The organism is Arthrobacter sp. Y3221087 (assembly GCF_059089905.1).
Genome location: NZ_JBNHFE010000003.1, coordinates 280,482 through 335,727 on the forward strand (window position 1 = coordinate 280,482; position 55,246 = coordinate 335,727).

Annotated in this window: 53 protein-coding genes (2 of these 53 only partly in view); 27 read left to right on the top strand and 26 right to left on the bottom strand. The window is 66.0% G+C overall.

Going from position 1 to position 55,246, the window contains the following annotated elements; genetic code table 11:
- Both AC5RUO_RS13150 and AC5RUO_RS13155 read right to left on the bottom strand, forming a co-directional pair.
- On the bottom strand, positions 1 to 779 hold the 5' portion of the coding sequence (locus tag AC5RUO_RS13150; protein ID WP_494103754.1) for a GerMN domain-containing protein. 43 nt of this gene lie to the left of the window's left edge; only the first 779 of its 822 coding nucleotides appear in the window; the start codon lies at positions 777 to 779; its stop codon lies beyond the left edge, outside the window.
- A 174-nt stretch (positions 780 to 953) separates the two neighbouring features.
- Positions 954 to 1,511 carry an NAD(P)H-dependent oxidoreductase gene (locus AC5RUO_RS13155; RefSeq protein WP_133350496.1) on the bottom strand — a complete coding sequence of 186 codons (558 nt, stop codon included), beginning with the start codon at positions 1,509 to 1,511 and terminating at the stop codon, positions 954 to 956.
- A 123-nt stretch (positions 1,512 to 1,634) separates the two neighbouring features.
- Here AC5RUO_RS13155 and AC5RUO_RS13160 point away from each other — a divergent pair, with 123 nt between their 5' ends.
- The 6 genes from AC5RUO_RS13160 (at position 1,635) to AC5RUO_RS13185 (ending at position 9,698) form a co-directional block, all read left to right on the top strand.
- Positions 1,635 to 2,243, top strand: coding sequence for a TetR/AcrR family transcriptional regulator (locus AC5RUO_RS13160; protein ID WP_494011523.1), 609 nt, complete (start codon positions 1,635 to 1,637; stop codon positions 2,241 to 2,243).
- A gap of 264 nt (positions 2,244 to 2,507) precedes the next feature.
- Positions 2,508 to 3,491, top strand: a complete 984-nt coding sequence (locus AC5RUO_RS13165) for an ABC transporter permease (RefSeq protein WP_494011524.1) — start codon at positions 2,508 to 2,510, stop codon at positions 3,489 to 3,491.
- 2 nt (positions 3,492 to 3,493) lie between these two features.
- Positions 3,494 to 4,498: an ABC transporter permease gene (locus AC5RUO_RS13170; protein WP_494011525.1), complete on the top strand. Its 1,005-nt coding sequence runs from the start codon at positions 3,494 to 3,496 to the stop codon at positions 4,496 to 4,498.
- Positions 4,495 to 6,738 (top strand): ABC transporter ATP-binding protein, encoded by a 2,244-nt coding sequence (locus AC5RUO_RS13175; protein ID WP_494103755.1) that lies wholly within the window; start codon positions 4,495 to 4,497, stop codon positions 6,736 to 6,738. The genes AC5RUO_RS13170 and AC5RUO_RS13175 overlap by 4 nt, the downstream gene beginning before the upstream one ends.
- Positions 6,739 to 6,778: 40 nt before the next feature.
- The gene (locus AC5RUO_RS13180) at positions 6,779 to 8,497 is read left to right on the top strand and encodes an ABC transporter family substrate-binding protein (RefSeq protein ID WP_494103756.1); all 1,719 of its coding nucleotides are present in this window, start codon (positions 6,779 to 6,781) and stop codon (positions 8,495 to 8,497) included.
- 139 nt (positions 8,498 to 8,636) lie between these two features.
- Positions 8,637 to 9,698 (top strand): Gfo/Idh/MocA family protein, encoded by a 1,062-nt coding sequence (locus AC5RUO_RS13185; protein ID WP_494011528.1) that lies wholly within the window; start codon positions 8,637 to 8,639, stop codon positions 9,696 to 9,698.
- A 9-nt stretch (positions 9,699 to 9,707) separates the two neighbouring features.
- On the opposite strand, the gene ald is transcribed toward AC5RUO_RS13185, so the two are convergent.
- Positions 9,708 to 10,826, bottom strand: coding sequence for an alanine dehydrogenase (gene ald / locus AC5RUO_RS13190; protein WP_009357947.1), 1,119 nt, complete (start codon positions 10,824 to 10,826; stop codon positions 9,708 to 9,710).
- A 232-nt stretch (positions 10,827 to 11,058) separates the two neighbouring features.
- Between ald and AC5RUO_RS13195 the strand changes: the two genes are divergently transcribed.
- Entirely contained in the window at positions 11,059 to 12,276 is a 1,218-nt protein-coding gene (locus AC5RUO_RS13195; RefSeq protein ID WP_009357948.1) for a PucR family transcriptional regulator, read from the top strand.
- Here the strand turns inward: AC5RUO_RS13195 and AC5RUO_RS13200 are convergent.
- Positions 12,273 to 12,719, bottom strand: coding sequence for a helix-turn-helix domain-containing protein (locus AC5RUO_RS13200; RefSeq protein ID WP_494103757.1), 447 nt, complete (start codon positions 12,717 to 12,719; stop codon positions 12,273 to 12,275). The two genes, AC5RUO_RS13195 and AC5RUO_RS13200, sit on opposite strands and share 4 nt — an antisense overlap.
- Positions 12,720 to 12,767: 48 nt before the next feature.
- Between AC5RUO_RS13200 and AC5RUO_RS13205 the strand changes: the two genes are divergently transcribed.
- Positions 12,768 to 13,550, top strand: a complete 783-nt coding sequence (locus AC5RUO_RS13205) for an alpha/beta fold hydrolase (RefSeq protein WP_494103758.1) — start codon at positions 12,768 to 12,770, stop codon at positions 13,548 to 13,550.
- Here the strand turns inward: AC5RUO_RS13205 and ptsP are convergent, their stop codons facing one another.
- A complete protein-coding gene (ptsP, locus tag AC5RUO_RS13210; RefSeq protein ID WP_494011531.1) occupies positions 13,551 to 15,236 on the bottom strand; it encodes a phosphoenolpyruvate--protein phosphotransferase in 1,686 nt (561 codons plus the stop codon).
- A gap of 161 nt (positions 15,237 to 15,397) precedes the next feature.
- Here ptsP and AC5RUO_RS13215 point away from each other — a divergent pair, with 161 nt between their 5' ends.
- The 4 genes from AC5RUO_RS13215 to AC5RUO_RS13230 all read left to right on the top strand — a co-directional run bounded on the left by AC5RUO_RS13215 (position 15,398) and on the right by AC5RUO_RS13230 (position 20,174).
- Complete coding sequence (locus tag AC5RUO_RS13215; protein ID WP_494103759.1) at positions 15,398 to 16,123, top strand: TetR/AcrR family transcriptional regulator; 726 nt, start codon at positions 15,398 to 15,400, stop codon at positions 16,121 to 16,123.
- 97 nt (positions 16,124 to 16,220) lie between these two features.
- Positions 16,221 to 18,281, top strand: coding sequence for a PTS mannitol transporter subunit IICBA (locus tag AC5RUO_RS13220; protein ID WP_494103760.1), 2,061 nt, complete (start codon positions 16,221 to 16,223; stop codon positions 18,279 to 18,281).
- A complete protein-coding gene (locus tag AC5RUO_RS13225) occupies positions 18,281 to 19,444 on the top strand; it encodes a mannitol-1-phosphate 5-dehydrogenase (RefSeq protein ID WP_494011534.1) in 1,164 nt (387 codons plus the stop codon). Before AC5RUO_RS13220 ends, AC5RUO_RS13225 begins: the two co-directional genes overlap by 1 nt.
- A gap of 208 nt (positions 19,445 to 19,652) precedes the next feature.
- The gene (locus tag AC5RUO_RS13230) at positions 19,653 to 20,174 is read left to right on the top strand and encodes a GNAT family N-acetyltransferase (RefSeq protein ID WP_494051884.1); all 522 of its coding nucleotides are present in this window, start codon (positions 19,653 to 19,655) and stop codon (positions 20,172 to 20,174) included.
- A 55-nt stretch (positions 20,175 to 20,229) separates the two neighbouring features.
- Here the strand turns inward: AC5RUO_RS13230 and AC5RUO_RS13235 are convergent, their stop codons facing one another.
- From AC5RUO_RS13235 to rraA, 3 genes are all read right to left on the bottom strand, one after another.
- Positions 20,230 to 21,669, bottom strand: coding sequence for a sugar porter family MFS transporter (locus AC5RUO_RS13235; protein WP_494011535.1), 1,440 nt, complete (start codon positions 21,667 to 21,669; stop codon positions 20,230 to 20,232).
- Between the two features lie 199 nt (positions 21,670 to 21,868).
- Entirely contained in the window at positions 21,869 to 23,533 is a 1,665-nt protein-coding gene (locus tag AC5RUO_RS13240) for an MDR family MFS transporter (RefSeq protein WP_494103761.1), read from the bottom strand.
- Positions 23,534 to 23,629: 96 nt separating this feature from the next.
- Positions 23,630 to 24,127, bottom strand: a complete 498-nt coding sequence (gene rraA / locus AC5RUO_RS13245; RefSeq protein WP_494051881.1) for a ribonuclease E activity regulator RraA — start codon at positions 24,125 to 24,127, stop codon at positions 23,630 to 23,632.
- Between the two features lie 116 nt (positions 24,128 to 24,243).
- On the opposite strand from rraA, the gene AC5RUO_RS13250 reads away from it, so the two are divergent.
- The 5 genes from AC5RUO_RS13250 to AC5RUO_RS13270 all read left to right on the top strand — a co-directional run bounded on the left by AC5RUO_RS13250 (position 24,244) and on the right by AC5RUO_RS13270 (position 28,780).
- Positions 24,244 to 25,530, top strand: a complete 1,287-nt coding sequence (locus AC5RUO_RS13250; protein ID WP_494103762.1) for an MFS transporter — start codon at positions 24,244 to 24,246, stop codon at positions 25,528 to 25,530.
- 139 nt (positions 25,531 to 25,669) lie between these two features.
- Positions 25,670 to 26,278 carry a TetR/AcrR family transcriptional regulator gene (locus tag AC5RUO_RS13255; protein ID WP_494051879.1) on the top strand — a complete coding sequence of 203 codons (609 nt, stop codon included), beginning with the start codon at positions 25,670 to 25,672 and terminating at the stop codon, positions 26,276 to 26,278.
- Positions 26,279 to 26,569: 291 nt separating this feature from the next.
- Positions 26,570 to 27,769, top strand: coding sequence for an NAD(P)-dependent malic enzyme (locus tag AC5RUO_RS13260; protein ID WP_494051878.1), 1,200 nt, complete (start codon positions 26,570 to 26,572; stop codon positions 27,767 to 27,769).
- Positions 27,770 to 27,861: 92 nt separating this feature from the next.
- Positions 27,862 to 28,365, top strand: coding sequence for a DUF456 domain-containing protein (locus AC5RUO_RS13265; RefSeq protein WP_494103763.1), 504 nt, complete (start codon positions 27,862 to 27,864; stop codon positions 28,363 to 28,365).
- A 40-nt stretch (positions 28,366 to 28,405) separates the two neighbouring features.
- A complete protein-coding gene (locus tag AC5RUO_RS13270) occupies positions 28,406 to 28,780 on the top strand; it encodes a nuclear transport factor 2 family protein (RefSeq protein WP_494011542.1) in 375 nt (124 codons plus the stop codon).
- A gap of 10 nt (positions 28,781 to 28,790) precedes the next feature.
- On the opposite strand, the gene AC5RUO_RS13275 is transcribed toward AC5RUO_RS13270, so the two are convergent.
- Complete coding sequence (locus AC5RUO_RS13275) at positions 28,791 to 28,997, bottom strand: hypothetical protein (protein WP_494051876.1); 207 nt, start codon at positions 28,995 to 28,997, stop codon at positions 28,791 to 28,793.
- 113 nt (positions 28,998 to 29,110) lie between these two features.
- On the opposite strand from AC5RUO_RS13275, the gene AC5RUO_RS13280 reads away from it, so the two are divergent.
- Complete coding sequence (locus AC5RUO_RS13280; protein ID WP_494011544.1) at positions 29,111 to 30,088, top strand: hypothetical protein; 978 nt, start codon at positions 29,111 to 29,113, stop codon at positions 30,086 to 30,088.
- On the opposite strand, the gene AC5RUO_RS13285 is transcribed toward AC5RUO_RS13280, so the two are convergent.
- Entirely contained in the window at positions 30,075 to 30,731 is a 657-nt protein-coding gene (locus AC5RUO_RS13285) for a LysE family translocator (protein ID WP_494011545.1), read from the bottom strand. The two genes, AC5RUO_RS13280 and AC5RUO_RS13285, sit on opposite strands and share 14 nt — an antisense overlap.
- Positions 30,732 to 30,837: 106 nt before the next feature.
- Here AC5RUO_RS13285 and AC5RUO_RS13290 point away from each other — a divergent pair, with 106 nt between their 5' ends.
- Entirely contained in the window at positions 30,838 to 31,293 is a 456-nt protein-coding gene (locus AC5RUO_RS13290) for an Lrp/AsnC family transcriptional regulator (protein WP_494011546.1), read from the top strand.
- A 7-nt stretch (positions 31,294 to 31,300) separates the two neighbouring features.
- Here AC5RUO_RS13290 and AC5RUO_RS13295 read toward each other — a convergent pair whose 3' ends face one another.
- The 3 genes from AC5RUO_RS13295 to AC5RUO_RS13305 all read right to left on the bottom strand — a co-directional run bounded on the left by AC5RUO_RS13295 (position 31,301) and on the right by AC5RUO_RS13305 (position 34,022).
- Entirely contained in the window at positions 31,301 to 31,963 is a 663-nt protein-coding gene (locus AC5RUO_RS13295; RefSeq protein ID WP_494052013.1) for a hypothetical protein, read from the bottom strand.
- Positions 31,963 to 33,453, bottom strand: coding sequence for a WXG100 family type VII secretion target (locus AC5RUO_RS13300; RefSeq protein WP_494103764.1), 1,491 nt, complete (start codon positions 33,451 to 33,453; stop codon positions 31,963 to 31,965). The genes AC5RUO_RS13295 and AC5RUO_RS13300 overlap by 1 nt, the downstream gene beginning before the upstream one ends.
- A 107-nt stretch (positions 33,454 to 33,560) precedes the next feature.
- Positions 33,561 to 34,022, bottom strand: coding sequence for an Lrp/AsnC family transcriptional regulator (locus tag AC5RUO_RS13305; protein ID WP_494103765.1), 462 nt, complete (start codon positions 34,020 to 34,022; stop codon positions 33,561 to 33,563).
- Between the two features lie 326 nt (positions 34,023 to 34,348).
- Between AC5RUO_RS13305 and gluQRS the strand changes: the two genes are divergently transcribed.
- The gene (gluQRS, locus tag AC5RUO_RS13310) at positions 34,349 to 35,230 is read left to right on the top strand and encodes a tRNA glutamyl-Q(34) synthetase GluQRS (protein WP_494103766.1); all 882 of its coding nucleotides are present in this window, start codon (positions 34,349 to 34,351) and stop codon (positions 35,228 to 35,230) included.
- A 9-nt stretch (positions 35,231 to 35,239) separates the two neighbouring features.
- Positions 35,240 to 35,887: an HD domain-containing protein gene (locus AC5RUO_RS13315; protein WP_494103767.1), complete on the top strand. Its 648-nt coding sequence runs from the start codon at positions 35,240 to 35,242 to the stop codon at positions 35,885 to 35,887.
- Here the strand turns inward: AC5RUO_RS13315 and AC5RUO_RS13320 are convergent.
- Positions 35,868 to 37,124 carry a low temperature requirement protein A gene (locus AC5RUO_RS13320; RefSeq protein WP_494103768.1) on the bottom strand — a complete coding sequence of 419 codons (1,257 nt, stop codon included), beginning with the start codon at positions 37,122 to 37,124 and terminating at the stop codon, positions 35,868 to 35,870. The genes AC5RUO_RS13315 and AC5RUO_RS13320 overlap by 20 nt on opposite strands.
- A 104-nt stretch (positions 37,125 to 37,228) precedes the next feature.
- Positions 37,229 to 38,545 carry an ATP-binding protein gene (locus tag AC5RUO_RS13325; RefSeq protein WP_494103769.1) on the bottom strand — a complete coding sequence of 439 codons (1,317 nt, stop codon included), beginning with the start codon at positions 38,543 to 38,545 and terminating at the stop codon, positions 37,229 to 37,231.
- 303 nt (positions 38,546 to 38,848) lie between these two features.
- Between AC5RUO_RS13325 and ggt the strand changes: the two genes are divergently transcribed.
- Positions 38,849 to 40,723, top strand: a complete 1,875-nt coding sequence (gene ggt, locus AC5RUO_RS13330; RefSeq protein ID WP_494103770.1) for a gamma-glutamyltransferase — start codon at positions 38,849 to 38,851, stop codon at positions 40,721 to 40,723.
- 90 nt (positions 40,724 to 40,813) lie between these two features.
- Here ggt and AC5RUO_RS13335 read toward each other — a convergent pair whose 3' ends face one another.
- Genes AC5RUO_RS13335 through AC5RUO_RS13350 form a run of 4 tightly spaced genes read right to left on the bottom strand, consistent with a single transcriptional unit; the run spans position 40,814 to position 45,595 of the window.
- Complete coding sequence (locus tag AC5RUO_RS13335; protein WP_494011555.1) at positions 40,814 to 42,325, bottom strand: amino acid permease; 1,512 nt, start codon at positions 42,323 to 42,325, stop codon at positions 40,814 to 40,816.
- A gap of 34 nt (positions 42,326 to 42,359) precedes the next feature.
- Positions 42,360 to 43,793: an aspartate ammonia-lyase gene (gene aspA / locus AC5RUO_RS13340; RefSeq protein ID WP_494051872.1), complete on the bottom strand. Its 1,434-nt coding sequence runs from the start codon at positions 43,791 to 43,793 to the stop codon at positions 42,360 to 42,362.
- 8 nt (positions 43,794 to 43,801) lie between these two features.
- Complete coding sequence (locus AC5RUO_RS13345; protein ID WP_494103771.1) at positions 43,802 to 44,863, bottom strand: asparaginase; 1,062 nt, start codon at positions 44,861 to 44,863, stop codon at positions 43,802 to 43,804.
- 24 nt (positions 44,864 to 44,887) lie between these two features.
- Positions 44,888 to 45,595, bottom strand: coding sequence for a FadR/GntR family transcriptional regulator (locus AC5RUO_RS13350; protein WP_494103772.1), 708 nt, complete (start codon positions 45,593 to 45,595; stop codon positions 44,888 to 44,890).
- Between the two features lie 125 nt (positions 45,596 to 45,720).
- On the opposite strand from AC5RUO_RS13350, the gene AC5RUO_RS13355 reads away from it, so the two are divergent.
- The gene (locus tag AC5RUO_RS13355) at positions 45,721 to 46,134 is read left to right on the top strand and encodes a hypothetical protein (protein ID WP_494051869.1); all 414 of its coding nucleotides are present in this window, start codon (positions 45,721 to 45,723) and stop codon (positions 46,132 to 46,134) included.
- A 230-nt stretch (positions 46,135 to 46,364) separates the two neighbouring features.
- Here AC5RUO_RS13355 and AC5RUO_RS13360 read toward each other — a convergent pair whose 3' ends face one another.
- Positions 46,365 to 47,372, bottom strand: a complete 1,008-nt coding sequence (locus AC5RUO_RS13360; protein WP_494103773.1) for a thermonuclease family protein — start codon at positions 47,370 to 47,372, stop codon at positions 46,365 to 46,367.
- A gap of 355 nt (positions 47,373 to 47,727) precedes the next feature.
- Between AC5RUO_RS13360 and AC5RUO_RS13365 the strand changes: the two genes are divergently transcribed.
- Together AC5RUO_RS13365 and AC5RUO_RS13370 are read left to right on the top strand one after the other, a co-directional pair.
- Entirely contained in the window at positions 47,728 to 47,994 is a 267-nt protein-coding gene (locus AC5RUO_RS13365; protein ID WP_494011561.1) for a helix-turn-helix transcriptional regulator, read from the top strand.
- A complete protein-coding gene (locus AC5RUO_RS13370) occupies positions 47,991 to 49,235 on the top strand; it encodes a type II toxin-antitoxin system HipA family toxin (RefSeq protein WP_494103774.1) in 1,245 nt (414 codons plus the stop codon). Before AC5RUO_RS13365 ends, AC5RUO_RS13370 begins: the two co-directional genes overlap by 4 nt.
- A 23-nt stretch (positions 49,236 to 49,258) precedes the next feature.
- Here AC5RUO_RS13370 and AC5RUO_RS13375 read toward each other — a convergent pair whose 3' ends face one another.
- Both AC5RUO_RS13375 and AC5RUO_RS13380 read right to left on the bottom strand, forming a co-directional pair.
- The gene (locus AC5RUO_RS13375; protein WP_494103789.1) at positions 49,259 to 50,188 is read right to left on the bottom strand and encodes a prenyltransferase/squalene oxidase repeat-containing protein; all 930 of its coding nucleotides are present in this window, start codon (positions 50,186 to 50,188) and stop codon (positions 49,259 to 49,261) included.
- A gap of 17 nt (positions 50,189 to 50,205) precedes the next feature.
- Entirely contained in the window at positions 50,206 to 50,823 is a 618-nt protein-coding gene (locus tag AC5RUO_RS13380) for a uracil-DNA glycosylase family protein (RefSeq protein WP_494051857.1), read from the bottom strand.
- Between the two features lie 174 nt (positions 50,824 to 50,997).
- On the opposite strand from AC5RUO_RS13380, the gene AC5RUO_RS13385 reads away from it, so the two are divergent.
- Positions 50,998 to 51,510 (top strand): hypothetical protein, encoded by a 513-nt coding sequence (locus AC5RUO_RS13385; protein ID WP_494103775.1) that lies wholly within the window; start codon positions 50,998 to 51,000, stop codon positions 51,508 to 51,510.
- A gap of 51 nt (positions 51,511 to 51,561) precedes the next feature.
- Here AC5RUO_RS13385 and AC5RUO_RS13390 read toward each other — a convergent pair whose 3' ends face one another.
- The 4 genes from AC5RUO_RS13390 to AC5RUO_RS13405 are packed head-to-tail and all read right to left on the bottom strand — an operon-like array spanning position 51,562 to position 54,975.
- Complete coding sequence (locus AC5RUO_RS13390) at positions 51,562 to 51,945, bottom strand: RNA-binding S4 domain-containing protein (protein WP_494011565.1); 384 nt, start codon at positions 51,943 to 51,945, stop codon at positions 51,562 to 51,564.
- A gap of 47 nt (positions 51,946 to 51,992) precedes the next feature.
- Positions 51,993 to 53,111 (bottom strand): sulfite oxidase, encoded by a 1,119-nt coding sequence (locus tag AC5RUO_RS13395; protein ID WP_494103776.1) that lies wholly within the window; start codon positions 53,109 to 53,111, stop codon positions 51,993 to 51,995.
- 49 nt (positions 53,112 to 53,160) lie between these two features.
- The gene (locus AC5RUO_RS13400) at positions 53,161 to 54,165 is read right to left on the bottom strand and encodes an aldo/keto reductase family protein (RefSeq protein ID WP_494051854.1); all 1,005 of its coding nucleotides are present in this window, start codon (positions 54,163 to 54,165) and stop codon (positions 53,161 to 53,163) included.
- Positions 54,166 to 54,192: 27 nt separating this feature from the next.
- Positions 54,193 to 54,975, bottom strand: a complete 783-nt coding sequence (locus AC5RUO_RS13405) for a hypothetical protein (protein WP_494011568.1) — start codon at positions 54,973 to 54,975, stop codon at positions 54,193 to 54,195.
- Positions 54,976 to 55,138: 163 nt separating this feature from the next.
- Between AC5RUO_RS13405 and AC5RUO_RS13410 the strand changes: the two genes are divergently transcribed.
- Positions 55,139 to 55,246, top strand: the start of a protein-coding gene (locus tag AC5RUO_RS13410) for a YchJ family protein (protein WP_494103777.1). It continues 291 nt past the right edge of the window; the window shows 108 of its 399 coding nt (coding positions 1–108); its start codon is at positions 55,139 to 55,141; its stop codon lies off the right edge, out of view.

Here is a 55,246-nt window from a genome sequence, read left to right on the forward strand (position 1 = left end):
TAGACCTCTGCCCTGATGGCGCCGGCGGCGGCCACCGCGGTCTGGGTCAACTGGGCCTCCACGCGCGGGATGTCACACGCGCCGCCGAGGCTGAGCGTGCCAGCCAGGTAGACCGTGACAGTGGTCCCGTCAAAGCTCCCGGACAGGAAAGTCAGGTCGGAGCCGTCCAAGGCGTTGTAAACGTCCCAGACCTCGATCGGGTCCAGTGGAATGTCACCGCCCCCTGCCCCTTCGAGCAGGGCGTTCATCGCAGCAGTCAGCAGGGGCTCGGTCCCTGGCGCGGCCCGGGACAGTCCCACCAGGCTGTCGTTGCAGCCGAAACGCACGCCGCTGCTGCCGCCGTCATCAAGGAGAACGTAGTAGGCGGTCAGCATTCGCGGTGCCGCCGGGATTACCGGGGGACTCGAAGCAGTGGGGGAGGGGGTCTGTGTTGCCGGCGTTGCCCGTGGTTTCCCCGCTTCCGGGACGGACATGCCTTGAGGTGGCGCCATCGCCGGCGGGCCGGTGGGTGGCCGGCTTGGGGTTGGGGCGAGGGTGGGTTCGGGCGGCATGGCGGGAGTGCCGGCCGGGGCTGGCTCCTGCGGCTGTGGCGCAGGAGCGGTGGGGGCGGGAGGCGGCGCAGGGCTGCTGACGGAACCGCTGCCTGGGTTGGGGGAAGCGGCGGAGGGCGTCTGCGGAGCCGGGTCCACGCAGGAGGCAAGGAGCAGCGGAAGGGCGAGGGCTGCCGCCGCCCAGCGCTTCCTTGCGAGGCGCCTCCCGGCGCTCTGCTCTGCTGCCATGACCGCACCGCGATTCCGTTCCGGTACTTTTTCGTGGATCAATGCTACGGCTGGCTCTTCCGGGCGCGTATGTCCGGGAGGTACCGGTTGGGACAAGAGTTGGTCACGGTGCCGGCACGCGGCAACGCCCGGTCCGCTGGCGGGCGGACCGGGCGTTGCGGGGCATTTCAAGCCTTAGGCTGCAGGTGCGGCAGCAGCAAGGGCATCGAACACGCCCTTGATCTGCTCAACAACCTCGGCGTCGTCCTTGGGGTGGACTTCGGCGAACCGGACCATCGAGCCGGGGACGGCCAGCTTCACGTCCTCGAGGACCTGGGCGCCGGCAATCCCGGCGGCCTTGCGGGCCTCGTCCTGGGCCCAGACGCCGCCATACTGGCCGAACGCCGTGCCGACGACGGCCGTGGGCTTGCCGGCCAGGGCGCCGGCGCCGAAGGGGCGGGACAGCCAGTCAATGGCGTTCTTCAGGGCTGCGGGCACGGTGCCGTTGTGCTCGGGGGTCACCAGGAGGACGGTGTCGGCTTCGCTGGCTGCGGAACGGAGGGCGGCGGCAGCGGCGGGAACCTTGCCTTCAACGTCGATGTCCTCGTTGTAAAAGGGGATATTGCCCAGGCTTTCGTGGATGACGACGTCCACCTGCTCGGGGGCGTTGAGCTGGATTGCCTCCGCCAGTTTCTGGTTCGTGGATTCGGCACGCAGGCTGCCGACGAGAGTCAGTACTTTGCTCTTGGTCATAAGAACTCCTTGTCTTGGTGGCAGCGGGGAGCCGCTTGCCGGTTTTCGCTCAGGCTGGTCATGCCTTCCACCAGACTAAACGGACCGTGGTCCGGTTCTATTCCCGGGCGCTAGAATGACGCTGTGAGCCTGATCCCACTGCGGCCGGGAATGCCGGCGACGGCAGCTGAACGGAGTGACGCCGCCCGCAACCGGGAGCGGCTGCTGGTGGCCGCCCGGGAAATCATCCGGGAGGGCGGCGCCCAAGGGCTCACCATGGACCGTCTGGCCGAGCGCGCCGGAGTGGGCAAGGGCACTGTATTCCGCCGTTTCGGCAGCCGGGCAGGCCTCCTGCTGACATTGCTGGACGATTCTGAAGCGGCGTTCCAGGAGCGCTTCCTGTTTGGCCCGCCGCCTTTGGGGCCGGGCGCGCCCGGCCTGGAGCGGCTGGTTGCCTTCGGTGCCGCTCGGATCGCCTACGTGGTGGAGTTCGGCGACCTTGTGCTCGCGGCGGAGAACGCCTCCCGCAGCAGCCGTTTTGAGGTGCCCGCAGCGGCGCTGTGGCACCGGCATATCGAAGTGCTGCTCCGGGAAGAAGGCTTCACCTCCGACCCCTGGCTGATGGCGGGCTCCCTGGGTGCCGCCCTGGACCCCGGGCGGCTCCTCAACCTGGTCCGCGTCCACGGGATCACCGCTGACAGGCTGGCCGCGTCGTGGCGGGATCTTGTCACACGGGTGGTCAAAGGCGCATAGATTACGCGGGCAGAAGCCCCAGCGTCCAGTCAAATCAACTTCACAGAATTGTTCATAACAATCTGATACGCCCGGGTAGTTTTCCCCGCGTCCGCCCCCATTTCCGCTGATGGCCTGTGGTAGTTTCCTCTGGAATGTGACCCGCGACATAGTCCGCCAGGACGCCCGGCCAGGGCTGCGGGACGCCAGCTACCCGCTGGCACTGGTCCCGGTGACGCGGTACAACTCCCGCTGATCCGGGGAGGACGGAAGGATCCAGATAGCGTGCTCAGGTACCTCGCAAGGCGCGGCCTCATCTATGTGGTCATGATTTTCCTGACCACCTCCGCGGGCTACTTCCTTGCGGTGAGTTCCCTGAAGCCTGCACTGCTCGAGCAGGAACGCATTCCGCGCCCAACTCCCGAACAGGTTGCCACCTCGATGCGACTGAAGGGACTTGACCCGGACCTCAGCCCCTGGGAGCGCTATGTCGACTGGCTGACCGCCATCGTCACCCGCTGGGACTGGGGCAGGAGCCCCAACGGGGCCTTCATCAACGCGGAGTTCGGCGACAGGGTCTGGATTTCCACCAGGTTGTTCCTGGCATCCATCGTCCTGACCCTCGTCATTGGCGTGGCCCTGGGGGTCTACTCCGCCGCCCGGCAGTACAAGTTCCAGGACCGGGTCATCACCTCCTACAGCTATCTTGCATACATCGTGCCCGCACCCATCGCCTACTTCCTGGTGCAGCTCGGAGCCATCAACATCAACGAGTCCGTGGGTGAGCGCATCTTCTTCGTCACCGGAATCTCCACCCCAGGGATAGAACCGGGCTGGGGGCAATTCGTGGACATGCTGGCGCATTACGCGGTACCCACCGTCGCCATCACCCTGGTGGGGTGGGGTTCCTACCAGATCGCCCAGCGCCAGTACCTGCTGGACAACGTGAATGCTGATTTCGTCCGGACGGCCCGTGCCAAGGGCCTCAGCCGCAACCAGGCCATAACCCGGCATGCCCTGCGGGTTTCCTTCATCCCGGTGGCACAAAGCATCGCCTTCACCATCCCGGCCATCTTCGCCGGTGGATTCTTCGCGGAAAAGATCTTCGCCTGGCCCGGCGTCGGTTCCTGGAGCATTGACGCCATTTCGCTGCAGGACGTGAACGCCGCCACTGCCACCCTCGCCTACGGTTCCGTCATTTTCGCGCTTGGCGCCATCCTGGCCGACTTCGCCACCACACTGGTTGACCCGAGAGTGAGGGTGCAGTAGCCGTGACCAACCTCAATGCCGTCGATCCGGCAGCCGCGGCGCAGGACGCCCACCTGGAGGGCGCCGACGCCGTCATAGGCAAGTCCACCATCATCTTCCGCCGCTTCATGCGGAACAAGACAGCCGTGGCCGGCCTGGCAATCTTCCTTGCCCTGACCCTGTTCTCCTTCGTGGGCGGGTACTTCACGCCCTGGGACAAGGAAACCATCGACCCCTTTAGCATCGGGATGCCGCCGTCCGCCGAGCACTACCTGGGCACCTCCCAGGCCGGCATCGACCTCTACGCCATGACCGTGGAAGGAACCCGGATCTCCATCCTGATCGGCCTGGTGGTGGGCCTGGTTTCGGTCCTCATAGCCGCGGTCTACGGCTGCACCATGGCCTACTTCGGCGGCAAAGTGGACAAGCTGATGCTCTTCGTCCTCGAAGCGCTCATCATGATGCCGGCACTCCTGGTTGTCGCCGTGGCCACCAGCGGCGGCGGAGCGGGACTCAAACAGGACCTGCCATCCTGGCTGCTGCTGATCATCGTGCTGCTGGTCTTCAGCTGGATGGGAACCGCACGCCTCATCCGTTCGCTGTCCATGTCCCTCATGCAGCGGGACTTCGTCAAAGCAGCCCAGTACATGGGTGTGCCGCCGCGCCGGATCATCTGGCGGCACCTGGTGCCGAACATCGGGTCGCTGCTGGTCCTGGACATTACCCGCGGGGTCACCGCCGCCATCCTGGCCGAGGTTGCCTTCTCCTTTATCGGCATCGGCATCAAGCTCCCGGACGTAAGCCTCGGCGTGCTGATCGGCGGCGCCACCTCCCAGGTCCAGACCTTCCCGTGGATGTTCTGGGTGCCCCTGACCGTAATGTTTCTCCTCACCGGGTCCCTGGCCATGATGAACGACGGCCTGCGTGACGCCTTCGACCCCAGCTCCAGCTCCAGCGGCAAGGCGCGGAAAAACAGAGCCCGGAACAACGGAATCCAACAGGCACCTGTGCAGAAGAAGGCGTCATGAGCAGCGAAACCACCGCCGGGCCGGCGGAGTCCACGGGGTCGCCGGCGGAGCGGCTCCATATAGCCGGGCTCTCCGGCCCCACCGACGCCGTACTGTCGGTCCGCGACCTGCACGTCCGGTTCAACTCTGAAAACGGCGTTGTCCACGCAGTCCGCGGCATGGACTTCGACCTGATGGCCGGCAAGACGCTCGGCATCGTGGGAGAGTCCGGCTCCGGCAAGTCCGTCACATCCCTGGCCATCATGGGCCTGCTGCCCCCAACCGCCGAGGTCTCCGGCTCCGTCCGCCTCAACGGCCGTGAACTGCTCGGCCTTAGCGACAAAGCCATGTGCGGTTACCGCGGCAACGAACTGGCCATGGTCTTCCAGGACCCGCTTTCCTCCCTGACGCCCGTGTACACAGTGGGCAGCCAGATTATTGAAGCGCTCACCATCCACAACCCCGGCATGAGCAGGCAGGCGAAGGAAGCGCGCGCCGTCGAACTCCTGGCCATGGTGGGGATTCCCAGCCCCAAGCACAGGCTGAGGGCCTTTCCGCATGAATTCTCCGGCGGCATGCGCCAGCGCGTGATGATCGCCATCGCCATCGCCAACAACCCTCGGGTCCTGATCGCGGACGAGCCGACGACGGCGCTGGACGTCACCATCCAGGCGCAGGTCCTTGAGGTGCTCCACACGGCACAGGAAGAGACGGGCGCCGCCGTCGTCATGATCACCCACGACCTGGGCGTGGTGGCCGGCATGGCCGACGACATCATGGTCATGTACGCGGGCAGGCCGGTGGAGACCGGCGCGGTGGATGACATCTACTACAACGCGCGCATGCCCTACACCATGGGCCTGCTGGGGGCCGTACCCCGGGTGGACGTCGCTGAAAAGACGTCCCTGGTGCCCATCGAGGGCATGCCGCCCAACCTGATCCATACCCCCACCGGTTGTTCGTTTGCGCCCCGCTGCCCGCTGGCCTCCGAGGCCTGCCTGGACGGCGAACCCGCGCTGGCACCAGTACCGGGAAGCGCCCTTCACCGCGCCGCCTGCATCAAATCCGGGGCCTTGGGCGGTGACGTGGACGTCCGCGACGTCTTTTCCGCTCCGCCGGTGCCGGTGTCCCGCTTCGATGCCATTGCCCGCGGGGAGCGCACAGCTGTCCTGGAGCTCAAGGACGTGCGCAAGCACTTCCCGCTCACCAAGGGAGCCCTGATAAAGCGCCGCATCGGTACCGTCAAGGCCGTGGACGGGATCAGCTTCGACATCCGCGAGGGGGAGTGCTTCTCGATCGTGGGCGAGTCAGGTTCGGGAAAGACCACCACCCTCCTGGAGATCATGGAGTTCCACAAGGACCAGGACGGCGAAGTGGTCATCGGCGGCCTGAGCAACAAGCAGGCCGCGGATGCCAGGACCAAGGGCGCCATGCGCCGGGAACTGCAAATGGTGTTCCAGGACCCTACCGGTGCCCTGGACCCGCGGTTCACCGTCTACGAAGTCCTCGCCGAACCGCTGCAGAACGCAGGCATGGACCGGCAGGCCGCCAAGAAACGGATCATGGAGCTGATGAGGCTCGTGGGCCTGCAGCCGGACCACGTCAACCGCTTCCCCAACCAGTTCTCCGGCGGCCAGCGCCAGCGGATCGGCATTGCACGCGCGCTGGCCGTGAACCCCAAACTGGTGGTTCTTGACGAGCCCGTTTCGGCCCTCGACGTTTCGGTGCAGGCAGGGGTCATCAATCTCCTGGACAGGCTCCGTGCCGAGCTGGGCCTGAGCTACCTCCTGGTGGCGCACGATCTCTCCGTGGTCCGGCACATCTCCAACCGCGTTGCCGTGATGTATCTGGGCAAGATCGTGGAGATCGGCGAGGTTGACCGGGTCTTCGGCAACCCACGCCATCCGTACACGCGGGCCCTCCTGTCCGCCATTCCGGTACCTGACCCCCAAGTGGAACGCACCCGCGAACGCGTCATCCTCAAGGGCGACCTGCCCTCCCCGCTGGACGCTCCCAAGGGCTGCAACTTCGCCACGCGGTGCCCCGTCTTTGCCGCACTGCCGCCCGCAAAGCAGGAAAAGTGCCTCACCCTGGAGCCGCCGCTGGAGCCCGTGACGCCCTCAATGGCGGCACGGACCCTGGAGGCTGCCCCCGTGCCGCTGCCGGACCAGCGCTTTGCCTGTTTCTTCCCGGACGGACCGCTGGATGAGGACATGCTGGTGGTCCACGACACAGCGGACCACCATGCACCCCACGATTAGCCGACCCATCACTCCACCAGCACCAAACGAAGGGAAAACCATGAGGAATCTGAACAGGATCGGCGGGGCAGCTGCCATTGCTGCTGCCCTGGCGCTGACGGCCTGCGGCGGTGGTGGCGGTGCCACTGGCCCCGAAACGGCCAAGGGGCAGGAGGCAGGCAGCGACCTGTCCAAGCTCATCAGCATCAACGAGAAGCCTGCAGCCGATCTTGAACAGGGCGGCAAAGTGACACTTCCGCTGGGCAGCATCGGTCCGGACTTCAACGGGTTCTCCAACAACGGCAACAGCTCGGACAACTCCGCGCTGATGGCTCCGATCAACCCGGTTGCGGTGTCGGGTGGCGGCATCGGCGGCTGCTGGAAGGTCGATTTCGAGGGCAAGGCGAGTCCCAACAAGGACTTCTGCGAGTCCGTGGAAAGCGACATGGTTGACGGCAAGCAGACCGTCACCATCAAGGTCAACGAAAAGGCAACCTACAACGACGGCACGCCGATCGACATCAAGGCCTTCCAGAACACCTGGAATATCCTGAAGAGCCCGGACGCCGGCTACGACATCGTGACCTCCGGTTCCTACGCCTTCGTGGAGTCGGTCGAGGCCGGCAGCAGCGACAAGGAAGTCATCGTCAAAATGACGCAGCCGGTTTACCCCCTGGAAGACCTGTTCTTCGGGCTGATCCATCCGGCCGTGAACACGCCGGAGATCTTCAACGAGGGCTTTGTCGGCGAGATGCACCCGGAGTGGATGGCCGGCCCGTTCAAGGTGGACCAGTATGACCCGGCCGCCAAGACCCTCTCCCTGGTCCCCAATGAAAAGTGGTGGGGCACAAAGCCGGTCCTGGAGAACGTGGTCTTCCGCCAGCTGGAAACCAGCGCCCAGATCGCGGCCTTCAAGAACGGCGAGATCGACGCGATGTCCGCTAACACCATCGCCCTTTACAAACAGCTGGAAGGCACCAAGGACGCCGAGGTCCGCCGCGGCCAGCGCCTGTTCGCCGGCGGCCTGAACATCAACGCCCAGCGGATCACCGACGTCGCCGTCCGGGAAGCCATCTTTGCCGCAGTGGACCGCGAGGCCCTGCGGAAGGTCCGGTTCAACGGCCTGAACTGGGAGGAGCCCAGCTCCGGTTCCATGATGCTCCTGCCGTTCTCGGACTACTACCAAGACAACTACCCCGTGAAGGAGACCGGCCCGGACGCCGCCAAGAAGGTCCTGACCGACGCCGGGTACACGGAGAACGCCAGCGGCGTCATGGAGAAGGACGGCAAGCCTGTCTCCTTCAAGATCAGCAACTTCGGTGACGATCCCACCACGCTGGCCTTTACCCAGACCCTGCAGAAGCAGCTCCAGGCCGGCGGCATGGACGTGGGCATCGACCAGCGGGCCTCGGCCGACTTCGGAAAGGTCATCGGCGGCCGCGAGTTCGACCTGAGCGTCTCCGGCTACACCGTTGGCGCCGACGCGACGTCCACCGTCAAGCAGTACTACGACTCCAAGACCAACGAAAACGGCCTGGGAGACGCTGAACTGGACAAGAGGATCGCCGAGCTCGCCTCCATCGAGGACAACGCCGAACGGAACAAAGCAGCCATGGAAGTGGAGAAGGAGCACATGGCGAAGTACTTCTCCATGGGCGTGGTCATGAACGGCCCGCAGATCTCCTTCGTCCGCACCGGCCTTGCCAACTACGGCCCGTCCCTGTTCCAGAGCCTGTCCCAGGTTCCGGACTGGACCACCCTTGGCTGGGAAAAGAAGTAACCCCTAAGACGCTCTCTCACTTCATGCAAAAAAGTGCCAACGCTCTCTCACTTTTCCGTGCGACAGACGGCGGGAAGTGAGAGAGCGTTTGGGTGTAAAGCGCAGGATATGAGAGAGCGTCGGGAGTAGCGTAGCTTCCATGACCGGAACTGCTGCTGAACGCCCCATCCGCACTGCCGTCGTCGGGTACGGCCTGGCAGGGAGCGTCTTCCACGCCCCACTGATCGCGGCCGACCCCAGTTACTCGCTGGACGTCATTGCAACGTCCGACGCCGGCAGGCAGGGGGCTGCCACCGCCCGCTATCCGGGGGTCAAGACAGTCCGCGACGGCGACGCCGTCCTGGACGTTGCGGACCACCTGGACCTGGTGGTGCTGGGAACCCCGCCGGCCACGCACTACCCCCTGGCCAGGGCTGCCCTGGAAGCGGGGCTGGACGTTGTGGTGGACAAGCCTTTCGCTGTCACCAGCGCACAGGGGCAGGAACTGATCGAACTGGCCCGGAAGCTGGGCCGGGTGCTGACGGTCTTCCACAACCGGCGGTGGGACGGCGATTATCTGACCCTGCGGAAATTGCTGGCGGTGGACGCCGTGGGCACCGTGACCAGGTTCGAATCGCGCTTCGAGCGCTGGTCCCCCATCATCGCCAAAGCCTGGAAGGCGCGCGCCACGGCCGCCGACGGGGGCGGTGCGCTGTTCGACCTGGGCAGCCACCTCATTGACCAGGCGCTCCAGCTCTTCGGCCCGGCCGCGGTGACCCATGCCGAGCTGCGGGCTCGGCGCTCTGAGGAGCGGGCGGATGATGATGTGTTCGTGGTGCTGCGCCACGAGACGGGGGTCCTCAGCCACCTGCACATGAACATGCTCTGCGCGCAGCAGGCCCCGCGGTTCCGCGTCCTGGGTTCGGTGGGCGGCTTCACCAAGCACGGCGTGGACCCGCAGGAACCTTACATCGTGGCCGGAGGCAGCCCCCTCGACGAGGAATACGGGGTGGAGTCACCGGAATGGGCAGGGCTCCTGGGCCGTGACGGCCACCTGGATGCCCTGCCCACTGAGCGGGGGGCCTATCCCGAGTTCTACCGGCTGCTGGCCGGGAAGATCCACGACGGCGGTGCCGCCTCCGCGGCGCCCCTTCCCGTGGACCCAGCAGACGCCGTCGAGACCCTGAAGATCATCGAGGCGGCACGCGCGCTGGCCCGGTAGCGCCTCCTGCTACGCCGAGACGAGTTCGTGCCAGTCGGCCACGAGGGGCAGGTTGTGGGCTTCCGAAACCGAGTGGTGTGCAACGTGGCCGGCGGCGATGTTGAGCCCTGCCGCCAGGGCAGGATCACGGTCGAACGCGGCCTTGACGCCGAGGTTGGCCAGGGCCACCGCGTAGCGCAGGGTGACGTTGGTCAGTGCGTACGTGGAGGTGTTGGGGACGGCGCCGGGCATGTTCGCCACGCAGTAGAAGATGGTGTTGTGCACCTTGTAGGTGGGTTCCTGGTGCGTGGTGGGATGGGTGTCCTCGAAGCAGCCGCCCTGGTCCACGGCGATGTCCACCAGGACAGAGCCGGGCTTCATCCGTGCCACGAGGTCGTTGGTCACCAGCTTGGGGGCTTTCGCGCCGGGGATCAGGACCGAGCCGATCACCAGGTCCGCGTCCACCACGGACTTCTCGATCTCGTACTTGTTCGAGGCCACCGTCTTCAGCCGGCCCTGGTACTGGGCGTCCAGTTCGCGGAGCCGGTTGATGTTGATGTCCAGGATGGTGACGTCTGCGCCGAGGCCCAGCGCCATGGCTGCAGCGTTGGTTCCGGCGACGCCGGCGCCCAGCACAACAACCTTGGCAGGGCGGACGCCGGGCACGCCGCCCAGCAGGATGCCCTTGCCGCCGGCGGGGGCCATCAGCGAGGAGGCGCCCACCTGGACGGACAGCCGGCCCGCAACCTCGGACATGGGCGCGAGCAGGGGCAGGGTGCGCCCCTCCTGCACTGTTTCGTAAGCGATGGCCGTGACGCCGGAGTTGATGAGCTCGCGGGTCAGTTCCGGCTCGGCGGCGAGGTGGAGGTAGGTGAAGAGGATCAGGCCCTTGCGGAAGCGGTGGTACTCAGCCTTGATGGGCTCCTTGACCTTCATGACCATGTCCGCACGGGCCCAGACGTCGTCCGCCTCGTTGACAATTTCCGCGCCGGCGATCGAGTATTCCTCATCGGTGATGCCGGAGCCGAGGCCCGCGCCGCGCTCCACCAGGACCGTGTGGCCATGGGTGCGGAACTCGTGGACGCCGGCGGCAGTGATGGCCACCCGGAATTCGTTGTTCTTGATTTCTTTGGGGACACCGATGATCATCGTGGGCTCCAGGTTCTCGGCCGTGTGGGCCGGAAAGTGCGGAAGGTTCTGTGTTTCCACGATAAATCCGGTTGTGAGCCAGCTGACACGGAGCAGTGCCGCACGGACGAGGACCACCGCGGAATTCTGCGGATTTCACCCGCTCTCATTCGACAGATGTCGAGCCTTGGAGCGTCAGGTGTCGCCTGCTGTCCGTTCGTCCGCCCCCGCCCAAAAGCAGTAGTGTTGCCCCATGCAGCAGGGAGTGGAGCAGCTCGTGGAGCAGGTGGCGCAGAAGCTCGGCCGCGGGCTGTCCCTCGAGGACCTGGACGGGGTGCTGCTCGCCTACAGCTCCAACCAGTCCCACGCGGACCGGGTGCGGGTGAACTTCCTGCTCAGCAAGAAGGTGCCGGCGGACGTCAGCGCCTGGCAACTCTCGCACGGCATCGCCACCGCCGTCCGGCCAGTGGTGGTCCCGGCCAACCCGGACCTGGGGATGCTGGGCCGCGTGTGCGTCCCGTTGATGGTCCGCGGTTTCCGCGTGGGATACCTGTGGGTGCAGCAGGACTCGGCGGAGGAAAATCCGGCTGCAATCCTCACCCAGCTTCCGGCAGTCAACCACGAGCTGGAACTGCTGTCCGGGCTGCTGCTGGATTCCAACACGGCCGAATCGGAGTACCGGCGGAGCCGTGAGCGGGAGTTCCTGGCTGCCTGCGCCGGGGAACCAAACGCGGTGGCGGCCGTGGCCGGGTGGAAGGAAGTCCAGGGGAAGGGGCCCTGGCAGATGGTCACGGTCCTCGACGCCGACGGCTGGGCCAGCGGTCCCGATCCCATTGCCGCCACCCTGACCCACCGCTCCACCGCGCTCCAAGCCACCGTGGGTGTTGATGCCGCCCTGTTCAGCGCCGGCACCGAGACGCACTCTGTGGTGCTGTTCCGCGAATCGACAGGCCGGGCCAACCACGCCCAGGTGCTGGTGCACTACCAGCTGGAACTGGCCAAACGCTCGGGCCGGCCGGTTCACCGCATCATCCTGGGCATCAGCGAAGGCTTCAGCCGGACCCGCCAGCTGTCAGAGGCGTACCGCCAGTCCAGGGTTGCGGCGCAGGCCGCCGCGGTGGACCCGCAACTGGGCGAGCTGGTGGACTGCCGGGCCGCCGGCGTGTATCAACTGCTGGCCTCGGCCGGGGGAGGGGTTGGCGCCTGGGCGGACTCCGGCTCGGTCTACTTCCGGATGCTGGAGGACCACGACCGCAACGGTGAGCTCATTCCCGTCCTGGAACTCCTCTATGACAACGACGGCTCGGTGCAGGACGTTGCCGCCCGGCTGCACCTGCACCGCAGCAGCATCTACAACCGGCTGGGCAGGATCCGGCAGCTCCTGGGCGTGGACCCGCTCAAGGGGCTGCCCCGGCTGGAACTCCACGCAGCCCTGAAGATGCGGCGATGGGCAGGCCGGCCAAGGATCTAGGCGTCCTGCCCGTCCACCGCTTCCTGCGGGCCGGCCTTCCTCCTGGATTCCTTCTTCTGCTGCTCCAGTTTCTGCTGTTCAAGCTTCTGCTTGTCCAGCCAGGCCATGATGGCCGCCAGCGGGATGCGTCGGTGTGAGCCGCGGTATTCCACCGGGATCTCGCCGCGGTCCGTCATGTTGCGGAGGTAGGTGTGCGAAACGCCGGCCAGTTCCGCCGCCTTGGAGGTGGTCAGCATTTCCTCAACGCTGCTGACGGTCACCGCTTCGCCGCGGCTGAACCGGTGGAGGAGATCGACGACGGCGTCGCGCGCCAGGGGCGGCAGCCGGTGGACAGTGCCGTCCACGAAAACGGTGATGTCATCGCTGCCCGCAAGTGCCCGCTCGAGCTTGTCGGCATCTTCCCGCGGAAGGGCGCCGGTCATCCGGGGAGCTATCAGTGCCATGATTTCAGCCTACCGGTGCCCTGTTGCGGCGGACGGTATGCTCGGCTGATGGAATTGAGTGGCGGACAAGATGTGGAACACGGCGGCCTGCATGGAAAGCTCTATGCTTCGGTCCTGCCTGCCGCTGTCGGGGCCAGGCCTACGTACGTGCTGCTGCACGGTATCGGCGTCTCCCACCGCTACCTGGCCCGGCTGCATCAGAAGCTGGCCAAGACAGCGGACGTCTACACCCTCGACCTGCCGGGCTTCGGCAATGCGGACCGCCCCCGCCGGAGGCTGGAGGTTGAAGACTATGCTGCCTTCGTCACTGCCGTCCTTGCCGGCGCCGGGGTGCGAAGCTATGTGGCCGTGGGCCATTCCATGGGAACCCAGCTGGCAGTGGACCTGGCCCTGCAGGAACCCGGCCAGGTGTCCGGCGTCGTCCTGATGGGGCCGGTGGTGGATGACAGCCGGAAGTCGGTGGCGCGGCAGTCCCTGGCACTGACCATGGATGCCATGTTCAGCGAATCCCTGTCCGCCAACGTCATCGTGTTCGGCGACTACTTCCGGGCCGGCCTGCGCTGGTACCTCACGGAGCTGCCGGTGATGATGGAATACCCCATCACCGAGCGCCTGGCCGGCGTAACCCAACCGGTGCTGGTGCTCCGGGGCGAAAAGGACCCGATCGCCCGGCGCCCGTGGTGCGCACGCCTGGCCGGCGTTGCCCCGCAGGGCACCGCCGGCGAAATCCCCGGGCAGGGCCACGTGTTCCAGCACACCGCCCCCGAAGCGGCAGCGGAAACCATCAGCGGATGGGTCCGTGCCGTGGACGAGTTCGGCGTCAGCGCCTGATCAGAGCCCCAGCTCCTCCAGGACGGGCAGCTTCTCCCGCACCCATGCCCGGGCCTCAGTGGCGCTCGGTGCGGACAACGCCAGCTTGGCAAGTTCCTGCGCCTCGGAGAGCGTAACGGTCTTCAGGACGGCGGCCACGGCCGCGATGGAGCGCGCGGTCATGGACAGCGTATTCACGCCCAGGCCTGTCAGTACGACGGCGAGGGCGGGGTCCGCGGCAGCCTCGCCGCAGACGCCCACGGGCTTGCCGCTGCCTTCTGCCCGGGAGCCTTCAACGGTGAGCCCCACCAGGCGCAGGACGGCCGGTTGCCACGGGGTATTCAGGTTGGCGAGCGGCCCCAGCTGGCGGTCGGCCGCCATGGCGTACTGGGTTAGGTCGTTGGTGCCCAGGCTGGCGAAGTTCACCTCGCGCAGAATGGATTCGGCCGTCAGGGCAGCGGAGGGGACCTCCACCATCACCCCGGGGTTCCTGATTCCGGCGCCTGCGCACATGGAGGCGAAGTGGGCAGCCTCTTCTGCCGTCGAGATCATGGGTGCCATCACCCACACGTCAGCCTCTGACTGCTTCTCCGCCAGGGCGATTGCTTCCAGCTGGCGGTCGAGGACCCCGGGCGTGGTGAAATCGGTGCGGTAGCCGCGGACACCGAGGGCCGGATTGGGTTCAGTGGAGTCAGTCAGGAACGGCAGCGGCTTGTCCGCGCCGGCATCAAGGGTGCGCAGGACCACTTTCTTGCCCGGGAAGGCATCAAAAACACTCTTGTAGGCTGCGGCCTGTTCTTCAACGCTGGGCTCGGTGTCCCGCTCCAGGAAGCAGAATTCCGTGCGGAACAGGCCCACGCCCTCGGCGCCCAGCTTGGCGGCCGCCTCGGCATCCTTGCCGCCGCCCACGTTGGCGAGCAACGGCACAAGGTGGCCGTCCGCCGTCGCGCCCGTACCGCTGAACTCGGCCAGCAGGGAAGCCGTGGCCGCCCAAGCTTCCGCAGCAGCGCGCAGGGATCCGTCAGGCTGGGAGGTGATGTTGCCGGCGGCCCCGTCCACGTAGACTTCGGTGCCGTCCGGGAGTTCGTCCACGCCCACCGCGGCGACCACGGCGGGGAGGCCAAGGGAGCGGGCAATAATGGCGGTATGGGACTGCGGGCCGCCGCCGGAGGTCACCAGGGCCAGGACCTTGTTGGGGTCCAGGGTGGCTGTATCGGCCGGGGCAAGGTCCTCGGCCACCAGGATGAATGGTGAGTTGGAGCTGGGGATGCCCGGCGCGGGGACACCGCGGAGTTCAGCGACGATCCGGGCACGTACGTCCAGGACGTCGGTGGCCCGTTCGGCCATGTAACCGCCCAGGTTATGCAGCATTTCCGAAACTGAGGAGCCGGATTCCCAAATGGCGCGCTCGCTGGACACCCCGCGGGCAATGAGCTTGCTGGCGCCCTTGATCAGCATGGTGTCCTTGGCCATCAGTGCGGTGGCTTCGAGGACTGCCTTGCCATCGCCGGTTGCGTGGGCGGCGCGTGCCTTCAGTTCATCGTGTACTGCCTGGGATGCCGCCTTCAGGGCTGCAGTTGCTTCCTCGGCCGTCGTGCCCGGTGCCAGCTGTTCACCGGCGGGAGGTTCGCTGATCGGTTTCGGCATCTGCCGGATGACTCCGATGACGCGGCCTGGACTGACGCCTACTCCTGGGAAGTTCTGCACTGAAGGTCCTCATTCTCTTCCGGTAGCCAGGCGCGTCATGATCTCCGGCGCCATGCCGGCACCGCCCGGGGACTGCTACGTCCAGGGCGGGAAACGTGCCTGAAAAAAATTGTATGTGATTCAGTTCATATAGCAATGCTATAGGTGCTAGGGTAGCGGTTATGAGTTTGGATGGCCAGCTTCCCCCCAAAATGCGACTGCTGCGTGCGGCGGCCGAACTGCTGGCAAAGTCCGCGGGAGCTCCCGTCTCCACCCGCCAAATCACACAGCTGGCAGGGGTTTCGGCTCCCACCCTGTACCACCACTTCGGCGACAAGGAAGGGTTGTTTGACGCCGTCGTCGCCGCGGGTTTTGAGGAATATGTCGCGGGCGAAAGGGATTTCGCCCCCTCCGGGCACCCGATTGAGGACATCCGGAGAATGTGGGACAACCATGTGCAGTTCGGGCTGAACCAGCCGGAGCTGTACCTGGTGATGTTCGGCAATATCCGTCCGGAGAGCCGCCCCGCCATCGTTGCCGATGCCGAGGCCCTGATGGAGGAGATGCTGAACAAGGCAGCGGCGGCGGGCCAGCTGAACGTCCAGCCCCGGGAAGCGGCCAGGTCCATCCTGGCGGCCAACGTGGGCGTGACGCTGATGCTGATTGCGGAGCCCGCCTCCGAACGGAACCTCGAACTGTCCACCATGACCCGGGACGCCATGATCTTCGCGGTGTCCGCCGAGCCCTCCACGGGTCCGGTTCCGGGCGAGACCGGGAAGTCCTCGGTAGTGGTGGCTGCGATCGCCCTGAACGCCGCACTTCAGGCCTCGCACTCAGACCAGCTCTCGAGCTCGGAACTCAAACTCTTCCTCGAATGGCTGCACAGGATCTCCACCAGCCCGGCCTGAAGCAGCCTCCTGCGCATTACCCCGCTAGACAGCAATACGTCGCTCGTCACCATCGGACCATCCTGCACAGCCGCAGGACAGACGGTTAGGAAATCACATGGCAACAGAAACAGTTGCGAAACCCCGCACCAGCTTGCGGGTTGGCGTCCAGAAGTTCGGAACGTTCCTCTCCGGAATGATCATGCCCAACATCGGTGCCTTCATCGCCTGGGGCCTCATCACGGCGCTCTTCATCGAGAAGGGCTGGCTGCCGGTTCCCGAACTGGGCGGCTTCGGCACCAACGCCGAAGGCGAGCCCAACACCGGGCTCGTGGGACCAATGATCACCTACCTGCTGCCCCTGCTGATCGGCTACACCGGCGGCAAGATGGTCTATGACGTCCGCGGCGGCGTGGTGGGGGCCATCGGCACCATGGGCGTGATCGTCGGCGCCGGCATCCCGATGTTCATCGGCGCCATGATCATGGGCCCCCTGGGCGGCTGGACCATGAAGAAGATCGACTCGATCTGGGACGGCAAGATCCGCCCCGGCTTTGAGATGCTGGTGAACAACTTCTCGGCAGGCATCTGGGGTGCCCTCCTGGCCATGCTGGGCTTCTACGCGATCGCTCCGGTGGTCCAGGCCTTCAGCACCGGAGCCGGGAACGTAGTGCAGTTCCTGGTGGACAACGGCCTGCTGCCCCTGACCAGCATCTTCATTGAGCCGGCCAAGGTCCTCTTCCTGAACAACGCCATCAACCACGGCGTCCTGACCCCCCTCGGTGTCCAGCAGTCCCTGGAACAGGGCAAGTCCATCCTGTTCCTCCTGGAGGCAAACCCCGGTCCGGGCCTGGGCATCCTGCTGGCCTACATGTTCTTCGGCCGCGGCGCCGCCAAGGCGTCCGCTCCTGGCGCAGCCATCATCCACTTCCTCGGCGGCATCCACGAGATCTACTTCCCGTACGTGCTGATGCGCCCGCTCCTCATCCTGGCTGCCATCGCAGGCGGTATGACAGGTATCGCCACCCTGGCCATCACCGGTTCCGGCCTGGTTGCCCCGGCAGCCCCGGGCTCCATTTTCGCGGTGCTCGCCCAGACCTCCCGCGACAGCTACCTGGGCGTGATCCTTGCGGTCCTGCTGGCGGCAACGGTGTCCTTCCTGGTGGCCTCGGTGATCATGAAGACCACCAAGCACAGCGACGAGGTCGACCTCAATGACGCCACCTCCCGGATGGAGCAAATGAAGGGCAAGAAGAGCTCCGTTGCCTCCACCCTGGCGGGTGCCGGCGCAGGTGCTGCCGCAGGCGGCGGCGTCGGCGTCCTGGCCGGACCGGTGCGGAACATCGTGTTCGCGTGCGACGCCGGCATGGGCTCAAGTGCCATGGGCGCCTCGGTGCTCCGGAACAAGATCAAGGCTGCCGGTTTCCCGGACGTCAAGGTCACCAACGCCTCCATCGCCAACCTCAGCGACACGTACGACGTGGTGATCACGCACCAGGACCTCACCGAACGCGCCAAGCCGGCCACGTCCAGCGCCGTCCATTACTCCGTGGACAACTTCATGAGCAGCCCGCGCTACGACGAGATCGTTGAGCTGGTCCGTGAAAGCAACACCGAAGGCAGCACCGTGCCGGGCACCGAGCCCGCTGCCGGAAGCCCCGGCGGCGCGCACGCCGCCGGCGCTCCCGCCGACGCTGGCGCGGCCGGAACCGCTGCCGGGGCAACCACCGGAGCCGCGGCCGGCGCCGGCGAGATCCTGGCCCGTGAAAGCGTGGTGCTGGACGGCTCGGCCACCACGCGGGACGCCGCCATCGACGAAGCCGGCCGGCTGCTGCTGGCCCGCGGCGCCGTTGATGAGGGCTACATCGCGGCCATGCATGAGCGCGAGGCGTCCGTCTCCACCTACATGGGCAGCTTCCTGGCCATCCCGCACGGCACAAACGCCGCGAAGGACCACATCCGCAAATCCGCGGTGTCCGTGGTCCGCTACCCCGAGGGCATCGATTGGAACGGCAAGCAGGTGAAGTTCGTGGTGGGCGTCGCAGGCGTCAACAACGAACACCTCCACATCCTGTCCTCCATCGCGAAGGTCTTCACCAACAAGGAACAGGTGGCCCGACTGGAAGCCGCCCGATCCGTGGACGAAGTCCTGGAGCTCTTCGGAAAGGTCAACGCATAGTGAAGGCTGTACATTTCGGTGCCGGGAACATCGGCCGCGGCTTTGTTGGACTGCTCCTGCATGACGCAGGGTACGAGGTGGTCTTCGCGGACGTGGCTGATGCCCTCATCGCGCAGCTCGCGGAGGCGGATAGCTACCGGGTCCACGAAGTGGGGGAGTACCCCGCCGTCCGGACCGTGGACAACTTCCGCGCACTGAACTCGAATACGCAGGAAGCGGAACTCGTCGCGCAGATCTCCACGGCCGATATCGTCACCACGGCCGTGGGCCCGCACATCCTGAAGTTCGTGGCGCCGGTCCTCGCCAGGGGCATCGCCGCACGCGAAGACGGGATGGCGCCGCTGCAGGTCATGGCCTGCGAGAACGCCATCAATGCCTCGGACATCCTGGCCCGGGAGGTGGCCTCCCGTCCGGAGGCTGCCAACGGGGCACTGGAAGGGCGTGCGGTGTTCGCGAACACAGCGGTGGACCGGATCGTTCCCAACCAGGAAGCCGGCAAGGGCCTTGATGTCACAGTGGAGACCTTCTACGAGTGGGTCATCGACAGGACGCCTTTCGCCGGTGCCGCCCCGTCCATCCCGGGGGCAACCTTCGTGGACGAACTCTCGCCCTACATCGAGCGGAAGCTGTTCACGGTGAACACGGGCCACGCCTCAGCAGCCTATTTCGGGTTCGAGGCAGGCATCGAAAAGATCTCCGATGCGATGGCCGACCAGGACGTGGCAGAGGATGTACGTGCGGTGCTGGAGGAGACCAAGCAGCTGCTGGTGGCCAAGCATGGCTTCAGCAACGACGAGCAGGAGGCCTACGTCCAGAAGATCCTGGCCAGGTTCTCCAACCCGCACCTGCCGGACACCGTCAACCGGGTGGGCCGTGCGCCGCTGCGTAAGCTCGGCCGGCATGAGCGGTTCATCGGCCCGGCCGCTGAACTGGCGGAGCGCGGTATGGTTCCGGAGGCCCTGCTCGGTGCCATCGCCGCTGCCCTGCGCTTCAACGATCCGGCAGACACCGAGGCAACGGAACTGGCCGGCATCCTGGCTGCCAACAGCCCCGCGGACGCCACAGCGAAAATCACCGGGCTGGAGCCGGGGCACCCGCTGTTCAGCGCCGTCGCCACCCTGGTGGAGGAACGGCAGGCGGAGGTGGCGCGCACGCCCGCCTGACCCCGCTCCTGCTTCCGCAGCACCCGACGTATTGCTCAACGCACGACGCCGGCACTTCCGCAAGTGCCGGCGCCGTGCGTTGTGATTCCACCACCTATCAGCCTAAACAGCGACCCTCTCTCAGCTTCGGCGGGTAGAAGCCGGACGCCCGCTCACTTCTGGCGGGTATGAGCCGGACGCCCGCTCACTCCTGTGCAAGGCTGGTCCGGTGACTTCCGCCCCTGATGCCCTGCCTCCTTTGCTGACCGCCGACGTCGACGGCGGCACCTTCCGCCTCCGCCGCGCCACGCGTGCCGACCTTCCCGCCGTCGTATGCCTGCTGGCTGACGACGCACTGGGCGCGGGCCGTGAAACCGGTGGGGATATGGCTCCCTACGAGCGGGCCTTCGAAGCGATCGACGGCGATCCGGCCCACCTGCTGGTGGTGGGCGAAGTGGTGCCGCGCGGCGAAGCTGCCGGTCCGGTCATTGCCACGTTCCAGCTGAGCTTCCTCCCGGGCATATCCCGGCAGGGTGCCTGGCGCTCGCAGATCGAAGGCGTCCGGGTGGGTGGCGGCTGGCGCGGTCGGGGCATCGGAGAGCTCATGGTGCGCTGGGCCATTGACGAGTCCCGGCGGCGGGATTGCGCGCTGGTGCAGCTGACCACCCACAAGTCCCGGACCGACGCACACCGTTTCTATGAGCGCCTGGGATTCGAGGCAAGCCACGAAGGCATGAAGCTGGCGCTGTAATGCCGCGGGAAGTGAGCGGGCGTTGGCTCCAGAACCGCCGGAAGTGAGCGGGCGTCTAGGCCTTCACGGAGCCCTTGGGCACGAACAGCGTCTCGGCCTGCTCCAGGGACATCCCGTTGGTTTCCGGCACCTTGAACATCACGAAGAAGAACGACGCCGCCGCGAACAGCGCGTACATGGCGTACGTCAGCGGCAGGGAACCGGCAGCCATCACGGGGAAGCTGAGGGTGATGGCGAAGTTGGCCACCCACTGGGCTGCCGCGGCCAGGCCCAGGGCGCGGGCACGGATCCGGGAGGGGAAGATTTCGCCCAGGAGCACCCATACCAGCGGGCCCCAGGAGGCGCCGAAGCTGATTACGAACACGTTCGCGGCCACCAGGGCAACCGGGCCCCAGGCGCCCGGAAGGGTCAGTTCGGAACCCGTGCCAACAGCGGAGGCGAAGGCCAGAGCCATGGCGCCCAGGGACACGGCCATGCCCACGGAACCGGCCAGAAGGATGGGCCGGCGGCCGATTCGGTCCACCAGCGCAATGGCCACCAGGGTGACCAGGATGTTGGTGACGGACGTCGCCACGGAGATGGCCAGCGAGTCCTTCTCCTGGAAGCCTACGGCCTTCCAGAGAGTGGTGGAGTAGTAGAAGATCACGTTGATGCCCACGAATTGCTGCAGGACGGAGAGGATGATACCCACCCAGACCACCGCCTGCAGCCCGAACGCCTTGCCGCGGAGCGAGCCCTTCTGGCCGGCCAGCTTGTCTTCCTCGATGGCTTCCCGGATGTCGCGGATGTGCCGGTCGGTGTCCTCTGCGGGAGCGATCGCGTCAAAGACCTTGCGGGCCTCGTCCTCCTTGCCCAGGAACACCAGGAAACGCGGGGACTCCGGGAGCGTGTAGGCAACCCAGCCGTAGACCACGGCCGGCAGGGCCGCGGCCAGGAACATCCAGCGCCAGGCCTCGATGCCCAGCCAGAACGCCTGGTCCGCGCCGCCGGCGCTGGTCGCGAACAAGGCATCGGAGAGCAGGGCGGCGAAGATGCCGGTGGTGATGGCCAGCTGCTGAAGTGACGCGAGCCGGCCGCGGATCTTGCGCGGCGAGATCTCGGAAATGTAGGCCGGCGCGATCACGGAGGCCAGGCCGATGCCCAGTCCGCCCACCAGGCGCCAGAAGATCAGGTCCCAGATACTGAACGCGAATCCGGTGCCGAGGGCGCTGACCAGGAAGAGCAGGGCGCCGAGCTTCATGGCGGGGATGCGGCCGTACCGGTCTGCCACCTTGCCGGCGAGGTAGGCGCCGGCGGCACAGCCCAGCAGGGCAATGGCGACAGCAAACCCGGTCACCGCCTCGGACAGCGCGAATTCGTCTTTCATGGCGTCGACGGCACCGTTCACTACGGACGAGTCGAAGCCGAAAAGGAATCCGCCCACCGCCCCTGCAAGCGCCAGCCAGATCACCCGCTGCGGTATCCGGGCGGTGGTCTGCTCCTGGGCAGTGGGCATGGTTCTCCCTGGGTTTGGGTTTGGTGGAATGCGGTGCGGACGTCGTCGGCTGCGGTACCGGCAAGAAGGGCCGGCGCACACGCGCTAAACAGTGTGGCACGTCACCGCCCTAGGTTCCACTTGGCAGCCTGCGCCCCTTAATAGGGGACGACGACGGCGGGCCGCGCCGCCGTCGTCGTCCTCCTTCTGCCGGGGGCAGTTAGTGCGCTGCCGCGGCTGCCGCCTCCGGAGAGGCCGCCCTCTGGTCGGTGAGCTTCTTGTTGGGGAGCGCGAAACTGATCAGGAACGCGATGCCGGTGAGGGCCGCGGCGGTGAACATCACCACATCGATGGAGTAGGCAAAGCCCTCGGTGATGGGCCGGGTCAGCACGCTGTTCGCGGTGTGCAGCCAGCTGGTGTCGTTCAGGGACTCGTTGGAGGCGCCGTCACGAAAGAACTCGTAGAGCTTGGCGTTGGCCGGGTCCGCGGCGACGGCCGGGTCCTGCAGCACGGCCAGGTAAGCGGGATCGGCCATCGCTGACTTCATGCTGTCAGCGATCCGGCGGGCAGCCAGGCTGAACAGGAGGGAGATGAACACGGCCGTTCCCACCGCGCCGCCCATGGACCGGAAGAAGGCCGCGGAGGAGGTGCCCACGCCCATGTCCCGCGGCGGAACCGAGGTCTGCATGGCCAGCGTGAGCGGCTGCATGCAGAAACCCAGCCCCACGCCGAAGAAGACGGCGATGACGCCCGGAACCCACAGGGCGGTGTCCACGCCTAGCGAGAAGCCCATCACCACGGCCGCCGCGGTGAGGATGCCGGTGCCCATGACAGGGAAGATCCGGTAGGTTCCCGACGCCGAAATGGTCCGCCCGGCCGTGATGGCCCCGGTCAGGATGCCCACGGTGAAGGTGATCATCATGAGGCCGGCCTCGGTGGGCGTCAGCCCCTTCACCAGTTGCAGGTACAGCGGCAGCATGGCGATGGCACCGAACATGCCGATGCCGATGATGAAGTTGAGCAGCGAGGACAGCCCGAAGGTGGTGTTCCGGAAAAGCCGCAGCGGGATCAGGGCGGAGTCGCCGGCCCGCTTTTCGGCCAGCAGGAACCAGGCGATGCCCGCCACGCCGAGTCCGTAGCAGAGGAACGAGTTCAGGGACGTCCAGCCCCAGCTGCGGCCCTGTTCGGCCACGAGCAGCAGCGGCACAATCGCCAGGGTGATGGCGGCGGCGCCCCAGTAGTCGATCTTCTGCTTGACGTGCTTTGCCGGCAGGTGCAGGAACAGGAACACCACGGCCAGTGCCGCCAGGCCGATGGGCAGGTTGATGAAGAACACCCAGCGCCAGCCGTCAAAGCCCAGGATGTTCGAGGAACCGGCGAACGCGCCGCCCACCACCGGACCGAGCACCGACGAGATGCCGAACACGCTCATGAAGTAGCCCTGGTACTTGGCCCGGTCCTTGAGCGAGACGATGTCGCCGATGATGGTCAGCGCCAGCGCCAGCGCCAGCAGGCCGCCCGCACCCAGGCCCTGGACGCCGCGGGCGAAGGCCAGCTCGGTCATGGAGTTGACCGAGCCGGCGTACAGCGAGCCAACTAGGAAGATGGCGATGGCAATGAGGTAGAGGGGCCGCCGGCCAAAGATGTCACTCAGCTTGCCGTACAGCGGCGTGCTGACCGTGGACGTGATGAGGTAGGCAGTGGTTGCCCAAGCCTGCAGCGACAGGCCGTCCAGGTCATTGGCGATAGTGTAGATGCTGGTGGACACGATGGTCTGGTCCAGCGAGGCGAGGAACATGCCCAGCATCAGTCCCACCATCACGGTCACGATCTGGCGCTGCGTCAGCGCTTCTCCGGCAGGTCGCGCCGCGGGGGCTTCGGGCATGGAAACTCCAAGGGTGGGGAAATGGCCGGCAGGGATAGTTGCTTTCAGTAACTATCGTACGCCCGCCGGTTATTCCCCATGCTGGAGATTCTTTTGCTAACGCTCCACGAGGATGCCGTCCGGATCGCACCACACCATGGCGCCGGGCCGGAAAGTCACGCCGTCCACCACTACGTCCACGTCCACCTCGCCCGCGCCGGCTTTGGCGCTCTTCCTCGGGTTGCTGCCCAGCGCCTTCACCCCGAGCTCAAGTTGTGCGATGGCCTCACGGTCCCTGATGGCCCCGTGAATCACGACGCCGGCCCAGCCGTTCGCCACGGCGCTTTCGGCGATCATGTCCCCCATCAAGGCCGTGCCCAAAGAACCGCCGCCGTCCACTACCAGCACATTGCCGTCGCCCGGCGTGGCTAAGGTGGACTTGACCAGGGCGTTGTCCTGGAAGCAGCGGATGGTCCGGATGCGCCCGCTGAAGTGGGAGCGTCCGCCCAAGGACTGGAACTGCAGTGCCACGGACGCCAGCTCGTCGCCGCGCTCGTCGTACAGGTCCGCGGTGTTGACGGTGGAAACTGAGTGTTCTTCTGCTGCTGGAGCCATCGGTTCTCCTGGTCTTGTGGCGGGGTTGCGGGCTGCCGCCGGGGCGGCACGCGGCGCTGTTGCTGCCCACGATAGTCTGATTCCGTCGTCAGCCGTCCGTCCCGGGGGAACAAGTCATGAACAGGTCCGATATACCCGCGCCACTGGAACGCGGTGCCGGGCCTGACGGTCCGGCGGCGGCGCTCGCCGAGCCCACGCAGAGGGTCACAGCCCGGTGGGTCACCGGGCTGGTGCTGGTCAACGTCGGCATCAACGCAGCATTCTTCGGCCCCATCAACGTCTTCATCGGGCAGCAGGCCATCAGTATCGATGCGCCCAGCAAGGAAGCCATCCTGTCGCTGGTCACGGCCTGCGGTGCAGCGGTGTCCCTGGTGGCGAATCCGCTCTTCGGCGCACTCTCGGACCGCACTACCTCCCGCTTTGGCCGCCGCGCCCCCTGGGTGCTGGCGGGCGCAGTGCTGGCAGCCGCCGCGCTGCTGGCCATGTCCGTGTCCCCAACTGTTGCCCTCATGGTGCTCTTCTGGTGCCTGGTCCAGCTGGGCGCCAACGCCGCCTACGCGGCCATCACCGCGGCAGTTCCGGACCGCGTCCCGGTACTCCAGCGGGGCGGAGTGGGCGGACTTGCGGCCATGGGCCAGACCCTCGGCATCCTCACCGGAGCGGTCTTCGGCGCCGTCGTCTCCGGAAACTTCATGGTGGGTTACTGGCTGTGCGCCGCCGCCCTGCTGCTGTCCGTGCTGCCGTACCTCTTCCACCGGAACGATCCCGTCCTGCACAAGGGGGTGCTGCGTCGGTTCCGGATCAAGGAGTTCCTTGTGGGATTCTGGATCAGCCCCCGGCTGTATCCGGATTTCGCCTGGGCGTGGCTGACCCGATTCCTGGTCAATGTCGGCAACCAGCTGACCATCGTCTACCTGCTCTTCTTCCTGCGGGACATCATCGGCCACGAGGACCCGGCCACCGGTGTGCTGGTCCTGACGGGAATCTACGCGGTCATGGTGATGGTCACCGCCGTAGTAGCCGGTCCCTGGAGCGACAGGGTCGGCAGGCGGAAGCCATTCGTTATCGGATCCTCCGCCATCATTGCCATGGCGGGCCTCATCATGGCGTTCTTTCCGGTCTGGCCGGGCGCACTGGCCGGCGCAGCCGTCCTCGGCGTCGGCTTCGGCGCGTACCTGGCCGTGGACTTCGCGCTGCTGACCCAGGTTCTGCCGCAGGCCCTGGACCGCGGCAAGGACATGGGCGTGATCAACGTTGCCAACTCGCTGCCCCAGGTGGTGGCGCCCACCCTGGCACTCCTGGCCGTCACCCGGTGGGGCGGCTACTCAACACTCTTCGTCATGGCAGCCATCATCGGCCTTCTGGGGGCCGTCTTCGTGGTCAAGATCAAGAGCGTGGCCTAACCGGCGGAAGACCGGGTAGTAAGGCCACTGACAAATACGTCATACAACCGTGTCGTATAGTTGATCCCTGACTGCAGGCGGACTCGGGATGGGGACGCTCCCGGCTGCTGCACTACAGGATCACAACCCCGGAATGCTGATGCCCGAAACCATTTCAGACCATCCGCCCATGGCCGCCAGGCCCTCCGCTCCTCGCCAACGGCTCCGCTATACCCGCATTTTGGAGTCCGCGGCCGCGTTTGCCCGCAAGGGCTTGGAGTCGGTGGAACTCGCGGAGGTGGCAGCCAAGGCTGATGTGCCGCTGGGCACGCTGTACCGGTATTTTCCGTCCCCCACCCACCTGATGCTGGCGTTGTACCGGCACCAGCTGGATGAATTACAGGCCGGCACCCGAAGTGGGTCTGCCCGGTTCCGCGGCCGCGCCCTGCCCGGACTGGTAATGGAAATCTTCCATATGCGGGTCATGCAGCCAGCCGTGGAACAGTGCCTGAGCCGCGGTATCTACGATCCGGACCGCGACACCACCGCGCTGCTGCGGGAAATCGACGTGCTGGGCGAGAAGGTGGTGGGCGCTGCGGCCACGGACGCTGTTGCTGCGCGCGTCCTGCTCCTGACTGTCACTGGTCTGGTCCAGTCCGTCCGGAACCGGCGCCTTTCCCTCTTCGAAGCCGAAGAGGACCTCAAAAAGGCCTGCGCCCGCCTCTCTCCGGGGGCCGAAGCCGGGTTCACACTGTCCCAAAGCGCGTAACCGGCCTAGACCAATCAGCCAATAAGTACGCCTTTATCTCGTGACGTGAGTCACAACTTTTCCCGATCAAGCGTTTTGGCACGCGTTGGCCGTGTCAAATCGTCGCGGAACCCGGAAAACCGCTGCCTACCATGGGGTCACCGGAGCAACAGGGAGGAACAAAACATCCCCACGCTCCCGCGGACCCGCCACCCCTGGGTTTCCTGTCGCACCATTCCCTTTGCCTGCGCCCGCCCGGGCGCCGGGCTTCCATGTGCCGTGTGCGCACGGCGAGCACCAGGAGACAACGACGTGTCCATTGACGCAATCACAGCCATTGACGATTCCGCTGCCACCCCGTTGACCGAGGATGAGATCTTCAGCGCCCACCAGGGCGGCAAGCTGACCATCGGCACCACGGCGCCGCTGTCCAACAAGCGGGACCTGTCCATCGCCTACACGCCCGGCGTGGCCGAAGTAAGCCGTGCCATCCACAAGCAGCCGGAACTCGCCCGCACCCTGACCTGGGCCGAGCGCCTGGTGGTCGTGGTGAGCGACGGCACCGCTGTCCTGGGCCTGGGCAACATCGGCCCCAGTGCCTCCCTGCCCGTCATGGAGGGCAAGTCCGCACTGTTCAAGACCTTCGGCGACCTGGACTCCATCCCCCTGGTCCTCAACACCAGCGATGTTGACGAAATCGTGGAAACCCTGGTCCGGCTCCGCCCCAGTTTCGGCGCCGTCAACCTTGAGGACATCGCCGCCCCGCGCTGCTTCGAACTCGAGGAAAAGCTCATCGAAGCACTGGACTGCCCCGTCATGCACGACGACCAGCACGGCACCGCCGTGGTGGCCCTCGCCGCGCTGACCAACGCCGCCAAGGTCACCGGCCGCAGCCTGGAAAGCCTCAAGGTGGTCGTATCCGGTGCAGGTGCCGCCGGCATCGCCGTCGCCGAGATCCTGCTGGCCGCCGGCATCAGCGATGTCGTCCTGCTGGACTCCCGCGGCGTCATCAACAGCCAGCGCGCGGAGCTGGCCGCGGACACCACCAGCAAGAAGGCCGATATCGCCGGCCGCAGCAACCCGCGCGGCGTCTCCGGCGGCCCGGCTGAGGCACTCGCCGGCGCCGACGTGTTCATCGGTGTCTCTTCCTCGAAGCTGGACGAGGACCACCTCGCGCTCATGAACCAGGACTCCATCGTGTTCGCCCTTTCCAACCCGGATCCCGAGGTGCTGCCGGAGGTGGCCGTGAAGTACGCCGCCGTGGTGGCCACCGGGCGCAGTGATTTCCCGAACCAGATCAACAACGTCCTGGCCTTCCCCGGCATCTTCCGGGGTGCCCTGGATGCCGGCGCCCGCCGCATCACCCCCGCCATGAAGCTGGCGGCAGCGCGGGCCATCGCCGAACTTGCCGCCGAGGACCTGTCCGCGGACTACATTGTCCCCAGCCCGCTGGATCCGCGGGTTGCCCCCGCCGTCACCGCGGCCGTTGCTGCCGCTGCGGCAGCAGGGTAATTCCTCCCTTGTGAAGTAACGACGGCGGTGCCTCCTTGCGACAGGAGGCACCGCCGTCGGGGGTTAAGGGCAGCGGCCATAAACTGGGGTGCATGAGCTCCGAGACCGTGGTGACCATCCTGTGCGGCCTGGCCATCCTGGTGGGTGTGGCCGGCACCATTATCCCGGTGCTTCCAGGCAGCATCCTGATCGGAGCGGGCCTCCTGGCCTGGGCCATCTGGGGCGGCGCGGGGATGGCGGGCTGGGTGGTCTTTGCGGTTGCCATTCTGTTCGTTGCCGCCGGCATGGGCGCCAGCGCCGTCCTCACCGGACGGAAGCTGAAGGAGCATGCCATCCCGAGCCGCAGCATCGGGGCCGCGCTGGTGGCCGGGGTGGTGGGCATGTTCATCGTCCCTGTGGTGGGACTTTTCGTCGGTTTCGCGGCGGGCCTGCTGATCAGCGAGTTCCTCCGCACCCGCAACATCGGCCGGGCGGCCACGTCCAGCTGGGCCGCCCTCAAAGCCACCGGGCTGGGCATGCTGGCCGAGTTCGGGCTTGCGTCCCTCGCGGCCAGCACCTGGGTCATCGGGGTGTGGATTGCAGCGGCCGGCGGCTGAACAGCTTGCAGCCGGGATTTCTGCCGCGTAAAACGGAGGCATGATCGAGCCAAGTTCAGCTCTGGAACAGGTCCAGGCGTGGGTGGAAAAGTACCAGGCGGCCTGGAGCAGCAACCTGCCCGAAGACATCCGCGCGCTGTTCACACCCGACGCCCGGTACGAGACCCGGCCCGCGGACCCGGACCCCTGGGTGGGCCGGGACGACATCGTGGACCGCTGGCTGGCCGCCCGGGACGAGCCGGGGGACTGGACGTTCAGCTGGGAACTGCTGGGAACCGACGGCAATACCGCCTTCGTCCAGGGGCTCACCACCTATTCGGGCGGCCGGCCCACCTATGACAACCTGTGGGTGATCCGGTTTGACGGCACCGGCCGTGCCAGCTCATTCACCGAGTGGTTCATGGAACGGGCCTGACCGGCGCCCGCTACAGTCCCAGGCCGCCGAGCTTGTCCCCCAGCCCGCCCGGAAGCTTGCCCAGCAGGTCAGCCGGGTTGATGCCAAGCTTCGCCAGCAGGTCCGAGTGCTGGTCCGTATCCACCTGGTCCGGAAGTTCCGTGTCCGCCCGGTCTGCCTTTTCGTGGTCTCCCTGGGACCGCAGGAACTCAAGGATCTGGGACTTGTCGATCTGCATGGCATTCTCCTTTACTGGTGTCCACAACTGCTAAGGATGCTTATTACCTTTCCCCATATCAGGAAGCGGGACAAGGGGCCAATCCGCCGCTTCGTCCCGGTTAGCATGGAAAGATGACCGCCGGGGACACTGCACCGATCTACTGGGACAGCCGGGACCTCACCCCCTTCGGGCACCCGCAGCTCCGCACGCCCGTCCACGATCTGGCCGGGGGAGTGGGAGGCCTGCTCAGCGGCGTGCTGGGAGGCAGGAACCCCGCCCTGCTGTCCATCGACGGCGACGTCCCCCGCCTGAAGCTCCTCCTGCCCAAGCCCGCCAAGGCCGTCCACGAGGCCGTCTTCGCCAGCCGGGAGCCTGAGCGGCTGATCACGCTGGCGCGCGCCTATCCCGGCTGGGCCGGCCTGTGCTACCTGATGGCCGGGCTGCTGGCCTACAAGCACGGCGGCTACCTGCGCGCCTCCGAGTTGCTGCACCGCGGGCTCACCATCCGCAACGACGAGGAGGCGAACCGCTACTCGTCCACGTACCTCACCAGGATTGTTACCCAGATCGAACTTGCGGAGCGCGTGGAGATACCCGTCCTCTTCAGCGAGGAATCCGTGTTCCTGGCCTTGTCCCACTCGCTGCGCGAAACCGGCCGGACGGAAGCGGCGCTGGACGCACTGACCGGCCTGCCGCCGTCGCTCCCCATGGCCCTGGCGCGCTGCTCGCTGGCGCTGACGCTGGGACGCAGCCGGACCGTGATCGACTGGACGGAAGGACTGCTGAACGCGGATGACCTCTCCGCGGCGCTGCTCCTCGTGCGGGCGCGCGCCCTGCGCCGGGAGGGCCGTTATGGGGCCGCGCATGAGGCCATCGGCGAGGTCCTGCGCCGGCGCAAGACGCACATGGTGCTGCGCAACGATGCCCTGACGGACCGGGCACTGCTGGTCCTGGAGTCCAGCCGCCGGTCGCTGAACCCGCGCGACTGGGGCAGGCGCCGGCCGGATCCCGAGCCGCAGCGCGAGATCGCCGCACCCATTCCCATCCGCAAGGACGAGGAGATGCGCAGGATCTGGGAACAGGACTGGAAGAAGCTCAGCGGGGACTAGATGCGGCGGCGAGCAGCGGCACCAGCTGTTCGCCCAGCAGGACCACAGCCAGCAGCACCATGATGACCCCACTTGCCAGGGTCACGGCACGGGCTGCCCCGGGCCGGCTCTGCAGCAGCGTCCGGGAAAGCAGTGCGACGGCGGTGTACACGAGGCCGGCCAGCGCCACGAAGGTCATGCCCAGCAGTCCGGACTGCACCGGCACCGGCAAGGAGGCCTCGGCGCTGACGAACTGGGGGATCAGGGCAACATAGAAGAGGAGCCCCTTCGGGTTGATTCCGCTGGTGCCCATGCCCTGAAGGAAGGTGCGGAGCTGGCTTCCGGCAGGACGGACGACGGCGTCTGCCGCACTGAAGGAGGCGCCGCGCCACGAGCGCAGGGTGCTGATGCCCAGCCACATGAGGTAGGCGGCGCCAGCCAGGGTGATCCATCCCAGGACCCCCGGCATCCCGGCCAGCAGGGCCGCCAGTCCCGCCACCAGCAGGACGGTGTGGAGGACGTACCCGCCGCAGAGCCCGGCCACCGCCGGAACGAAGCTGCGCTGCCGCAGGCCCGCGGTGATGGTGTAGGCCCAGTCCACTCCGGGGGTGCAGGCGAGGGCGGCAGCTACCAGGATGAAGGCCAGGAACAGCTCCGGATTCATGGGATTTTCTCCTGTCGGTTCTCTCAGGAGAAACGATAGGGATTTTCAGCCCGTAAGTGCTTTCTTCTTTTCGCCCGCCACCCGGCCCTTGGAGTATGATTCTTGCGTGATTGACGCTGTGGACAGGAATATTTTGCGCCACCTCAAAGAGGACGGCAGGATGACTGCCACCGCGCTCGCCGCCAAGGTGGGCCTGACGGTGGCACCCTGCCACCGGCGGCTGCGCGACCTGGAGAAGTCAGGCATCATCCGGGGGTACAAGGCGGACATCGACCCCGCCGCGGTGGGCTTGGGGTTTGAGGCGATCGTGTTCGTGACGCTCCGGCAGGTGGACAGGCCCACCATGGAGATTTTCGAGAACCGGGTGGCGGACCATCCCAACATTGTGGAGGCGCAGCGGCTGTTCGGCTCCCCGGATTACCTGCTGAAGGTCATTGCCGAGGACCTGCCCTCGTACCAGCGCTTCTACGATGCCGAACTGACGTCCCTGCCCGGGGTCGAACGCCTCACCTCAACGCTGGTGATGAAGAACCTGAAGTCGAACGCCGGCCCGCCGGTATAGCGCCCGCTCACCCGGCAGGCAGGATGTGGACGATGATCACCTGCGTGTCCTTGCCGCCGTCGTACCTCAAGTCGTAGTTGACCGTCAGCCCGGTGGCCGTGCCTGGCGTAATGGAGAAGTCGCTTTTTGAATCCGGGTCTGCCTGCGTGCTGCTGATCCAGTCCTCTGCCGAGGCCTCGGAGATCCCGTACCGCTCTACACCGTCCCGGATCAGGGCGAAGTACTCCTCCGGCGAACCGGCGGTGAGGAAGTAGGTCACTTCACTGAAGTCCGTCTGAGTGTCCGTGGTGTTGAAACGGATGCGGTCCGTCTCCGCGGTTATTTCGCCGTTCGGGGCCACGATGCTCAGGCTGATCTTGCCCGAGTCCCGGGTGTTGATCTCGGGCCCGTAGCTGTCCTGGGCAACACGCACGGCCTCCTTCTCAAGGCGGCCGGAACTCATGTCCAGGCGGGCGGTTTTGGTTTCCCGGATAGCGTCCACTCCGGCAGCGTCAAGGGTGGAGAATTCGGAGGTTTTCACGGTGCTCCCGGCTGTTGTTGAGGTGGCTGGAACGGGGTTGGCAGGCTGGCAGGCGCTGAGGGCAAGGCCAACTGCCAGCGCCGGCAGTATAAGAAGTACGACGGCGGGACGGTGCCGTACGTGCCTGGTGGCGGCGGGGCTGGTGTGCATCACTGGTGGACCTCCGCGTCAAAGCCGTCCAGGAACCTGTCCATGATGCCCGGGATGTTGTTGGTGGGCCGGTACTGTTGCACCCGGTCATCGAAGTCCGAACCGATGATCTGCGCCGCCCGGTCCGGATCGGTGGCCAGCAGATTCTGGTACGCAGGCAGGGTGTCCTGCCGGATGAGTCCCCAGCGCTGGCCCGCATCGGCGATGTTGCCGTCCGGAAAGCCGGTGGTGAAGTCGGTGCGGAACTGCGCGGGGTTGTCCCAGCTTGTCAGCGGAATGTTCTCCGGGCCGGGGCTTTCAACACTGAACGTGTAGGGGAACACCTCCGGATAGCTTCGGGCGCCCGGGATCGAAGGCTCGCCGGCGAGGGTCACCATGTAGGTCACGGCCTCGCCGCCGGGATGGCCGCGCATGTTGTCGTAGTCGTCCGCGATGATTTCGTTCTGTTCGCGGTACAGGAGGGTTGTATTGCCCTTCTGGACCAGCTCCGGATCGCCGGAATCGATCTGGGCCCAGGCGTTGGCCGTGGACACGTCGATGACGCCGGAATCCCGGAGGCGGTTGATCTCGTCAATGCCGCCGCTCAGGTATGCCTGGTGCTGACGCGCCTGGTCCAGGAAGATTTCCTTGTTCATGTCCAGCATGCTGGTTTCGTAGAAACGGATCTCTTCATCCGTCATGCCCGCCAGCTGTTCGATCTGGTCCAGGACGGGAAGCGGGATGTCCGAGGCCTGATTATCCGCGATTTGCTGGGCGAGGTCGCGAAGCATTGCCATGTCGCGGAAACCTCCGGCGAAGGACGGCCCGATCATGTTGGCCATGCCCGCCCATTGCAGGTCCGGGTTGGCCAGGTACGCCTGGCCGTAAAAGTCGTAGACCTTTGCAATGGTTTCCCAGTTGTGTTCCGTGCCCTTGGAGGTGTCCCAGTCTGCAGGATCGATGCCCATGTCCAGCATTGCCTGTTGGTTCCAGTAGGAGCTGAGGAACTCCTGGTACCCCCTGGAGTTGACGGGGATCGTGCCCGAATCCGCAGCGGCGTCCAGGGCGGCCTTCGCCGCCTCCGGGTTTGCCAACGCCCACCGCTTGAACTCGCCGCTCTGCAGGTACTGCTTACGTTCTTCTGGTGTCATCGAATTCAGCGTGTCTGTCAGTTCCTGGGCCGTCCCACCGCCGGAACCGCCCGGGCCGCCGGGGTCCCCGCCTGGCCCGCCGCCGGCCCCTCCTGTGCTGGCCTTTTCCTGCTCGTCGGCGTTGGCGAGCAGCACCTTCGACGCCGATTCCAGCCCGGCTGTGGCCGACCTGAGCAGCTTCACGTGGGACGAGGTCCACTCGCTCCGGAACCGCTCGCCGTCGTGCCCTTTCCACAGCCCGGTGCCGATGCTGCTGCCCAACTGCTGGCTGAGGGCGTTCAGCCTGTTGGCACCGCTCGCCAGCTCCTTCGCCAGCCGCCGGAGCTGCGCCACGTCGCCGCCATAAAACGTCCCCGCCATGATTCCCCCTGATCGGATGTCCCGGCTGCCAGCCTAACCGGGACGGGTGGCAGGCGGCGATGGGGAGAGGTTCCCGATGCTCGTTGTAGGGGCGGCGGGCAGCCTGGTCAGTCCGCGGCGAGCAGCCCCGTGGTGCGGTAGGGAATGACTTCCCGGAGGAACATGCTGGTGGAGGTGCGCACAATGCCCGGGCACAGCCGGATCTCCTCGGAAACCCGGTAAAGGTCGTCCGGGCTGGCGGCCACAACCCTGATCAGCAGATCGGTATCTCCGGCCGGGGCGTGGCATTCGAGGACCTCGGGGATTTCGCGCAGGGCCGCGATGGCCTCGTTGAGGTGGCTCTGGTCGAGCTCGGCACTGACGGATGCGGCCACTCCGCGTCCCAGGGCGGCGGGCAGCACCCTGCTGCTGTTGGGACGGAGCGCGCCGGAGGCTGCCATGCGTTCCAGCCGGGTCTGCACCGTTCCGCGCGCCAGCCCCAACCGCTGGGCGAGCACCATGATGGGAACGCGCGGGTCCTCGTCGAGGGCGCGAAGGATCCGCTTGTCGGTGGGGTCCAGTTCCTGCAATCTGATCAGTTCCTGTCGCGGAAGCGCGGGAGGATTGATCGGATTGACCAGTACAACCCGCGCCGGTTGCACCAACTGTAGGGCGTCTGCTGAAATATTGGCAACTGGGCAACGGCCACCGCCGGACCCCGCAGGCCAACGGCATTCCGGCACACCACCCGGGCGCTGCAGACCGCCTCCCGCAAGGAGGCCGCCGCTGATTGACTCTTGTTCACGCATCGTCTTTCCGCACCTTTCACGGCAAGAGCCCCTGAGCCACCGATCATCGGATTTCCGTAGCAATCGGTAGCTGAGGGGCTCTTGTGTTGTCCGCATAGGCTGGATCCATGACCTCAGCCGGCCGCTTCGCCCCCAGTCCTTCCGGTGAGCTTCATGTGGGCAATCTGCGCACCGCCATGCTGGCGTGGCTGTTCGCCCGTTCCACGGGGCGGAGCTTCCTGCTCCGGGTTGAGGACCTGGACCGAGCGCGGGCCGGCGCGGAGGCAGTGCAGTTGCGGGATCTTGAGGCGATCGGCGTGACGTGGGACGGCGGCGTGGTCCGGCAGACTGCCCGGGGCCGGCTCTACGAGGATGCCATCCGGCGGCTCGGCGATGCCGGTCTGAGCTACGAGTGCTTCTGCACCCGGCGGGAAATCCAGGAGGCGCCGTCGGCCCCGCACGCCCCGCAGGGCGCCTACCCGGGCACCTGCCGGAACCTGGACCCTGCGGAGCTGGAGTTCAAGCGTTCCATCCGTCCTGCGGCCATCCGTCTCCGGTCTGCGGTCCAGGAGTTCACTGTCCACGACATTCTGCATGGCGGATGTACTGGCGTGGTGGACGACTTTGTCCTGCGCCGGAACGACGGCGTGGTGGCCTACAACCTGGCCGTGGTGGTGGACGATGCCGCCCAGGGCGTGGACCAGGTGGTCCGTGGCGACGATCTGCTTCCCTCCACCCCCCGGCAGGCCTATCTGGCATCCCTGCTGCATATTCCCCTACCGGAATATGCCCATGTCCCGTTGGTGGTTAACTCCGACGGCGCCCGGTTGGCAAAGCGGGACGGGGCGGTGACGCTTGCCGACCTTGCCGGGGCGGGCATTTCCGCTGATGCCGTGCGGGACCGCCTGCTCGCCTCCCTGAACCTTCCCGCCGGCACCCTTGAAAAGGCGCTGGCAGCCTTTAATCCGGCCGCACTGCCGCGGGAGCCCTGGATCTGGAGCGGCCCGTAGGCTTGGGGCATGTTAGATGACCATTTTCCGGACCACAGCCCGGCCCCCAGGTTCACCGTAGAGACTGCCAAGGTCCTGGCCGAGGTGGCCCACAACCGGCAGAAGGACAAGTTGAAGAGGCCTTACCGGGAACACGTCCTGGCTGTGGGCGACGCCCTGGCGGACTTCGACGACGATATCCGGATCGCGGGATACCTGCACGATATCGCCGAGGACACTCCGATCACCCGGCAGGCCTTGCTGGAGATGGGCGTGTCCGAGCGCGCCGTGGAGATCATTGAGCGGGTCACCAACCGGCTCCATAGCAACCCGGACGATTACCAGGCCGGGATTCGCGAGATCGCCCAGGACCACGACGCCGCCCTGGTCAAGATTGCGGACAACGCCCACAACTCCTTACCGGCGAGGGTAAAGGCTCTTGCTGAAAAATGGCCGGACAAACCGCCGGTCACCAAATACCGCGACGCCCGGCCCGTGCTTTACGCCGCCGTCGAGGTGGAGGAGGTCCGCAAGATCCTGGCCCGGGTGAATCCGTGGCTGCTGGAGGAGCTGGACGACCGCCTGGACGAGGAAGACACCACCGACTACGAGAATCTCTCCTATGGTGAAGCGGACGCCGGCGCCGCATCGGCTGACGCTAACGCGGAGGAGCGGTAGTTCCTGCTTCCAGCCTTTGCATCGCATGGTGCAGCCGCTCTGTTCCGCGGCGCTCATCGATGACAATGGACGCTGCCAGCCCCAGCACGATGACCAGCATGCACACCGGGACCGATGCCCCCGACGCCGCCAGGCAAACGGCCCCGGCCAGGACCACCATGATTCCGACGGCAACGGCAATCACCGTCCGGTCCGGCCCCATCATGGTGCTGTACAGCCACGTTAGTGTGAGTTTGAAGACGGCAACCGGCACGGCAATGGTGGCGACGGCCGCTGCGGCACTGATGTGTGCCTCGTGGTCGATGTAGTAGGCGGCCACGTGGAGCCCGGCGCCGGTGGCCGCGATCGCCGCGAAGAGCGGAATGTGCCCGTAGCCGAAGAGGAACGAGCGGTGCCGCTGCAGGTGCAGGGCCCGTCCGGCCGGGAGCATGAAATACACCCACCACATCCCGAAAGCCAGGGCCGTACCGCCAAAGCCCACCAGCGACGCTTCCACGCTCCAGCCGTGGTTCGCCACGATGGCCCGCAGGGTTTCGATCGCCCCGATCAGGCACTCACCCAGGGCGATGATGGCCAGCAGGCCGTAACGTTCGGCGATATGGTGTGCATGCCATGGGGTCCTGTCATCGCGTTCCGCGGCATAGGGAGTGCCCATCTCCAATGCGATCAGGGGGATAACCAGGAGGAATGTTGTGGCGACATCGGTGTCCACGATGAGCACGGCGATCCAGCCGAGCTGTACGAGAGCCAGGTATTTGGCATAGCGCAGGCACGTCTGGCGGCGCGCAGGATCCTGGCGGGACGCCCGGATCCACTGCGTCACAAGGGCAAGCCGCATGATCACGTAGCCGGCCACGATCACCCGGTTGTCGACGTGCCGTCCCTCCACAATGGAGTGGAACATCGGCTCGATCCCCATCGTGAGGATCAGCACCCCGACGATCTGGACCATGGTGACCACCCGGAACACCCAGTCGTCTGTGTCGTAGGCGCTGGCGAACCAGGTGAAATTGATCCAAGCCCAGATCACCGCAAACATCGCCAAGGAGAACCCGATGAGGCCCTCCATAAAGTGGGCCTCGGCAATCTCGTGGGCGAATTGGCTGCCCGCCACCCCGAAGGCGATGACAAAGGTCAGGTCGAAGAAGAGCTCCAGGGGCGTCGCGGCCCGGTGTTTTTCGTGCGGGTCACGGCCGCCCATGCGCGCGAAGGCATGCCGGAGAGGGTTTGAGGACATGCCTCAAAGATTACTCTGGACCGCCTTCTGCTCCAGGGCAGCCGCGAAGTCCTCCGTGAACCGCCGCACGCCATCCCATTCCGTCCAGATGTAGCCGCCCCTTCTCAGACGCGGGCCAGGGCGTCGATGTCCTCAAGGAAGTCCTGGTGGACCTCCTTGCTGACGGTGGTACGGGTTTCGGCGATGGCATCCAGGTAGTCCTGGGTGGACGGGCCTTTCCGCACCGCTTCCCGGATGGACGGCCTCGCTCCGGAGGCCAGCCCGCCGTCGTCGTACACCGCCTTTTCCAGGGCGCGCTGGGACGCGCTGCGGGCCGCATACTCGATGTCCGCGGGGGAGAAGCCCTCCGTGCGCTCCACCAGGAGCTCGACGTCCACGTCGTCCACCACGGGTGCGGGGATGAAGCGCTGCCACATGGCTTCGCGTGCGTGGCGGTCGGGCAGGCCGATGGGAATGACGTAATCGAACCGGCCGTGCCGCAGGAACGCCGAATCGAGCGCCCGGATGAAGTTGGTGGCGCACACCAGCAGGCGGCCCGGCTGTTCGCGGAAGGCAGGGATGATCTTCAGGAGTTCGTTGGTGACGCCCTGCAGCGGCGACGGCGGTTCACCGGACCGCTGCGAGGCAATCTCTTCCACTTCATCGATGAACACCACCGCGTGTTCCAGTTCCGCGATCTCCAGGAAAGTTTCGCGCAGCGCCCCGGCCAGGCCTTGGGGATCGGCGGCCAGGCGGGACGGGAAGACCTCAACGAACGGCCACTCCAGGCGGGAGGCGATGGCCTTCGCGAAGGTGGTCTTGCCTGTGCCGGGCGGGCCGAAGAGGACGACGGCGCGTGGCGGCACCACGCCGAATTCATCGGCCAGGTCCGCCTCGGCCAGCGGGAGCACCAGCCGGCGTTCCAGCAGTTCCTTCTCCCGGTGCATGCCGGCCACGTTTTCCCACAGGTCGCGGGCCAGGACCCGGCCGCCCAGCTGGCCCAGCGCCCCCAGCTCCTGCCGCTGGACGGGGATGGTCCGCTCGAAGTAGCGCAGGTTCTTCTTAAGGGCGAAGCCGCGGCCCAGGAATGCTTCCACGCGCGTTTCGGAATCCGGCATCAGCGCCGAAAGCTTGTTCAGGCCGTGGGGTGCCATCCGGTTTTCGACGGCGGCCAGCAGCGAGGTGCCAATCCCGCGGCCTCGGTATTCCGGGAGGGTGGCCAGGAAAACGATCCAACCCTGGTCGTGCGCGGCGCGTCCGACGGCGGCGCCCACCACCTGCTCTCCCTGCACCGCCACCACGGCATGGTCCTTTTCACAGGATGCGAGCACCTCTGAGAGGGCGTAGACCGGCTCGACGTTGCTCGCCTTCAGGGTTTCCCAGAGATGCAGGATCCCGTCCAGGTCGGCCGAATGGAAATCCCTGATGCGCCAGTTGGTCATATCCGCCTAATCTCCCGGGTGGTTCGTCATTGAGCTGGCACGTCCGTGCCACTGCCGAGCTTAGCGAACGGCGGCGGGTGGAAGGTTGCGGCGGCGTTGCATTGCGGTGCTCTCGAACTGCGTGCCTTGGGCGAGGTGCAGGACCGGCGGGCACGTGCCCTGTTGGTGTACCGCCGACAATGCCAGGATGCCACCAACAAAGGGTAGGCCGGCGTGCCCGCAGGGTAGCCGGGGGCGTTGAGAGCCCCATATCCGAGGAGTAACGTGTGGCTCACCTCACCCGCACCCCATTCAGGAGCAACCATGCCATATCTGGGACGCCGGTTTGCTGCCGTAACGGCAGCGCTGGCGATGAGCGTGACCACCGGGGCGATCATGAGCCCCGCCTCTGCGCACGAGCGGCAGAAGGACGTTTTCGTGAAGACCCCGACGGCTACCGGCTATGGCGGCGCCGTCAGTACCGTCGATGTGGACGCGTCTGCCGCAGCGATCGAGATCCTGCGCAAGGGCGGGAACGCTGTGGATGCCGCCGTCGCCGCGGCCGCCACCCTCGGCGTCACGGAGCCCTACAGCGCCGGCATCGGAGGCGGCGGCTATTTTGTTTATTACGAGGCCAAGAGCGGGGATGTCGACACCATCGACGGCCGGGAGACTGCGCCCGCCGCTATGCCCAGGGACGCATTCATCAACAAGGCCACCGGGGAGGCTTACCCCTTCCGTAAGCAGGCAACCAGCGGAATTTCCGTCGGTGTCCCTGGAACCCCGGCCACCTGGGAACGTGCCTTGGACCGTTGGGGCAGCATGACCCTGGGGCAAACGCTGGAGCCCGCGATCGAGGTTGCTGAAGACGGCTTTGTTGTGGATGCGACCTTCAGGCAACAGACGCTCGACAACAGGGACCGGTTCCTTCCGTTTGAAGCCACCCGGAAACTGTTCCTCACCGGTCCAGGCAATGATGCACCTGCGGTAGGGAGCATTCTGAAGAACGAGGATGTAGCCGAGACGTATCGACTCCTGGCGCATGAGGGCACGGATGAGTTCTATGACGGCCCGATCGCAGAGGACATTGTGTCTACAGTCCAGAACGCGCCCAGCAGTACGGACCCAAACGCCGTCCCCGGACCTGCGGGTGTTATGACAGCGGAGGATTTGGACGACTACAAGGTCCTGGATCAGGACCCCACGCACGTAAACTACCGCGGCTACGATGTCTACGGCATGGCACCTTCCAGCAGTGGCGGCACAACCGTGGGTGAGGCTTTGAACATCCTCGAGGTGTTTGACCTTGGCGAGCTGGCCAAGGGCGAGGGTAAGGGCAACGACAACACGGCCCGTGCTCTGCACCACTATCTTGAGGCCAGTGCCCTTGCTTTTGCTGACCGCGGAAAGTACGTGGGTGACCCCGCCTTTGTGGCTGTTCCCACCGATGAACTACTGGACCCTGTCTTCGGAAAGGAACGGTCCTGCGCCATTGACCCGCACAGGGCAGCAACCAAGCCTGTCGCGGCAGGTGACGTTTATTCGTACGACGGCGTGTGCCCGGCCAAGCCGACGGCGCTGAACCACGCACCGGATACCGAGAACATCAACACCACCAACCTCACGGTTTCGGACAAGTGGGGCAACGTGGTGGAGTACACGCTCACCATCGAGCAGACAGGCGGATCGGGCATCACGGTTCCCGGCCGCGGCTTCATCCTGAACAACGAGCTCACGGACTTCTCGCCTGTCTACAGCGAGACGGACCCCAACCGCATCGAGCCTGGGAAGCGGCCGCGCTCATCCATGTCGCCGACCATTGTGCTCAAGGACGGCGAACCGTTCCTGGCGCTCGGGTCACCAGGCGGTTCAACCATCATCACCACCGTTCTGCAGACGCTCATCAACCGGATCGACCTCGGTATGAACATTCAGGACGCCCTGGCAGCTCCGCGTGCCTCCCAGCGCAACACAGCCAATGCGACCGCTGAACAGGCGTTCATTGACGCGCCTTATGGAAAGGACCTTGCCACGCGGTATGGGCACAATTTTGCCGCTGCAGGGGCCGCCGGCACCTCCGCCGCGGAAATCGGCGCTGCCACGGCCATCGAGTTCCGCCATGACGGCAGCACTGTGGCCGCAGCCGAACCGGTCAGGCGCGGCGGAGGCTCAGCGATGGTGGTCAAGCCGTCGCGGTAGCCTTCCGGCCAACCCCTTAAACCCTGACGGCGGCACCTCTGATTCCGTGGTTGTGGATCCGGAGGTACCGCCGTCGGACGTTTGGAAGGGTTACTTCATGAACGTCTCCGCGGGCGGGTTTGCGACCACCGGGGAGAGTCCGGTGTGGCCGTCCCGGGTTGCGGCGATTTCGTGGATGCGTTTGCGGCAGGCGTACCAGCCGAAGACCATGAGGATGGACGCGATGGCGGTGACCAGCATGGTGAGCGGTGATTCGATGAAGACCATCACCAGCACTCCCACGAGGAAGAGCAGCGAGAGGTAGCCGGTGTAGGGGGCGCCGAACATCCGGAAGGAGGGGCGCTTGAGCCAGCCCTTGTCGGCCCAGCGCTTGAGCTGGATCTGGCACAGGACGATGGTGGCCCACGTCATGATGATGCCCACGGAGGCGACGTTGAGGACGATTTCGAAGGCTTCGGCGGGCACGAGGTAGTTCAGCGGGACGCCCAGCAGGGACACGCCGGCGGTGATGGCGATGCCGCCGTAGGGGACGCCGGCTTTGTTCATGCGGGAGGCGAATTGGGGGGCGGAGCCGTTGACGGACATGGAGCGCAGGATCCGGCCGGTGGAGTAGAGGCCGGCGTTAAGGGAGGACAGGGCGGCGGTGAGGACGACGAGGTTCATGATGACGTCCACGCCCTGGATGCCGATGGAGCCGAAGAAGGTGACGAAGGGGCTGACGCCTTTTTCGTAGGAGGTGTAGGGCAGCAGCAGGGCCAGGAGGATGACGGAGCCGACGTAGAAAACGGCGATGCGGAAGACCACGGAGTTGATGGCCTTGGGCATGATCTTTTCAGGGTTTTCGGTTTCGCCGGCGGCGGTGCCGACGAGTTCGATGGAGGCGTAGGCGAACAGGACGCCTTGCATGAGGATGATCATGGGCAGCAGGCCGTTGGGGAAGATGCCGCCGTTATCGGTGATGAGGCTGAAGCCGACCTGCTGGCCGTCGACGGGGGTGCCGAAGATGACGAAGTAGGTGCCGACGATGAGGAAGATGACCAGGGCTGCGACCTTGATCAGGGCGAACCAGAATTCCATCTCACCGAAGACCTTGACGGAGACCAGGTTCAGGGCGAGGACGACGACGAGGGCGATCAGGGCCCAGGCCCATTGCGGGACGGCTGCCATCCAAGGGATGTAGTTGCCGAAGAAGTTCATGTAGAGGGCTGCGGCGGTGATGTCCACGATGGTGGTGGTGGCCCAGTTGATCCAGTAGAACCAGCCGGAGACAAAGGCTGCTTTTTCGCCGAAGAATTCACGGGCGTAGGAGACGAAGGAGCCCGAGGAGGGCCGGTGCAGGACCAGTTCGCCCAGGGCGCGCAGGATCAGGAACGCGAAGAATCCGCACACGGCGTACGCGATGACCAGGGACGGTCCGGCCGCGTTGAGCCGGCCGCCGGCGCCCAGGAACAGGCCGGTACCGATCGCGCCGCCGATCGCGATCATCTGGATCTGCCGGGGCTTCAGGTTCTTGTGGTAGCCCTTGTCCTCCGCGTGCAGCGCCTGCTCCGATGCATGCGCCTGCGGCGGGATGGTGTGGTCTGTGACGGGGGGATTTGTCATGGGGGTGTCCTTCTAAGTCCGTGGTGTTCGGGGACTACTTGCTGAGGTTTGCCAGGCGTTCGGGGCTGAGGAGTTCCTGGAGCTGGGCGCCGGTCAGGAGCCCGTGCTCAAGGACGAGTTCGGCGACGCCCTTGCCCGTTGCGAGTGCTTCCTTCGCGATGGCCGTGGCGGTGGCATAGCCCAGGTGGGGATTCAGGGCTGTGACCAGGCCGATGGACTGCTCCACGGTGCGGCGGAGGTGTTCGGTGTTGGCGGTGATGCCCCGGATGCAGCGTGCGGTGAGGGTGCGGCAGGCTGCTTCCAGGTGGGAGATGCTCTTGTGGAGGCTGTGGACAATGACGGGTTCGAAGGCGTTGAGCTGGAGCTGTCCGGCTTCGGCGGCCATGGTGATGGTCACGTCGTTGCCGATGACTTCGTAGGCCACCTGGGAGACCACTTCCGGGATCACCGGGTTGATCTTGCCGGGCATGATGGAGGAACCGGACTGGACGGCCGGCAGGTTGATTTCGCCGAAGCCGGCGCGCGGACCGGAGGAGAGCAGGCGGAGGTCGTTGCAGATCTTGGAGAGCTTCACGGCCACGCGCTTCAGTACGCCGGAAAGGTGGACAAAGGCGCCCACATCCTGGGTGGCTTCGATGAGGTCGACGGCGGTGACCAGCGGCAGGCCAGTGACTTCAGCCAGGTGCCGGCAGGCTGCCTCGGCGTAGCCGGCCGGTGCGTTCAGGCCCGTGCCGATGGCGGTGGCGCCGAGGTTGATCTCGTGGATGAGCAGCTCTGCTTCGGCCAGGCGGAGCCGGTCTTCGCCAATGGTGATGGCGTACGTGCCGAACTCCTGTCCCAGGGTCATGGGTACGGCGTCCTGCAGCTGGGTGCGGCCCATCTTCACCACGGTGCGGAATTCCAGGGCCTTGGCGGCGCAGGCTTCCTCAAGTTCGGCCAGCGCGTCCACCAGTTCCCGCGCCGCGAAGATGGTGCCCAGCTTCACGGCGGTGGGGTAGACGTCGTTGGTGGACTGGCTGAGGTTGACGTGGTCGTTGGGGTGCAGCCGCGCGTAGTCACCCTTGGGATGGCCCAGGATTTCCAGGGCGCGGTTGGCGATGACCTCGTTGGCGTTCATGTTCGACGACGTGCCGGCACCGCCCTGGATGACGTCGACGACGAACTGGTCGGCCAGTTGTCCGTCCAGGATGTCCTGGCACGCCTGTTCAATGGCATCTGCGCGTTCGGCGTCCAGCAGCCCGAGCTCCCGGTTGGTGCGTGCGGCGGCGAGCTTGACCGCTGCGAGGCCGCGGACCAGGTGCATGTTGGAGCAGAGTTTCTGGCCGGTGATGGGGAAGTTTTCCACGGCCCGGAGGGTGTGGACGCCCCAGTAGGCGTCGGCCGGAACGTCCCTGTCCCCAAGCAGGTCATGCTCGGACCGGGTGGTTGGAACAGATGTGGCGTCGGTGGCGGATTCGATGATGGTCATGGGAGTCCTCACAGGGCTTCGTTGTCGGGTTTGGACAGGCTGTTGCTCAAAAAGTCGGTGGCTTGCAGCAGGCCCACCTGGTGCCCGCCGCCGAGTACCGGTGCGGCGGCGATGCCAGCCAGCGCATCGGTGTCCACGCCGATCGCTTCCAGCAGGGTCACGGTGGCCGGCATCCGGGCACGGTCGCCGCCGTCGGAAATCTTCACGACCACGGCGCGGCCGTCGGGCAGGCCCACCAGCTGGACACCTTCAAAGCCGTCCTTGGCCACCGCTCCGGGGAGCAGCCGCATGAGCTCGGTGACGTCGCGCCCTTCCCCGGCCACCATTTCCGGGTGCTGCTGCATGGCGAGGCCGACGGCGGCTTCCGCGCCGCCGTCGTGGTTTCCGGTCTTGAAGGAGGCGGCACGCGCGATCCGGCCGAAAGCGAGGGCCATGCCGCCCAGCGTCAGCGCGAAGAGCGGGGTGCCGCAGCCGTCGGTGCTGACGGCGGACGGCTCCTCACCGGCCAGCTCAATGACAGTGGACCGGACGAGTTGCTGCAGCGGGTGCTGCGGGTTCAGGTAGCCCTGGACGGGCCAGCCGTTGATGACGCAGGTTGCGGCCATGGCGGCATGCTTGCCGGAACAGTTCTGCGTGAGCTGGGTGGCGCCGCCTCCGCTGCGCAGCCAGTCTTCGCGTTCGATCCCACCGTAGGGGAGGTCGGTGCTGTTTTCCAGGTCGGTGACGGACAGGCCATGCATTTCGAGGATGCGCAGGGCGCCGTCACGGTGCTCTGCCGCGCCGGAGTGGCTGGCCGCGGCCAGGGCCAGGAGGTCTGCCGGGAGCTCAAGTCCGGCGCGGACCATGGCGACTGCCTGCAGCGGCTTGAGTGAGGACCGGGGGTAGAAGGGGGTTGCCGGGTCCCCTGCCGCTGCCAGGATGGAACCCTCAGCATCGAGGGCGATGGCCGAGCCGTAGTGGACGCTCTCCACCATTCCGTCGCGGATGGCGGCGACCAGGGGAGTGTGCTGCGGCAGGCTTGATGGTGCCGGCCCAGCAATGCGGGCAGCGGAAAACACAGGGGAGGGCATGGGGTCCTTGGGGTTGCTTTGTTGCTAGTTGTTGAGGATGGAGTCGAGGGCCTCGCACACGGCGCGCAGGTGGTTGGCCATGGCTGCACTCGCGTCAGCAGCGGAGCCGGCCTCGATGGCTGCGAGGATCCGCTGGTGTTCAATGTCGGAGGCGTGCTGCCGGTCGGCCACCATGTTCAGCGTTTCCGACTGGTAGGCCAGGGCGTCACGGATGTCCGCCACCACGCTTTCAAAGACCTTGTTGCCGCTGGCCCGCGCGATGGTCGCGTGGAAGCTGGAGTCCAGGGCCACCCAGGACTCCGGATCCGTTTCGGTGGCCATGGCGCCCACGACGTGGCGGAGGGTTTCGAGCTCCTCGTCAGACCGGCGTTCTGCTGCCAGCCCGGCTGCCGGAACTTCAATATGCGGGCGCGCCTCGGTAAGATCCCTCGCCGAGTACTGGCCGAGTGTGAGGTCGTTGGCCACCTTGTTGGCGACCACGAACGTGCCTTTGCCTGTCTTGGTGACCGTCAGGCCCAAAGCCGTGCAGGAGCGCAGCGCTTCGCGGATGACCGACCGGCTCACCCCGTACTGCTGGGCAAGCGTGGCTTCAGAGCTGAGCTTGCCGCCCACCGGAATCTGCCCGGACTCGATATCACCGCGGACGGCGTTGAATACCGCTTCGGCGGCGCTAAGCCGCGTGAGGGGGAGCGGAGCAGGCTGTCCTGCTGTCCGGCTGTCTGACAGGTTCACGCTTCAAATATGGCACCGGTCACAGACGGTGTCAATTCTCCGGGGGCCGAAGGCGTCAGATGAACTTAGGGTATTTCTCCCTGGAAACCCTGCCGTCTGAGGCGCCCGCCCGGTAGCCTCCTGCCATGGACGAATATTCAGAGGAACTGGTTGAGCTTGCTTTCATGGCTTTGGATCACGCGATCGATTCAGTGGTCTCGTCGGGCACCGATCTGGTGCCTTTTGTCATCCGGGAGCAGGCGGGCCAACGGAGCCTGCAGCGCTACCTCGTTGGGAACCAGCTCGAGGCAGGCGTTGCCGCAGCTAGGCAGTCCGTCAAAGACGAGCCGCTTCCGGACCGCGTGGCAGTAGCCTGGGATGGCTACATGACCACGTCCGAGGGGCGGCAGGAGGCGGTCTTCGTCGAGTCCTACGAGCATGGCACGCCTGCAGGGTTCATTATGGCCCAGCGCTATCAGCGGGCCGGGTTCCTCAAGAAGAAGCGTGAATCCGTAGGGAACCCCGCCCTTGTGGAGAAGAACACCGCACCGCTTTTCTAACCGTCTTGGCGGCGGGTAGGAGCAGCCTCAGGGTCGACTGACGCGGGCATGGTGGTGGGAAAAGTGCAGGCGGATCTTTTCGCGGTGATTGGCAAGGCCAAATTGCATGTCGCCTTGTCGGAGTAGCGACTTCTCCGGGTCTTCTTGGAGGATCGGACCGAGTGCTGAGGCTCGCCGCTGAAAACAGCGAGTCGGAGAGCTCGGGAACTCTCGCACTTCACTTTTATCGGTTAGCAGGGAGTCCAGGTTTTCCCGCCTGGTGCATAGCAGCGCGGCCCGGTGTATTTGGAGGGTGCCTGTGGAACATAGGGGGCTGGGGCAGGCGGAACGTAGGGCTGGGGTGCAGGTGGGACATACGGCGCCGGGGCGGGCAACCTTCTTAGCCGCTCAGCTTCAGCAGCTGCCTGCCGGGCGGCTTCCTCCGCAGCTGCCTTTGCGGCGGCAGCAGCTTCGTCGGCAGCCTTCTTCTCGGCGGCAGCCCTTTCCTCCGCGGCCTTCTTCTCTGCTGCTGCCTGCGCCTCAGCGGCACGCCGTTCTTCCTCTGCCTTCTTTTCCGCTGCCGCCAAGTTTGTTTGGAGGGACTTGAATTCGTCCCGCTTCTTTTCACCCAGCGCAATCCTGCTGTCGAGGGTAGACAAGGCAGCCGCGGTGGCGGCTGCTGAAAGCCCAGCCCAGTAGATGGCCCTGTTTGCGTCTTTGGTTGCAGCAAAGACTGCCCGTAGCGACTTGGCGGTTGCCAGTTCCGCCACGAGCACCGCGGCGGCCGCGCCGGCGGCGGAGGAAGTCGTTGCAGGTGCAGCGCCGGCAGCTTCTTCGAGCGCCTGCGAAGTTTGGGCGAGCTGTGCGGGCATTGTGCAATCGATGGTCTCCGAGAAGAGCCCGGTCTTCTCGGTCCGGGCTTCCTCATAAGCTTCTTCCACCGGCGGCAGGAACCTGACGTTCCCGTCATACTGGACCGGTATGCCAAGTCCCTTACGTGCGATTTCTGCGTTGACCAGACTGCCGTCGGGAGCGAATACGCCTGCGAGGGTGCGGCCGAAGCGGTCGTGCCGGGTCTTGTCGAACTCAAGGCGCACGGAGGTGCCAGGCGGAAGGACGCCCGCAAGGTAATCAGTAGCCTGCGGCCCGAGGCATTCGACCGGCTGGTTCGGGTCCTTAGTTTCCGGTGTGTCCACGTTCAGCAGACGGATTGTGTGATCCGCGTTGTTGATCGACACCACCAGGGTGTCACCGTCCACAATTCTGACGACCGTGCCGTTGTCAGCGTTAGCTGCCGCGCTAACTGCCACCGAGCCGGCCACCAGACCGGCCGCCGCGACTGATGCAATGATTAGATTTTTGATCGAGGTCCCCCTTGAATAGGCGCATCAGAAATCTGCGGCACTTTGCTTGACCTCGACGAACCCTGAAGCTTTCTCCTTAATGTTGGGCGCTTCCCCTCAGCTTCAGCTCAAGTTCGGCTCAAGGTTGCCGTAGTCTTGGCGACACGAACGAACGGCACGTTCGTGCCGGTTCTCTCTTTCATTCGGGCCGCTTCGGGACTAGGCTTCCAGATACGGCAGTAATCGGCACGAACGTACCTATAGGACGGTCATGGATCGGCGATTCACAGATTCCCTGGCAAACGAAGTGCGCTCTCGCCGCACCGCCCTCGGCCTCACTCAGCGGGACCTGGCCGACATGGCGGGTGTCTCCGAACGGTTCATCCGTTTCGTGGAACAGGGGAAGCCCAGCATCCAGCTGGATTCGCTGATCGCGGTCCTTGACACGCTCGGGCTGGAGCTGGACATCACCACCAGGGCCAGCCACGCTGCCCGCGTCCGAGCAGGACCGGGAAGCGCTGAAGGCGCAGCACCATGAGGCACCGGATCGCCGATATTTACAAGGCAGGCGTCCTTGCAGCAAGGCTGGAACGGCACGACGGCGGAACCCGGTTCAGCTACCTCCCCGCCTATCTCGCGTCCGGGGGTCCCGCCGTCGCCTCTTCCCTGCCGCTCACCCGCGAGCCCGTCCTGTCCGCCGCCGGGGCCGCCCCGCCGTACTTCACCGGGCTGCTGCCGGAGGGCCGCCGGCTCAACGCGCTGCGGCGTTCCATCAAAACCAGTGCGGACGATGACCTGTCCCTGCTCATCGCCGCCGGCGGAAACCCGGTGGGGGATGTCCAGATCGTGGGCCACGGGGAACCGCTGGACCGCGACGAACACGCGGTGCAGCTGGACCCGAAACAGCCCGTGGATTTCGACCAGTTGCTGGGCGATCCGGACCTGATCGACCCGGTTGCGCTGGCCGGCGTGCAGGACAAGCTGTCGGCAGGCATGATTTCGCTTCCGGTGGCCAGTGCAGGCAAGAGGTTCATCCTCAAGCTCAACGCCCCCGAATTCCCCCACGTGGTGGAGAACGAGCTGGTCATGTTCCGCTACGCCGCCAAGCTCCGGATTCCGCTCAGCCGGGTCCAGCTGATCCGGGACGTGGCCGGCCGGCCGGGCCTGCTGGTGGAGCGCTTCGACCGCATCCCGCGTCCACGTGGCGGGCCGGACGATGTGCTGCGCCTCGCCGTCGAGGACGGGGCCCAGGTTCTGAAGCTCTATCCGGCAGACAAGTACAACGTAGGGTACGGACAGGTCTGCCATGCGCTGGCGGACCACTGCTCCGCACCGCTTCCTGCGCTCCGGAACCTCGCCCTCCAGGGCGCCTTTGCATGGCTCACCGGCAACGGCGACCTCCACGCCAAGAACGTCTCCATGGTCCAGCAGCCACATGGCGAATGGGCGATCGCTCCGGTCTACGACATTCCCTCCACAGTGGTTTACGGCGACAAGACCCTGGCGCTGACCCTGAACGGCAAGCGGACAGGGATCTCGCGCCGCCACTTCCTGGGCTGGGCCATGGAGCTCGGACTCCCCGAACGCGCAGCCGCCCAGGTGCTGGAGCTCGCCCTTAAAGCATCGGGACCCCTGGTAGCGGACCTTGAGGCAGGAACGGCCTTCGCCGTCGTCAAAGGTTCACAAAGGGACGACGACGGCGCCTCGCCCTTCCCGGACATGGTCACCAGGGCGTGGGTCAAGGAGCTGAAGCACCGCCGGCGTCTCCTTGAGGGGTAAGGCAAACCCCGCCTGGTGGAGGCTCAGGAACCGTCGAACCAACGGAGAACCCGAAGGGCGCGCAGCGTGTTCCAGCGGCTGGGGCTGCCATCGCCGTCCTCCAGCGCAAAATGGACCTTCCCGGGATGCGTGTTCTCCAGCAGCCAAGTTCCGTCCGGCTGCTCTTTCTTGCGGACCAGCTCCACGCCCTCTGCCAGGCGCTGGTCCGGGGCAGCTCCCGCGGCCCGAAAGTAGTCCAGGCCGCGGAGGACGTCATAGAACCAGCGGGTGGGATAGGAGAAGCGAAGCCAGTCCTCACTGATGATCTCCGCGGTCGCTTTCCGCCGCATCAGCCGGCGCTCCAGGAGGTAGTCTTCAGCCCGTTCCCGGGCAGCCCTGGATGCGGTCGTCCCGCCGGTGGCCTGCTCGTATTCCAGCAGTCCTTCGAGGACGCAGATGGTGCTGTGGAATGAGGAGCGTGTGGAGCCATTGACGGCCTCGCAGTTCCAGCCGCCGTCGGGCAACTGGTCACCCGTCAGCCGCTCCACAACGCTGTCCACGTTCTCCCCGAAGTAGGCGCCCAGCTCCGTGGCCATGCCGTTGATGCAGGGCTCCACTTCACCTTCGAAGAACGGCTGGTTGCCTTCTTCCCAGCGGCTGTTGTCCCTGACGAGCGAGATAGCACGGCGGGCCTGCGGGCTGCCCGGGACCAGACCGAAGTCCTTCAGGAGCAACAGACTGTAGGTGGTGGCGGTCCAGGGCTGGTTGTCGGGATCATCGTCGACTGCCGGCCAGTAGGTGCCGCCGGCCCACTGCCCGTCCGTTCCCTGCAGGGCGAGCAAACGGGAACCCCAGCATTCGGTGGCAACGCGGTTCCGTTCGGCCCTGACTTCGGCGGCAGGAGCATCAGCGAGGTCCCGCAGGGCCTGCCAGCGGATGGCAGGGTCGCCGGCCAGGAGCCAGTCGAGCACCATCCGCTGCGCGGCAGGTGTCACAGGTGCTGGATGCCGGCCCGCTGCATGGCGTCTTTATAGATCTCGACGTTCTTTGCCAGGAGTTCTTCCTGCTTGGCTTCGGAGACGGCGAACGCCCGGCCTCCGAGCGCGGTTGCCTTGTAGATCTTGATGCCGCTGTTCTTCAGTGACGAGTGGTAGGTCTTCTCGTAGAGGGTGAGGAAGGCGGAGGCGTCGGTGCCGTGGGCGATGATCGCCGAGACACGGGAGTTGATTTTGAGGAACTGGCGGAACGGGCGCAGGCCGTCGGTCTTCTCCTGCACGCTCAGCGCTGACGGGCTGCCGGGCTCCCGGACCCAGGGATAGGCGTTCCACGGCATCACATAGCGGGGGTCGAGCTCAGCGAGTTCGTAGATCTGGGTGGCCCGCCGCGCGGCCTCATCGTCATTATTGTGCGACACAAAACCGGACTCGGTGCCTTTTCCGGGGCTGCCCTGCAGGCTGACGATCCGGCATTCGTCCTCGTCGTGCACCGGATCAATGTACGGAACGGTGGAGCCGGGCTTCCTTTCCATAAGTTCGTCGCAAAGCTGGGTTACCTTCGCGATGTTCGGTTCCTGTAGCAGGGCCTTCTTTTCATCCCAGTCAATCGTCACGATCTCTCCCTCACAGCAAGGTGGTCAGAACCAGGCGTCTTAGGCCACTCTACGCTTCCGCTCTGAGGGTAGGCAGGAAAATTTGGGCCATGGCACCCTACCTGGAGCAGTTGATTGAAGTGCGCGCGGGAAAACGGAACGCAGCAGCGCCGGCAGGTGCTGTTGAATGACACTATGCAGTTCACCAGGAAGGGCCTGAAGGCCGAAGGCTTTGCCGGCTTCCGCCTTGTCCGTGACCTCGAGACCATGCGGGTCCCGCAGGGGACAGGGCTCTTCGCTGTCGTGGCCCCGGAAGGCTTCGAGCCGCGCTTCCTGAAGAAAAGCACGGCCGGCACCTTCAAGAAAAAGGACCCGTCCCTCCCCGAAGCCGCACTTATCGCGGCGTGGGTGGACGCCGCCGTCGTTCTTTACGTCGGAAAGGCGGGGCCGGGTAGTAAGGGCAACCGGGGGCTACGGCGCCAGATCCAGGAATTTGTGGACTTCGGGCAAGGAAAGCCGCCCGGGCACTGGGACGGCCGGGCCATCTGGCAGCTCACCGATGCCGGATCGCTGTCAATTGCCTGGAAGGAACTGGCCCCCGAACAGCTGAACGACGCGGAAGCCGACTACCACGCAGCATTCCTGCAGGAATTCGGGAAGCTGCCGTTCGCCAACCTCGTGCAGGCGCGCACAAAGACCGGCCGCTGACGCCAAGACGAGTTCGCAACGGGCACGAGCTCGGTGTCCCTGGCCGGCTCGTCAGGCCTGCCCGCGGAGCCGCTCCATCTCGCGGCGGTCCTTCTTGGTTGGCCGTCCGGTGCCCCGGTCCCGCTGCGGGAGGCCCAGCGCCGGCGCGAGCGGCCGGGGCGGGGTGTGGTCGGTGAAACAGTGCGATGCCGCTTCCGCGCCCACCCGCTTGGCGATGAGCCGCCGCACTTCGAGGATGCGTTCGTATCCGGGCATCCGGACTGTCACGGTATCGCCGGTCACCAAAGTGGCAGAGGCTTTGGACGGGCTGCCGTTCAGCCGGACGTGTCCTGCCCGGCAGGCGGCTGTGGCGGCGGAACGGGTCTTGTAGGCGCGGATGGCCCACAGCCAGGCATCAATACGGACGCTGGCGGGGGAGGCAGGAAGGCTGGTCATGGCTGGCACCGAGTATAGCCCCGGGCGCGCCGGCATTCAGTGCTGGGTCATTCCACCGTTACGCTGACCTGCTGCACCATGTTGTTGCCCATCCCCTGGTAGTTCCAGTTTTGCTCCAGGGGCTGCGTGGCGCTGGTGGCATCCGTGGCCCGGCAGGACAGGACGTGCTCGCCCGGGTCCGCCACCCAGGGCAGCGTCCACTTCCGCCACGCGAATCCGCCGGCGGGCTTGTCCAGCTGGGCGGTCAGCCACGTGCCGTCGATCCCCACCTCCACGCCTGTCACCGCGCCCCCGCCGGACCATGCACGGCCCTGTAGCAGCACCGGGCCCGGGGCCAGGATGCGTTTGCGGGTGAAGAAGTCCGGGACGCCCGGCGGAACCATCAGCGAACGCACCCTGATCCGCGAAACCGGGGTGCCGGCGTCGTCCGCGGAGTCCTGGTAGCGGTAGGCCACCTGTTGCTGGTATCCGGTGAACGGGGCGGTGACCACCTCGATGGACTCAAGCCACTTCACGCTGGCCATGCCATACCAGCCCGGAACCACCAGGCGGAGGGGGTAGCCGTGCTGGGGCGGCAGTTCGGCGCCGTTCATTTTGTAGGCGAGTACGACGTCGGCACGCAGCGCTTCACGGATTGGCAGGCTCCGCGCGTAGTGGTGGGGGACGCCGCCCTGGACCCCTGCATCGGCACCCTTGAAGACCACTTCCACGGCGTTCTGGAGAACGCCAGTTTTGCCCAGGAGGTAGGCGAGCGGAACACCTGTCCAGTGCGCGGTGCCCACTCCTTCCTGGATCCAGGGCTGGCTCATGGGCCGGGGCGAGAGGAGCGATCGGCCGTTGCCGGCGCACTCCAGCGTCACGGGTACGGTGATGGCGGGGTCCTTGCGGAGCGCCGCCATGCTCAGCTCGAGCGCGCGCTCCACCGCGCCGCTGATCCGCAGGTGCCAGGAGCCGGCGTCGAGGTCCGGAATGTCGAAGTGCGTCAGGACGTAGTGGAGCCCCGGCGGTGTGACATCCCTGCGAAGTGCCTCCAGCGGCATCGAATGGTTCCGGGCGGACAGCTGCAGCTCTTCCCGGGTCAGGGGGCCGGTGGTGGGGCCTGCCCCCGGCTGGACGGGTGCTGAATCTGGACCGGTGGGCTGCTCATGCCGGGAGGTCTGGGTCATGCCACAGGTCTACGCCCGCACCGCCGGCACGTCAACGCCTCTTCCCGGCCTACGCCTCCCGTTTTGGCGGGGACTGGGTCTTTGCCGGGTCGCGTTCCGCCAGCGAGCCGATGGCGTTGTCAATTTTCTTCAGGACCTCCGGCTCCAGCGTCACGCCGGCCGCCGCCACACTGTCCGCTATCTGCTCCGGACGGCTGGCACCCACGATGGCAGACGCCACATTGGGGTTCTGCAGCACCCAGGCGACTGCGAGCTGCGGCATGGAGAGGCCGGCTTCCTCCGCAACGGGCTTGAGGTCCTGCACACCGGACAGGACGTCGTCGCGCATCCAGCGCTCGATCATCTTGGCTCCGCCCTTTTCATCCGTGGCCCGGCTGCCTTCCGGCGCGGGCTGGCCGGGCAGGTACTTGCCGCTGAGGACGCCCTGGGCCATGGGTGACCAAACGATCTGGGACACGCCCAGTTCCTCCGACGCCGGCACTACCTCGGCCTCGATGACCCGCCACAGCATGGAGTACTGCGGCTGGTTGGAGATGAGCTGGAAGCCGAGCTCTTTGGAGAGGGCGTGGCCTTCGCGAAGCTGGTCCGCGGTCCACTCGCTGACCCCGATGTAGAGTGCCTTGCCCTGCCGGACGATGTCCGCGAACGCCTGCATGGTTTCTTCCAGCGGCGTTTCGAAGTCGTAGCGGTGCGCCTGGTAGAGGTCCACGTAGTCGGTCTGCAGCCTGCGCAGCGAGCCGTTGATGGATTCCATGATGTGTTTGCGTGACAGGCCAAGATCGTTTTTGCCCTTGGGGCCCGTGGGTCCGTAGACCTTGGTGAAAATCTCCAATGATTCGCGGCGCTCGCCCTTGAGCGCCTCGCCCAGGACGGTCTCCGCCGCGGTGTTTGCATAGACGTCGGCCGTGTCGAAGGTGCTGATCCCGGCGTCCAGGGCCGCCCGCACGCACTGGGTGGCGACGTCGTTCTCCACCTGGGAACCATGGGTAAGCCAGTTGCCGAACGTGATTTCCGAGACTTTGAAACCGCTGTTTCCGAGGTATCTGAATTCCATGCGCTTCACGCTAGCCCAGATGGTTGCTCAGGGTAAGGGCTTTTTTCCATCCGTCTGTTCGCTGGCGGGCGACGTTTCCTTGAGTATCTGCTGGGGGCCGGTCAAGGACACGAGCGATCCTGTGTCCAACGGCGCGAGGGCTGGCGGGTGCGGAGGTTTCTTGAACGACCGTGGAACCTCGTGCGGAGGCCGGTGGTTGTGCAGGGAGGACTCAACCAGCGGGGCCACTTCAGCCACCTTCTCCGCCGGCACCTTCGGATCCGGCAGGTCCCGTACGGAGAGTTTGATCTCGGGCGCGGCTGCCCGTGCCCGAGCGATGGCACGGGCGTCGGCCTCGGCCACGGCGGAGGCCCAGTCCTCGGCCAGGACGGGCGGTTCACGCCGCGCGGCGGTCAGCGCAGGGTGATGGTCGACGGCGGTGCGCAGCGCCGTTTTAAGGTGTGCGGGCTTCAGCGCGGCGCGCCAATCGCGCGGCTGCCTCCCGCCGTTCGGCCCCGCAGCGGGTTTCCCGGAGGTGCGGGCAAGCAGCCCCGGGCGCGCTGCGCCGGATGCTGATGCCGCCGCAGCACCGCCGTCGGCGGCATCCTTCCGGCCCTGCAGCCGGGTGCCGTAGAGCTGGACAAGCGGTAGGGATTCCTTCCGCGGACGCCAGCCGAACAGGCCCATCAGGATGATGGCGGCCAGCCGTCCCACGCCCGCGAGCACCAGGGTGATGACGCCCAGGAGAAAGAGGATAAAGAACATCAGGAAGGCAACGCCCACCGTGCCCAGGAAGGTCAGGTTGAGGACGAGCGTATCCGGATTTTCCACGTCACCCCTCCTTTCTGCAGGCAGCGGACCCCCGCCTCTGCCACTGTGCCCGGGCCATGGCACCTTCTCCACCATACGGATTTTTGGTGTTCCATGCCGCCGGCGGAGGCGGTGTGCCGGGGGTTGTAGCGAAGCTGTTACCGGATATGACAGCATCCCGGGTATGACAAAAAGTGCGGGGCAGGAAAACTGCGTGTGCCTGTCCGGGGAGCCGTACGCGCAGTGCTGCGGGCGCTTCCACTCCGGCGCGGCGGAGGCTGCCACCGCGGAG

What these genes read in the sequence shown, in the direction of transcription:
- AC5RUO_RS13280 (WP_494011544.1), top strand. Translation starts at nt 29,111, where the DNA reads ATGACCGCCGGGGACACTGCACCGATCTACTGGGACAGCCGGGACCTC.
- AC5RUO_RS13175 (WP_494103755.1), top strand. Translation starts at nt 4,495, where the DNA reads ATGAGCAGCGAAACCACCGCCGGGCCGGCGGAGTCCACGGGGTCGCCG.
- AC5RUO_RS13200 (WP_494103757.1), bottom strand. Translation starts at nt 12,719, where the DNA reads ATGGCACTGATAGCTCCCCGGATGACCGGCGCCCTTCCGCGGGAAGAT.
- ald (WP_009357947.1), bottom strand. Translation starts at nt 10,826, where the DNA reads ATGATCATCGGTGTCCCCAAAGAAATCAAGAACAACGAATTCCGGGTG.
- AC5RUO_RS13325 (WP_494103769.1), bottom strand. Translation starts at nt 38,545, where the DNA reads ATGACCAACTGGCGCATCAGGGATTTCCATTCGGCCGACCTGGACGGG.
- AC5RUO_RS13250 (WP_494103762.1), top strand. Translation starts at nt 24,244, where the DNA reads ATGAACAGGTCCGATATACCCGCGCCACTGGAACGCGGTGCCGGGCCT.
- AC5RUO_RS13205 (WP_494103758.1), top strand. Translation starts at nt 12,768, where the DNA reads ATGGAATTGAGTGGCGGACAAGATGTGGAACACGGCGGCCTGCATGGA.
- AC5RUO_RS13180 (WP_494103756.1), top strand. Translation starts at nt 6,779, where the DNA reads ATGAGGAATCTGAACAGGATCGGCGGGGCAGCTGCCATTGCTGCTGCC.
- rraA (WP_494051881.1), bottom strand. Translation starts at nt 24,127, where the DNA reads ATGGCTCCAGCAGCAGAAGAACACTCAGTTTCCACCGTCAACACCGCG.
- AC5RUO_RS13300 (WP_494103764.1), bottom strand. Translation starts at nt 33,453, where the DNA reads ATGGCGGGGACGTTTTATGGCGGCGACGTGGCGCAGCTCCGGCGGCTG.
- AC5RUO_RS13390 (WP_494011565.1), bottom strand. Translation starts at nt 51,945, where the DNA reads ATGACCAGCCTTCCTGCCTCCCCCGCCAGCGTCCGTATTGATGCCTGG.
- AC5RUO_RS13365 (WP_494011561.1), top strand. Translation starts at nt 47,728, where the DNA reads ATGGATCGGCGATTCACAGATTCCCTGGCAAACGAAGTGCGCTCTCGC.
- AC5RUO_RS13295 (WP_494052013.1), bottom strand. Translation starts at nt 31,963, where the DNA reads ATGCACACCAGCCCCGCCGCCACCAGGCACGTACGGCACCGTCCCGCC.
- AC5RUO_RS13240 (WP_494103761.1), bottom strand. Translation starts at nt 23,533, where the DNA reads ATGCCCGAAGCCCCCGCGGCGCGACCTGCCGGAGAAGCGCTGACGCAG.
- AC5RUO_RS13275 (WP_494051876.1), bottom strand. Translation starts at nt 28,997, where the DNA reads ATGCAGATCGACAAGTCCCAGATCCTTGAGTTCCTGCGGTCCCAGGGA.
- AC5RUO_RS13270 (WP_494011542.1), top strand. Translation starts at nt 28,406, where the DNA reads ATGATCGAGCCAAGTTCAGCTCTGGAACAGGTCCAGGCGTGGGTGGAA.
- AC5RUO_RS13185 (WP_494011528.1), top strand. Translation starts at nt 8,637, where the DNA reads ATGACCGGAACTGCTGCTGAACGCCCCATCCGCACTGCCGTCGTCGGG.
- AC5RUO_RS13320 (WP_494103768.1), bottom strand. Translation starts at nt 37,124, where the DNA reads ATGTCCTCAAACCCTCTCCGGCATGCCTTCGCGCGCATGGGCGGCCGT.
- AC5RUO_RS13155 (WP_133350496.1), bottom strand. Translation starts at nt 1,511, where the DNA reads ATGACCAAGAGCAAAGTACTGACTCTCGTCGGCAGCCTGCGTGCCGAA.
- aspA (WP_494051872.1), bottom strand. Translation starts at nt 43,793, where the DNA reads ATGACCATCATCGAATCCGCCACCGACGCCACATCTGTTCCAACCACC.
- AC5RUO_RS13285 (WP_494011545.1), bottom strand. Translation starts at nt 30,731, where the DNA reads ATGAATCCGGAGCTGTTCCTGGCCTTCATCCTGGTAGCTGCCGCCCTC.
- ggt (WP_494103770.1), top strand. Translation starts at nt 38,849, where the DNA reads ATGCCATATCTGGGACGCCGGTTTGCTGCCGTAACGGCAGCGCTGGCG.
- AC5RUO_RS13315 (WP_494103767.1), top strand. Translation starts at nt 35,240, where the DNA reads ATGTTAGATGACCATTTTCCGGACCACAGCCCGGCCCCCAGGTTCACC.
- AC5RUO_RS13400 (WP_494051854.1), bottom strand. Translation starts at nt 54,165, where the DNA reads ATGGAATTCAGATACCTCGGAAACAGCGGTTTCAAAGTCTCGGAAATC.
- AC5RUO_RS13195 (WP_009357948.1), top strand. Translation starts at nt 11,059, where the DNA reads ATGCAGCAGGGAGTGGAGCAGCTCGTGGAGCAGGTGGCGCAGAAGCTC.
- AC5RUO_RS13235 (WP_494011535.1), bottom strand. Translation starts at nt 21,669, where the DNA reads ATGCCCACTGCCCAGGAGCAGACCACCGCCCGGATACCGCAGCGGGTG.
- AC5RUO_RS13375 (WP_494103789.1), bottom strand. Translation starts at nt 50,188, where the DNA reads ATGGTGCTCGACTGGCTCCTGGCCGGCGACCCTGCCATCCGCTGGCAG.
- AC5RUO_RS13220 (WP_494103760.1), top strand. Translation starts at nt 16,221, where the DNA reads ATGGCAACAGAAACAGTTGCGAAACCCCGCACCAGCTTGCGGGTTGGC.
- AC5RUO_RS13255 (WP_494051879.1), top strand. Translation starts at nt 25,670, where the DNA reads ATGCCCGAAACCATTTCAGACCATCCGCCCATGGCCGCCAGGCCCTCC.
- AC5RUO_RS13335 (WP_494011555.1), bottom strand. Translation starts at nt 42,325, where the DNA reads ATGACAAATCCCCCCGTCACAGACCACACCATCCCGCCGCAGGCGCAT.
- AC5RUO_RS13385 (WP_494103775.1), top strand. Translation starts at nt 50,998, where the DNA reads ATGCAGTTCACCAGGAAGGGCCTGAAGGCCGAAGGCTTTGCCGGCTTC.
- gluQRS (WP_494103766.1), top strand. Translation starts at nt 34,349, where the DNA reads ATGACCTCAGCCGGCCGCTTCGCCCCCAGTCCTTCCGGTGAGCTTCAT.
- AC5RUO_RS13395 (WP_494103776.1), bottom strand. Translation starts at nt 53,111, where the DNA reads ATGACCCAGACCTCCCGGCATGAGCAGCCCACCGGTCCAGATTCAGCA.
- AC5RUO_RS13345 (WP_494103771.1), bottom strand. Translation starts at nt 44,863, where the DNA reads ATGCCCTCCCCTGTGTTTTCCGCTGCCCGCATTGCTGGGCCGGCACCA.
- AC5RUO_RS13370 (WP_494103774.1), top strand. Translation starts at nt 47,991, where the DNA reads ATGAGGCACCGGATCGCCGATATTTACAAGGCAGGCGTCCTTGCAGCA.
- AC5RUO_RS13215 (WP_494103759.1), top strand. Translation starts at nt 15,398, where the DNA reads ATGAGTTTGGATGGCCAGCTTCCCCCCAAAATGCGACTGCTGCGTGCG.
- AC5RUO_RS13355 (WP_494051869.1), top strand. Translation starts at nt 45,721, where the DNA reads ATGGACGAATATTCAGAGGAACTGGTTGAGCTTGCTTTCATGGCTTTG.
- AC5RUO_RS13265 (WP_494103763.1), top strand. Translation starts at nt 27,862, where the DNA reads ATGAGCTCCGAGACCGTGGTGACCATCCTGTGCGGCCTGGCCATCCTG.